The organism is Chryseolinea lacunae (assembly GCF_016735595.1).
GTDB classification, from domain to species: Bacteria; Bacteroidota; Bacteroidia; order Cytophagales; family Cyclobacteriaceae; genus Chryseolinea; species Chryseolinea lacunae.
In genome coordinates, this window is record NZ_JAERRB010000008.1 from 230,686 (window position 1) to 288,356 (window position 57,671).

A 57,671-nucleotide genomic window follows, 5' to 3' on the forward strand; every position below is an offset into this window, starting at 1 on the left:
TCCTTGCTTTTTTTGGCGAACGCGTGGTGCGCCTTTTCATACCGCTCTTGTTTGCCATGTTCTTCACCATTCCCCTGCAGGTCTATTTCGAGAAGCTGCAGGAAGGCCTCATCCACGAAAGCTACTGGACCTTCTATCCTTCGGTGTGGACGTTCATTCCCTATCCCGAGGGCACGCTGTCGTGGAGCCACATGTGGTTTGTGGTCTACCTGTTTGTGTTCACCATTCTGTTGCTGCCTGCGTTTGGATTGTTCAAGATCAAGGCCATCCAAAACCTGAAGCTGAAAGCCGATCCGTTCTTCCGGCATCCATTGGCCAACCTGGCCCTGGCCATTCCCTTCATCTGGTTCTACTTCAGCCTCTACATCCGCTGGCCCATTCAAGGCAGCTTGCTCGACGACTGGTTTCTGTTCAACTCGTCTATGGCGTTCTACTTTGTAGGATTCTTTCTGGGCGATCTTCCCTCCTTCTGGGAAACGTGCGAGAAATACAGGAAGCTGTTTCTTGGCGTGTCGCTGGCGACCCTGGTGGTGCTGTTCTGGAAATTCTATTGGAACGTGGAGCTGCCCAAACAACAGGACGCGTCGTTGTATATCTACGGTGTCTTCGATGGTCTCCACATCTGGGCCAATATTCTCACAGCGATTGGCTTTGCGCGACGTTATCTCAACTTCACCAACCCGTGGCTCACGTATCTGACGGCGGCGGTGTATCCGTTCTACATTTTACATCAAACCATCATCGTGTCAACCGGCTATTATGTGGTGCAATGGCATGCTCCCATTGCCGTGAAGTTAGTAGTGCTGATTGTGATCTGCTTCGGTGCAATTCTGGCCATCTATCATTTCCTGATCAGACCGTTTATTGTGACGCGGATTTTGTATGGTGTGCGATGGAGGAAGTGAATGCTGTGGCCTCGCAACACTCATTGGAATTACGGGACAAAGCACGACGTCAATCACACTTTAGTCAGTGCTGCGATTCAGAAAAACAACACATCCCAACGAAGCCCGCAGGCCCGACCAATTGGCGTGCAACGGATTGTTTTTGTCGTCTATGAGATAGCCGTCCTGATGTTCTTTCGACATCAGCTTGCCGGGAGCGATGGTGGCGTAGTAGCCCACTTCTGCCTGCACGCCCAGGCGACCAAAACGTTTGATGGCCGTGACCGAGGGTTGCACCGAAAAGCTGGTTGCCGTGAAGTTTGCCTGATCGGTGCTGGACTGTGTTCCAATGGTTTCATCGGCCGTGATTTTCAACGTGGTGAATGCAATGCCCGGTTTAAAATCGCCACGGATGAACCACGATTCCTTTTCGTCGAGTGTGAAGCTGAGGCCCGCCGAGGCCGTCACGAAGTAATAGCGCAATAGCTGATCGGATTTGATTTTTCCGGAATAATCCGAATACGACACACGACCACCCGTGGAGCCGTAGCCAACATTCAAACCAAAAAATTCTTCGCGATGTGGTTTTATGTTGAAGCCGGCTTCGTAATAGATAAATGCCGGAAACGCTTCTGTGATTTTTGCTTCCACTGGAAAAGTTACCAGGAGTTGTCGTTGCAGGGCCTTCATGTCGCCCATGTTGTAGGAGCCAACACCCGTGTTGAAATACAAGATGGTTTGTGCTTGCGCAGCGGTGCCCAAAAACACAAAGAATACAATAAGGTAACGCATCAGAATATTTTTAGGTATTGGCCATTTTCAGAAAACAGAATTCCATTTTGCAGACTCCACTGGTTGGGATTGGGCGCGTAGGCATTAAACGACTTTGTCTTTCCATCGTCTACGTTCAGGGTATAGACTTTTCGAGATTGTGAGCTAAACAAAAGTATGTTGTGTGTCACGGGATCGTAGGCTTCGGCCGAATAGTAATTTACTTCGGGAAAGGGCAACACACGCAGCAGCGAAAGATCATTGGCGCTGTAGACCATTATCGTGCCCGCATTCTGCAACATCATCTCATCGGGTTTGTCTTCGCGAAAGCCCAGAAAAGTTCCGCTGAAGTTTGGATTGCCGATAAGCTGTGTGGTGCCGCTCGCTACCGAACGCACTTCGCCCTGCGACGTATAGATAAATTTTCCATCACTCGAGAGGTGTATCGTGGGATACCACGTGTTGATGTTCGTGATGCTGAAGATGGACGTTTGCGTCGCCACGTCATAGAGGGTTGCGTTGAAATAGGTTTTGTCTACAATCCATTTGCGGGAGCTTGTCTTCACCAGCCCGCCTCCAAACCCTGAAAGATACGTGTCGCCCGATTTGGGTATTGTGTGTATTGCTCCCGTCTTCAAATCCACCGTGCCTATCTGGCTGGTCGCTTCGTAATAGCCAAGGCCGCCCTGAAAAGGTATGTTAATAAACGAGGCAAATTGCAGACTGTCCACAGGCTTCAAGGTGTTGTCGAACGTGTAGAGATACGCTCCATCGGAATAGGCCAGCCGGCCCAGCACGGAGTTGTAGCGCACTTGCGAAAAGCCTTTATACGTTTTGTTGCCAAGCTCTACCACGGCAGACGCGACCGGTCGGAACCATTGCTGGGAAATATCTTCATACTTGCTATCGACCGAAAAGGCAATGTTCGCCGGAGCTCCAAACACGAGCGTCTTGACTTTCACCGTCAATGTTGTGTCTTTCACATTCAACGTCGAACCCAGCACGTCACTGCCTTCTGCGCGGATGTCGTATTTCTTAAACGCGCCATAGAACGCTGTTGAATTCCATTTTAGAGCCACAGTGCTGTCTAGGTTGTTCAACTTGGCTTGAAGCGTGAACGCCGGACCAGTGTATATTTTTTCGACGTGGGAAGACGTCACCGTATTCTCGACATACAGTTCATATTGAACATCACCTTGCGTTCCGGTGTAGACACTGTCGACCCAGAAATTTTCACCGGGAGCAATCCGTGCGACGTAGCGATCTTGTCCCCATGCCCTTCTGTGCAGCACATAACGCACAAAGTTTTGTTTTGTATAAGCATCCCAATCCACACGCAAGAATCCATTCACAACCGAAAAACGCAGCGAAGGGGCGGGTGGCGGCTCGACATCAATTTTTAGAATCCATTTCTTCCACACCAGATAATTCTCCGCATTTTCCTTGTCGGCCAGACTGCCTGTGCCCGACGACACCAGAATTTGAATCTTCAACTCAAAAATACCCGTGCGCAACAAATAATGGTCAATGTCAAACGCGCCATTCACCATCTCGCCACTGTAAATAACATCATCATCTATCAGAATCTGAACGTTTCTCAAGATGCCCTTGTCACGGTCTATACTATAGCCCAGTCGCGACCTACCATACACAAAAATCGTATCGGCACCCAGATAGTCATTTAGCTCTATAGACACCACGGGATCCGGACGATCAACAGGCTTGAAATACTCCTCTTCCGGAGCAAACGTACAAGCGGCTAGCACCAGCAGTGGCAACACGACCCAAAGGCGAGGAATATGGTTCATAACAAAATCAGCTAAACGTTCGAGTTATACAATCACACACTATTCTCTTATACAAACAGGCCATCACAGTCTCAACTTCCTGCCCAGCTTTGCCTCCATGGCCGACTCAAAAATTTCAAGCCTGTCATGCTTCACCAACTCGCCGAGGGGAAGTTTGTGTTTCTTTCCCGCCGTTGTGCCAATGGTCAGCAACAGTCCCTGGCGCATCGATGAATAAACACAATATGCCCCAAGCATAGCGGGGATGACCGGTACCACAATGGCTTCTATATAAATTCTGTCAACCTCGTCGTTGCCCACAACAATCACCATGCGCAACACATAATACACCGCGAAGGCCAGCAAGGCCAAACCAATCGCGAGCACGATGCCCCAATTGTGCAGTTCCTTTCCCCGCGCTATTCGGGCACTGGTCACTTTGGCAAACGGGATGGTTTCGTAGTTGTAGCCGCTCCGGAGCAAGTGAATGCCATTATCGGACACCGCAAACAGGTCGGTTTCAAAAGCATAGACGGGTGTTGCCATAATCAAAAACGGTTCTGTAAAACATCGGGCGTGGGACGCTCACGCCTTCAAAACTAAAAAAAGAATTGCATTTTTTGCCACCTCCCTCGCCATCCCCTCCAAAAATCACTACCCCTACCGTACTTTCCATTCGCAACATTTATTATCTTCGTTCACCTTGAGAAAACCTGACCTGCCCCTTCAAGATCGTTTGCCTGCGCGGAAGCCCATGCCCGCGGGTGTCGGCCGTCGTCGGTAGCAACGCCATCCCTAACCTCCTAAAAACCCTTTCCGCACATGCAACTTGTCATTGAAAACCTCAGCAAGACCTACTCCAACGGGGTGCAGGCACTGAAAAACGTTTCGCTCACCATCAGCCAGGGCATGTTTGGCCTGCTGGGGCCCAACGGCGCCGGTAAGTCGTCGCTCATGCGCACCATCGCCACCCTGCAGGAGGCCGACAGCGGCACCATCCGCCTGGGCAACCTCGATGTGCTGCGACAGAAACAGGAGGTCCGGAAATTACTGGGCTACCTGCCCCAGGAATTTGGCGTCTACCCCCGCGTCACGGCCGAGTCTATGCTCGACCACATTGCCGACCTCAAGGGCATCGTCGACAAAAAACAACGCAAGGAAATTGTGCGCATCCTGCTCGAGAAAGTGAACCTCGCCCACGTGCGCAACAAAAACCTCGGCACCTTTTCGGGCGGCATGAAACAACGTTTTGGCGTAGCCCAGGCGTTGATCGGCAACCCCAAACTCATCATCGTAGACGAACCCACCGCGGGCCTCGACCCTGCGGAGCGAAACCGTTTCTATAATCTGCTGAGCGAAATCGGCGAAAACACCATCGTCATTCTTTCCACACACATTGTGGAAGACGTGACCAACCTGTGCAGCAACATGGCCATCATTTGCCTGGGCGAAGTGATCGCGCAAGGCAATCCCAACACCCTGGTGGAAGAAGTGCAGGGAAAAATCTGGAGCAAGAGCATCGAGAAATCAGAGCTCACGGTCTACCGCAATTCGTTCCGCGTCATCTCCACGCAACTCAAGATGGGCAAGACACAAATTCACGTGTTGAGCGAGATACGCCCCGACGAAAGCTTCAAACCGGTGGAAGCCGGCCTGGAAGATGTATACTTTTCGCGCATCGCCGACAAGGACAAGTCGAACATCGTTACCGCCTAATCCCACCCTTCAACGCACCGCTATGTTCTGGAAAATATTTCTCTTCGAAATCCGCTACCGCATGAAGCGGCCGGCCACGTGGGCTTACTTTGGGATCATTTTTGTTCTTGCCTGCTTGCTCGGTTATTTTGGAAGCAGCCCCGCCTCCGAGAAGGCCTATGTAAACTCATCGACCGCCCTTGGTGAAATGACCCTTGTGCTCAGTCTCTTTGAGGTCTTTCTTGCTTCCGCTGTCATGGGCGTGCCTGTTTATCGCGACATTGAATACCGCACAAAGGATTATTTCTTCACCTACCCCATCGGCGAGAAGTCCTATCTGATGGGGCGCTTCTGGGGATCTTTTTTGATTCTGCTGCTCATCACCTTTGCCTTTCCTCTCGGACTACTCATCGGCGGACCCGTTGGTCTGGTTGCCGGCGAGATTGAACCCGAACGCTACGGACCCTTTGTTTTTTATCATTACTTCTACAACACGGTGGTGTTGAGCATACCCAATCTCTTTTTTGCCGCCGCTGTGTTCTTCTCTCTCGTGGCCCTCACACGAAAGATCGCCGTCACCTACATGACCAGCGTTCTTTTATTTGTGGGGTATTTGCTTGCCAACGCGCTCACACGCGACCTCGACAACAAGACATTGGTCGACATCCTCGATCCCTTCGCGCTCACCACCTATAACAACGCAACCAAATACTGGACTCCTGCTGAACAGAATGTGAATCTTATCCCGCTCTCCGGCAACTTCCTTTGGAATCGCGTGCTCTGGATCGGCATCAGCCTTGCATTATTTGTGTTCACGTATTTTCGGTTCTCATTCCGCAGCATGCTGGCAACGTCAAGCGGAGCATTACGTAAAGAAGAAAGCACCGAAAGAATAGGCCGGGCGTTAGTCGATCTGCCGGTGGTCCAAAAAGTATATTCATCTTCCATCTTCCTCCGCAAGATGCTGCGATTGGCCATACTGGAATTTAAGTTCATTGCAAAAGATTTCTATTTCATCGCCATCCTGCTGGCCGGCGTCCTGTTTCTGTTTCTCGATGGTTGGTTCGGATCACCCATCTACGGCACGCCGTCGCTTCCCCTCACCTACTACATGCTGGAAGTGAAGGACTATGACTACGTTATCTTCGTCTTCATCATCTTCATTTTCTATACCGGCGAGGTGGTGCACCGCGACAAAAGTGTGAACTATGCCAACATTGCCGATGCCCTTCCCGTGCCCAACTGGGTCATCTATGGGGCTAAGTTTATCGCACTGTTGCTCATCAGCTTTTTGCTGGTCAACCTCGTCCTGGTGTGTGGCGTGATGAATCAAGTGGCAAAGGGATATTTTAATTTTGAGTTCGGCATGTACTTCACCGACCTCTATCTCATTGAATTTCCGGAATACGTGGAGCTTGTCATGCTCAGCTTCATTGTCCACATTCTGGTCAACAATAAATTTATGGGCCACGTGGTCTCCATTGGCATCTGGGTGTTGTTGCTGGGCCTCCGCAATTTTGCAGACATGGACTACAACCTGTTGTTCTACAGCTACGCACCTAACTATATGGTGTCGGACATGAACGGCTTCGGGCACTTCCTGCGCACGCTCACCATCTTTCACATCTACTGGCTCAGCCTCGGCGCCGTCTTCATCGTCATTGGCAACCTCTTCTGGAACCGCGGCTCCGAGTCTTCGTTCAAAGCCCGCTGGATGTTGGCGCGCAGCCGCTTCAACATCGCTCCCGCCGTGGCCCTCACGTTCTTCACTCTGCTGTGGCTCGGCACCGGTGCGTTCATCTACTACAACGTGAGCGTGCTCAACACCTACCGCACCAGCAAGGAAAGCAAACAGATCAGCGCCGACTTCGAGAAAAAATACAAGAAGTATGAATTCATGGCCCAACCCAAAGTAACGGACGTGAACGCCACCATCGACATCTTTCCCAAAGAACGCCGCACCGTGGCCGCCGCCCGCTTCACCGTGGTGAACAAATCCACCAAAGCCATCGACTCGCTCCTGCTCAACATCGGCAGCCCCATACGCCAAACACGCATCGAAACGCTGACCCTCAACGAAAAACCGTTAACGCTTTTGATGGAAGACAAAGTGAACCGCTTCTACATCTACAAACTGCCGGCCACCCTAAACCCGGGCGACACCGCCGTGCTCAGCGTGCAGATGGACGCCCGCTCCGAAGGCTTTGCCAACAGCGGCCTCGATCGCGAAGTGGTCTACAACGGCACCTTCTTCGACCTCAACGTGTTCCCTTCGTTCGGCTATCCCGGCGACCCCATGACCAGCGACAAAGACCGCAAGAAATATGGCCTGCCCAAAAAAGACTACGTGGCTCCACCCCAAACCGACCCACTGGGCCTGAGCACACTGCTCTTCAACGACGACGCCGACTATGTGACCTTCCAGGCCACCATCAGCACCGATGCCGATCAACTGGCCATCGCCCCCGGCTACATCCAGAAAGAATGGACAGAAAACGGACGCAAGTTCTATCACTACACCATGGACGCCCCCATGGACCTCTTCTTCAACCTCTCGTCTGCACGCTATGCCGTGAAGCGCGACCACTGGAAAGGCGCGCATGGCGACACCGTGAACATCGAGATCTTCTATCACCCCACACACGCCTACAACCTCGACCGCTTTGTGAAATCGGCAAAAGCCTCGCTCGACTATTTCACGTCAAACTTCGGGCCCTATCAATATCGCCAGATTCGCATTCTTGAATTTCCGCGCTACGCCGGCTTCGCCCAGTCGTTCCCCAACACCGTGCCCTACACCGAAAGCTTTGGCTGGGTGGCCGACTACAGCGACCCCGACGACACCGACTACACCTTCTATGTGACGGCCCACGAAATTGCTCACCAATGGTGGGGCCACCAGGTAACACCCAGCTTCACACGCGGCGCCAACCAACTGTCGGAGTCCATGGCCGAATACTCATCGCTCATGGTGCTGCAAAAAGAGTATGGGAAAGATGCCATGCAAAAACGCCTCAAGTATGCACTCGACCGCTACCTGCGCGGCCGCGCCGGCGAAGATAAATTCGAAGCCACCCTGCTCGACAACGACAGCCGTGCCTATGTGTGGTACGACAAAGGCTCACTCATTCTCTACGGCCTTCAAGACCTGATTGGCGAAGACACGTTGAACCACGCGTTCCAGAAATTTCTCGACACCGCCGCCTTCCGCCAGAAGCCACCGTTCCCCACATCCAACGAATGGTATAGCTACATCAAGGCCGCCACACCCGACTCGCTCCACTACTACATCGAAGACGGCTTCGAGAAAATTGCCCTCTACGAAAACCGTATCACCAAAGCCGACTATAAAAAACTGGAAGGCGACAAATACAAAGTGACGCTGACGGTGCAAACCAAAAAACTATACTACGACGGCCTCGGCAAAGAGACCGGCGCAGGCACCGGCAAAGACCTCGTAGACATCGGCATCTTTGCCGAAGAAGGCAAAGCCGAAAACGGCATGAAAAAGAAAACACCACTCTACCTGAAAAAACACTGGCTCACACCGGGCGAACACACACTCGAGTTTGAAGTGACCGGCAAACCCATCAAAGCCGGCATCGATCCCTACAACAAATTGATCGACCGCATCCCCGACGACAACATCAAAACGGTGGATGAACTCTAGAAAAGCGCCACACTGCTAACAAAACAAAACGCTTCGGCAACTGGGATATAAATCCCAAACCGAAGCGTTTTTCTTTGATAACAACATGGGCGCATCCCTTCCCTGCACACAACCCCACACACGGGTCGGGCTCTACGCTGCAAGTCCTCGCCTTCCCCCGCACACCCCAAACGCACGCTGTGGGCTTTCCGCTGCGATCCCTTGCGCAAAACAACGTTTAGGTCGACAAACGGCATTTCGTTTCAGATCACAGCTTCAGAATCCAGCATGCTATTTGCTATCTTTGCATCACCACCAAGTCCCCGTTGACCGCAAGGCCAACCGTCCTGCAATGTCAGGAGACGAAAGCCGGGCTGACGTGCGCCATCATGAACGCAACATGCACCATCTCTAAGGTCACTAAAAATGTGACCATCACGTTAATCCTAGCGCTATCCACCTTTTTTGTACACGCCCAACACCACCACCAGATCGTAACCACCTACCCCAACGCCACCATCCACGAAATCTATTACGTGTTGAAAGGAAAAGACACGGTGAAGCATGGTGCCTACTATTCATTCTACGACGGCGAACTGACCGCGCGCGAACTCAAACTGGCAAATCCCAAAACCGACATGCTCGGCTTTATCGAGAAAGGCCACTATGACAAAGGCTTGAAAGACGGCCACTGGATACGCTACAAAAAACCCAAACAAAACAGCTCAACCGCCGTCTACAACGCCATCATCGAAGAAGGCTCCTACAAACACGACCACAAAACCGGCATCTGGAAAACCTACACCGAAGAAGGCCGCGTCATCAAACAATTCAACTTCGACACAAACGATTCTCTTCCCCCCATCGTCAAAGTCAAGATTGAATATCCACCCAAAGCCAGGCAAAACAAAGCCGAGGGCACCGTCACCATCAAAGTGATCTACGAAAACTGCGAGCCCGTTGCCTACGAGATCATGAAAGACATCGGCTACGGCTGCGGCGAAGCCGTTGTGAAAGCCCTGAAAACCCAACGCGAACTGGAACGCAAATACGGCATCCCCAGCAAAAAGTGCGGCATGATGGAGGAGAGGACGGATTTTCCGTTTAGGTTGGAGCGGTGAGTCAGCTACCTCACGTGTATGGCTGTGACTAGGTTGTCATCCGTAATGACGACCTAATCGAAATAGTCAAAGTCTGCTACGACCACACGCTACTTCCTTTTGTAGACTCCCTTCAATGGCAGTGTACGCCAGTCGTTGTTTGAAAAGTAGCTGGCCGAGAACCGAATTTCCAATACACCATCTGACAACATATTCACCTCATGAATCTCGCCGCTGCCCAGGTTTCTGAAGGCCGTTATCCTATTTGTCGATTCGTCGTAAGCATAGCGACACAACAAATTTGTGAAGCCATATAGAACATCGATGACATTTCCTTGGTCATCTCGAAACACATTCGCAAAAGGGCGCACAAGTGAAATCTCCTGATCATAAAAGTCCGGTTCCCAATGATAGATTGTAGTACGAAACTCAGCATAATACCGCGATGCGTTGCCCGTTTCATGGGCCTCGGCAAGCAGGTCTGTGCTAAACACTCCGTCGCGATCAAGGTCGATTGCATACTCGCACACAATACTCTGAACGTCGTATGTGCCGTCTAGCCGGGTAGAGGGTGGAATGGCAGGAAGTGGTTCACTTTTGTCGTGGCAACCTAGACACAAGTTGACGACCACTATTAGCGCCAGTGAGTTTGAGATATGGTGCATTGTTTAATAAAGGTCAGTGTCTGCTATTGAATATGTCGAGGCTCAATACTTATGGAAAAAATATCGTTATAGTATTCGCGCGACATGTATAGGCCAAAAACACTTTTCTCAGTAATAACCTTGTCTGCGAAATTCACTGTAGCCTGCCCCAGGTAATCACTTTCTAAAGTCGTAGTGACCTCAATCGTATTTGTAACATTTCTTTTGCGACTAGCTCCGAATTTCAATCCCACTTTAAGTATGGTGGCCTGGACGTCAAAGTTCGTGGCAAACTCAACGTTCTCCGTCCTCGACGTTTTTATAACCTCCACGTTGTCAGCCTCCTCAACATCTATTCGAAAAGTGCTTGCATAAGACTCAAGGTCCCAATTAACCAGCGGCATACTCGTTAGAACCTGCTTTGCCGTCACTGATTCAATCTCATAAAAATCATATCGAAAAGGCCAGATACCTTTTTTCTTAACATGATACACCACGTCAAACAAGTTCGAGCCCTTAGATAAAAAAGCGCTTTTAATCTCTGTCCCCACGCCATTTTGCCCATGCACAGCAGCAGTACATCTAATCTCAAAAAAGCCATCGGTCCAGCCTGACGACTTCTTTCCCGATTTAATAAAAGGATCACCCGACTGCTCGGCCATTCGCTGGTGGACCAAAAAAGCATCGCCCGTCACATAAAATGAGCTTATATATTCCTTATAGTCATATGAAAACTCTCCATCGGGAGCGCTCGGTGTTATCCCGTAGTATATGTAGTCCCGTTGCCAACCGTCAGCTTTCTTATATATATCATACGCCGCTTTGAGTTTGGCATCCGGTTTAATGAGTCGTTTTTGCTTTTCTTCGCGATATGCGAGTCCAGTTAGGGACCGATCAAATAGATCGTCGGTGAACTTATAGGAAAGGCCATTCGCTCCTTTGATCGTCCGTGTAGATTCCGTCTCTCGAAAGCCGGGCTGTTTCTCCGTTATCATTCGCTCATTCGTCTTCACCACAATCACAGGATAGCCTGGAACGAGCGATGGTTCCAGAAGAATTTGATGACCATCGGCTTTGACGATCGGAATCCCATTTGTGCCGCGCACACGTATGGCCACGTCGGGCACCTGATTTTCTACGTCCTAATCTCTTGCGGAAAACGTTCTATCGGGTAAAGTCGGCACAAAGATCGTCAGCAACGGAAGTCGTTCTTCTATAGCCGTGAGCTCGGCGGGTGTGGAAAAATAAGGAAGCAGGGTCTCTCGCAAGGTCCGTCCGTTTGATAATTCAACATCGCGAACCAACGCATAGACCACATCAAAGTCTTCGTCAATCATCTTTTGCGACTCTTGCTTCAAAAAACTTCGCACAGCAGGCTCCGCCGCAACGGCGCGCGCCAGCGCTTTAGCAAATACCACTTTCTGTTCTTTATCCGGATCTTCAACAGTTGAAACCGAAGTTGCAACAACGGCTTCGTTTCGGTCGCACGAACCCAGGGCAATAACCATAACCAACGCGCAAACAATAATTCCAGGAACGCTCTTCATAACAAGTCGTTTAGGTAAGAAATAGCTTTACGTTGCTGGAAGGTCTCAGCATTGCAAGTATAGTGGCGACGACGGACAAATCTTGTCCGTCATTGGGGGCCGCATGTATACTTTTTTAATTTCACGTCATACCGTATATCAAGGCCCTGATCGCGTAGCATATTGATCATTCGGCGCACAGTTCTTTCTGAGCACTCAAATTTATTCGCCAGTGTTTGTGGGGATGGAAGCCTGTTTTTAAGGACAAGTTCCTTTAAGTAATCAAGCCTTTCAGCGTATGTTCTAAAATCCATAGCGTATTGAGCGTTAAATTCTACTGATACTATGACTCGTAGAATCGACACAGGCTCTTGTCAATTCTCTCCGCTAAAAATGCTAGAAATATTATCAACGAACAATACTGATTTACACCAATCAATACATGAAGACGGCTTCCTGTCATTCTCTACAAACGACTTGGCTATTTGAAAAACATTTGAGATTTTTAAGTGAACAACGCTTTTAGCTAAAACGAACACGCATGTCACTCCCTCCCTGTCAACTACGGACATTTAAAAACACGTACCCTGACTACAATTTTCAGTCTATCTACGATACCATTAAAGCGCACTTTCCAATCGACGATCCTGAAAAATACACGGAAGAGAACATTCAGTCGTTTCCCGGCTTGGAGAAAATCGCCAAAGCCATGAACGACAACTTTGTCGACGCAAAACAATACAGGCAATGGTCAGCCTTAAACAAGCTTCTAAAGAAGGAGATGAAAAAGAAGGTTGAGTCCACCTTCTCGTTGTTCAATTTTTGCTATAGCGGGGCCGTGGTGCTGGAAGAAATAAAGAACGCAAACTTCATCAAGTCGAAAAAGCTTCATTTCTACATCAGCGTTCTTGGCCCCTATTTCTCAATCTGCGGCATTGACAGTTCAACGGTTATGATGCCTTGGGATTCTAGTATAGAGAATTTCCCTTTCGAAGCAACGCATGCCGTAACCATTTCGCCGGCCTTCGAATATGAAACAGCGTTCAGATCACTCGAGGATAAAATCAGGCAACGATTTCCAGGCTACTCTTTCGTTCCCTACGACATTGGCATGTGCACCCTGAAAGGCATCTCGTTTGAAAATGACCACTCGCGCGACCCCAGAATGACCAACACGATCTACGAAGGACTCTATGGTCAACTGGCCGTGCACACCGCCATGCCCAGAGGCGACGGCCGGTATGGCTTTGCCGATTGGACACGCCCCTGGACCAAAACAGAACAAGTACTGGCAAACGAATTGTCCAACCACCTGACACAATCCGTCGAAGAAACCACCGCGCATCGCGTCTGGAAATTGACAGGGCACAAACGGCTGGATAATTCCGGAAAATTAAGACATGTGATGTTTGGATCAGACATGCTGCCTGACCTGCTCGATCTCTGCCATCCGTCCAAAGCCATTGTTTGGTCTGCTGGAGGCCGAGCGCCGCATGAAGTTTCCTATCGATTGACGGACGACTTAATACAACTATCCTCAACCTTCCGGCTAAGGATAATAAACATCACTAAAAGCACACTGATTGCAAATTTGGCGCTCGACATTCGGCATGAGTCCCTGTCGGTTAACGGAGAGTTTCTGGAGTTGAAGTTTGTCGACGCTAGCGGGGTAGTCGATCCGAAGAATCTCAAGAGATAATTACGGCATGATGCCAGAACAGTTTAAAAGGAAAACACCTCACCCCTCCGCCTCCACCACCGCATACGCAGGCGCCACATCATTCCGCTGATAGCGCGCCGCAAACAACGCTATCGCCAGGCCAACCAAAGCCAGACCGGCCCCAACCCATTCCGGCGATGTGTAGCCGTAGCCCAATGCAATGGGCACGCCTCCAAGATAGGCGCCCAACGCATTGCCTACATTAAATGCTCCCTGTGTCACAGACGAGGCCAGCATCTCGGCTCCTTTCGCGGCCCGGATCATCAGCATTTGCAACGGTGCCCCCAGGGCAAACGCCGAGGCACCGGTGATGAACGTTACCAGCAACGCCGTAGGCTTATAGTGCACCGCTACCACCAGCACAATTAGCACAACCGCCATGTTCAGCAACAGAATTTGTGCGGCTTTCAGGGGCGAGCGATCTGCCAGTCGGCCTCCAATGAAATTGCCGATGGCCATGCCAACGCCTGCAATCATAAGAATGTAGGTCAACGCTTCGCTGCTAAAGCCTGCCACCTCCGTCATCAGCGGGGCGATGTAGCTGAACCAGGCGAAGAGGCCGCCGGTGCCAATCATGGTGATGCCGATGATGAGCCACGGCTCAACACGCGTAAAAACTTTAAGATCTCTGCGAAGACTTGCGCCGGGTGTGGGCTCCAGCTTGGGCATCCATTGGCGAATGCTCACAATGGCCAGCACGCCTACAATGGCGACGGCCAGAAATGTGAACCGCCATCCAAACGTGTGCCCCAGATAGGTGCCCAGCGGCACACCGATGATGTTGGCAATGGTGAGGCCGGCAAACATCACGGAGATGGATCTTGCTTCGCGTCCCGGTTCGGCCAGGCGCGTGGCTACTACAGCACCCACGCCAAAGAAGGCGCCGTGTGGCAGGCCTGAAATGAAACGCATCAACAACAGCGTGATGTAGTTTGGCGACAAGGCCGAGATGCCGTTGCCCAGGGTGAACATGATCATGAAAAAGATCAGCAGTCGTTTGGGCGGCTGGCTTCCCAGCATGCCCACCAGCAACGGTGCACCTACTACAACGCCAACGGCATACGCTGCAATGAGGTAGCCTGCCACGGGTATAGACACCGAGAACGCTTCGGAGAGGTCTGGCAAAATTCCCATCATCACAAACTCGGTCATGCCAATGCCGAACGCGCCAACGGTGAGGGTTACTAAACTTAAACGCATGGTTTGAAAAAGGTCAGCTAAAAAATGTTCGTATACTAATCTGCCTACCACGCGCTCGCCGTATCCAGCGTGGCGATGGCGTCGGGTGACAGGCGCAGCGCCGTGGCCTTCACGAGCGACTGCAACTGCTCAACGCTGGTGGCGCTGGCAATGGGAGCCGTGACCGACGGACGTGCAATGAGCCACGCCAGGGCTACGCTGGCCGGTGTGGTGTCGTATTGCTTTGCCACCTGGTCGAGGGCTTGCAGAATTTTGAAGCCGCGCTCGTTCAGATATTTTTGCATGCCGCCACCGCGGGTACTTTTCGCGAAGTCGGCTTCGGAGCGGTACTTGCCTGTGAGGAAGCCTGCCGCCAATGAATAATAGTTTATTACGCCCAGCGCGTTCTCTTTGCAGATTGCTTCGAGTTCCTGTTCAAAACCTTCGCGTGCATAGAGGTTATATTCGGGCTGCAGAGTTTCATAGCGGGGGTAGCCGTGTTTTGCACTGGCCGCCAGTGCTTCGCGAAGACGGGCCGGCGAGAAGTTGGATGCACCGATGGCGCGCACCTTGCCGGCTTTCACCACTTGCGCATAGGCTTCCAGTGTTTCTTCAACGGGTGTGTCGGTAATGTCCCAATGGGTTTGATAGAGATCGATGTAGTCGGTTTGCAGGCGGAGCAGCGACGCGTCCACCGCTTTGAGGATGTAGGCTTTCGAAATGTCTTTCTTTCCCTGACCCATGTCGCCACCGCCTTTGCTGGCGATGACTACACTACTGCGGTTGTTGCGTGCACGCACCCAACGCCCGATGATGTTTTCGGATTCGCCACCGCTGTTGCCGGGTTTCCAGCGCGAATACACGTCGGCGGTGTCTATGAAGTTGAAGCCCGAGCCGACAAAGGCGTCGAGCAGTTCGAATGATTTATTTTCGTCGAGTGTCCAGCCGAACACGTTGCCTCCGAAGGTTAGGGGTGCTACGTGAATGCCGGATTTTCCAAGCGGTCGCTTTTCCATGAGTGATGACGGATTAAAAGTTGTTGTCTGTGACCATGAGTTAACTGGAATGCAACACACATCTGCATGTTGGTGGTTAAACACGGGCGAAGGTAAACAAGGTTCTTAAGGCAACGCGCGTTAGGCGCTTTCGTTCGAAACTTTTATTTCAACGGAACAAACGAACGATTGCACCGGAGCACATGCGCGACAGTGATTCGCGAAATGAATTTGAAAGGGTTGTCTTTTCCGGTCCGGGAGGGTTGGTGAACGCGGGGTTTTGCGGGCCTGATTTTTAAAGTATCTTCGCCTTTGTCCGTTGCCAACGCTTGCACTGGGATAGGTCTTGGTTGCGGGCATTACGTTGAAAATCACAATGAAAAAAAGTCTACTGCTCGCGCTTGTGTTCGCGCTTCCGTTTTCCTGTCGCCAAAGCACCTCGACCGATGCGTCGGTCGATCCCCCCTCGCCCAACGCCGTGCGCCCCCCGGTAATTACCGACACTGTGCCCTTCGACTCAGACGATGTGGCCCTTTGGCTGAACCCCGACAACCCGGAGCAAAGCCTCGTGCTGGGCACCGACCGAAATGCCAACGGTGGCCTCTATGCATTCGGCCTGCAAGGCAAGATGCTGAAAGATCTCACCCTGCCCCTCAAAGAACCCGGCAGTGTCGATGTGGCCTATGGCTTCCCGCTGGGCAACACAAAAGTTGACATCGCCGCCGTCACCGAAACACTCACTTCCAAACTGCGCATCGTAAGCTTACCCGACCTCAAGCCCATCGACGGCGCGGGCATCGACATGTTTGTGGGCGAGCAAGGTGAACACTTTCGCGAACCCCTGGGCGTGGCTCTCTACAAACATTCCACATCCGGAAAGTTCTATGCCTTTGTTACCCGCAAAAGCGGTCCAACCGATAGCACCTATGTGTGGCAATATTTACTGGAAGCAAAAGACGGCACCATAACGGCCACCGTTGCACGCAAGTTTGGAACGTTTAGCGCCAAGAAAAAAATTGATGCCATCGCGGTCGATGCCGAACTGGGCTATGTCTATTATGCAGACGAAGGCACCGGCGTGCGCAAGTACCATGCAGACCCGGATAAGGGCAACGCCGAACTCGCCTTGTTTGCCGGCGAAGGATTTGCCGGCGATCAGAAAGGTATTTCCATCTATAAAGTGAACGACGGCACAGGCTACATTCTCGTGTCGGACCAGCAGGCCCATCGCTTTCAAATCTTTCCCCGCGAAGGTGCACCCTCAAATCCGCATCAGCATACGCTCATCAAAACCGAAGAGCTCATCGCCCGTCACAGCGATGGTTCTGACGTGAGCAACGCCACACTCAACCCCACCTTTCAAGCGGGAATGTTTCTGGCTATGTCGGCCGATCGCACGTTTCAATTATATCGTTGGGAAGACATCGCTGTCAACCTGAAGATTGCGCCCAATGGTGTGCCCAGAGATACTGTTAAAAACATGTGACGCCTTCACGTCAGACATGCAAGGTGATTGACTCCATTCAATTCCTGCACATCAACACGCGATAGAACATCTGCACGCGCAGCAGATATTGATATCCTTTCAGGCGGCTGATACGACCCTGGCTGGCGGGATCCGAAATCGGAAACGTAAAGATGTTCTCGTCTCTCACGAAAGGTTCTGCATTGCCCGTCCAGAGTTTCGGTGTGGTGTCAACATATTGTTTGACCGCCAGCACCAGGCTGATCCGTTCCATACTTGTTGTTATTAAACCTCCTCATCACACATCAAAAATCATACACCTCATCCTCCCGCGTGTTAATGCGCTGAGAACTACCCATTATCAAGAAACAAACCGGCCCGGTGGGGAGATTGTTTCCGGGTTGAGAAGATTTATCTACTCACAACCACACACGCGCTCATCACCGCATAACTCCGGTGCCTGAAATTCGCTGCCCGGTCGGCATTTTTTTGTAGCTTGCTTCTGTGCCCAATGCACCCAACCGAAACCACAACCTTTACGCTATGACTACTCGCAGAGATGCCCTGAGAACCCTGGGATTGCTCACCGGCGCTGCGGCCCTTGCGCCACAGCTCGCCTTTTCGAAACCGGAAAAGAAAACCACTGGCACCTTCAAGTTCTGCCTGAACACCAGCACCATCAGCGGCCAGAAACCCGGCCTGCAAAAGTATATCGACATTGCCGCCCGCGCCGGCTACGACAGCCTGGAACTGTGGGTGCAGGATGTGAAAGCTTTCAAAGACTCAGGCAATTCACTGAAGACCCTTAAGAAAGTTCTCGACGATAGTCACCTTACCGTTGAAGACGCCATCGGCTTTGCCCCCTGGATGGTAGACGACGATGCACAACGCAAGCAGGGCTTTGCGCAAATGAAAGAAGAAATGTTGATGATGGCCGAGCTGGGATGCAAACGCATTGCCGCGCCGTCGTCGGGCGTGAAGAGCGACACTACACTCGATCTTTACAAAGTAGGCGAACGCTACAAGGCACTGCTTGACCTGGGGCGTGAAACCGGTGTGATGCCGCTGCTTGAATTCTGGGGATCGTCGCCCGTGTTCTATCATTTTGGACAGGCCCTCATGGCGGCGGCCGCAGCCAATGACCCCGATGCACGCATCCTTCCCGATGTGTATCACCTCTTCCGCGGTGGTTCGGGCTTCGACTGCCTCAAGATGGTGAGCGGTCACCTCATCGACGTGATTCACCTGAACGACTATCCCGGCAACATTGCGCGCACCGAGCAAAAAGATTCGCACCGCGTTTATCCTGGTGATGGCGTGGCGCCCCTGAAACAAATTCTCACCGACCTCGCCAACATGGGCGGCACCAAAGTGCTTTCGCTCGAACTGTTCAACGGCGACTATTGGAAGCAAGATGCCCTTGTGGTGGCTAAAACTGGTTTAGAAAAAATGAGGAAAGCTGTGGCATTGATCTAACCACACACATCCATCAGAAATACAAAAGCCAGGTTCTCAAAAAGAATCTGGCTTTCTTATTTTATCCTTACCTGTCTTCTGTCCAGGCATACATTCTTCTGCACGTTTCACAGTGAAGACTCCAATGCATCTATTTCCTCCTGCAAACCCCGGAGAAGCATGGCACTTTGTTTTTCGAAACGGAGGTAGAGGCTATCGTGGTTCTTGCCGGGCTCGGCATGAAGACGACGCGCAATTTCCTCAAGCGTGTGTTCAAATTCCTGATCGCCCAGGAGCCGCACCGACGTTCTTATTTTATGAAGCGTGTGATGATATTGTTCGGCGTCGCCCGTGGTTTTTAACAGCGTCACCGAGTGACGGGCTTCGTTCACGTTCTTCAGAATCATCACGGCCAGCTCGCGCTTAAATTCCGGGTTGCCTTCGGTGTAGAGGTCCAGGTCTTTCGACCAGGTGAGTGGTGCAGCCATCGCTTCGTGTTCCACTTCCACGATGTAGTGCGACAGCTTGGCGCGAAGGTCTTGCGGGTCGAAGGGTTTGCTGATGTAGTCGTTCATACCACAGTCGAAAGCCTTCTGGCGTATCTCCAGCATGGCCGAGGCGGTGAGGGCAATGATGGGCACGGTTTTGAAATAGGGATCGGCCATGTCCCTGATTTTGCGGGCGGCGGTGTAGCCGTCCATCACGGGCATTTGCAGATCCATGAGCACCAGTGAGTAGCCCTTGCGTTGTATGAACTCCAGGGCTTCCTGCCCGTTGCCGGCGAAGTCTACTTCAATGCCCCACTTCTTCAGGAAGTTGTTGGCCACCACCTGGTTCACACGGTTGTCTTCCACCAGCAACACTTTTGCTTTCAGGGCTTCGAGGTCGCGCACCACCACGGGGCCAACGACGGCAAAGGCGTCGGCGTCGCCCTCTTCCAGCACCACCACAACGGTGAACGTGGAGCCATAGCCCGGCACACTCTCCACCACAATGGTGCCGCCCATGAGGGCCACAATGCGCTTGGTGATGGCCAGTCCTAAGCCGGTGCCGCCATACTTGCGCGTGGTATCGGAACTGGCTTGCGAGAAGCTTTCGAAGATGTGGTCGATCTGATGTTTCTCTAACCCGATGCCACTGTCTTTCACACTCAGTGTGAGCCGGTGGCCGTTGTCTTGCCGCACCGCCGAAACATCGAGCACCACGTAGCCACGCTCGGTGAATTTGATGGCGTTGCCCACCAGGTTAGTCACCACCTGGTTGAGGCGCACGGGGTCGCCCTTCATCGTGCGCGGCACGTCGTCGTTATAGTGCAGGTCGAGGCGTATGTTTTTTTCCTGTGCCCGTTTGCCATACATGGTGGTGAGGTTGGTCAGCATTTCATAGAGGTTGAAGTGAATGCTTTCCAACGTGATCTTGCCCGCTTCAATTTTGCTGAAGTCGAGTATGTCGTTGATGATGCCCAGCAGGTTTTCGCCCGAGAACTTGAGCAGGCGCAGACTTTCCAACTGGTCTTCGCGCGGTTCGCTCTCGAGCAGGATGTTGGTGAGGCCGATCACAGCGTTCATGGGTGTGCGAATTTCATGGCTCATGGTAGACAGAAACTGCGACTTGGCCAGGGTTGCCTCTTCGGCTTTTTCTTTTGCTTCGATGAGGGCGATCTCGGCCTTCTTGCGGATGGTGATGTCGCGCGCGGCCGTCTGCACAGCCACCAGTGTGCCGTCGTCGTCAACGATGGGTTGGGTTGAGGCCTCTACCCACAAATAGCTTCCATCCTTCTTCTGCATGCGAAAGTGTGAGTGATGGTTCACTTCCTTGTGACTCGGTTTGTCTTTGGCCACCGACAGCGCGTCCGTCACATCGTCGGGGTGAATGAGGTAGAACCCGATCTGGCCAATCAACTCCGAAGGCTCATAGCCCAGCAGGTCGGTGACCGACGGCGACACGTAGGTGTACATGCCGTCGGGACTTTGCAGGGCGATGAAGTCGGATGTGTTTTCGGATACCAGGCGATATTTGCGTTCGCTGTCGGCGAGTGCTTCTTCGGCCTGTTTGCGGTCGGTAATGTCGCGGTTGATGGCCTGGATGCCGACAATGTTTCCCTGATCATCAACAATGGGATTGGAGTGGGCTTCCATCCACACATAGTGACCGTGCTTATGCCGAAGACGGAAATAGGGATTGGTCACTTTCTTTCCTTTCGCGGCAATGTCGCTGGGCACTTCCAGCCGCGCCACATCGTCGGGGTGAACAAGTTCGATGCCCGCGCGGCCCACCAGTTCTTCGGGCTCGTAGCCCAACACCCGCGTGATGGCCGGCGACAGGTATTCAAATTTATTGTCGAGCGAAAACATGGCAATGATGTCCTGCGAATTTTCCGACAGCAGCCGGTGCAGGCGTTCGCTCTTTTCCAGGTTGGTTTGCAGGGCCAGGGTGTAGTCGAGATAGGACTTCACTTCTTCCTGCGACGCCTGCAACTCTTCGTTCATGGCGCCCAGCGAACTATTGGAATCCTGCAGGTCTTCGTTTGCCTTGCGCAGGTCGCGTGTCTTCTCTTCGACGGTTGTTTCGAGGGTGTCGTTGGCGCGTTGCAGCGAAGCGATGAGCTGATGATTTTGTTCCTGCACACGCTGAATGGTGATGAACGCCAGCAACGACGTGATGGCGATGAGCACAAGCGAACTATACACCAGCCATTCCGTTGACGTGGTGATGTTTTTCAACTGCGCCTGCCGCGCCTTCAGCAACCCCGACTCGCGCGCGTCGATGTGCTCGATGGCGTCGTTCATCTGTTGTCGTGCCTCGCTGGAGGCGCGAAACGAATTACCCGAAAACACAGTGGCCGCCGAGTCGCTCCCCCCGCGAAATGCAAGCTCGATGTCGCGAAGGCGTCGATCAACAATGGGCACAATGGTGGTGGCGATGAAGGCCTTCTGCACGGCATTGTCGGCGGTGAGCTGGCGAACGTCTTCGAGCTTTTCTGTGAGGCTGTCGGTGGCCTGCCGGTAGGCGCGGCTATAGGAGGTGTCGCCTGTGATGAGGAAACCACGCTGGTTGGTTTCCACGTCGTTGAAATGCGCCAAGACGCGATACGATTCGTGGATGACCTTGCCGGTATGGTCCACCCAAAACTGGGCTTCACGCTTTTCGAGATAACCATAGTAGGCCACCACCGACGTGATCACACAAAGGCCGAACGACAAAATCAAAAGCTTCTTGACCGTATCTGCTTTCTTCATCTCACATTCTTCTTTAGGAAACCGAATACATGATTTCAACAACCACCCCGCGGATGCCGTCTGCCCTGCTACAAACATTTCATGGTTGGGAAACCGTTATGCGTCACCCCGACGCACACATCACCAATGAATTAAAAATCCCGGCCACCCAAAATGAGACCAGAAACGGAATAGCAAGAAAACGAGCTAGTTGAAAATTAGGAAAAGATTGGGGAATTGGCAAGGGGAATAAACGGAGTGGGCGGTTTGGCGCTTCACAATTTCATAAAAGCATCCCAGTCGAAGTTCTGCAGATATTTCTTTGTTTCCTCAGCCTTCTTCAACACATAGGGGTCGTTCAGATAACGATTCGCATCTTCCTTAGACATGAACCGCTTCTTGTTAGCTTTCACAGAAGGATTTTTTGATGCTGGTTTGTTCATACTGCCGTATTTACATTAAAGTTAGCAATTTCAAAGGGCCTTTACCATGAAGCCATCATAATTTTGATTTTTCCGAAAGACTTCTCCTTCACACCTACCAAACCAAACACGCGATACCTTGATTGTATTGCTGCTAGATTATTGGAAATCATCATCCGATACAGTCTGTTTCTGGCCGGGGTGTTTCCGCGTGCTACAACGTAGGCGTCGCGATGGTACTCACAAAATACATCAACCGAACGCGCAACGGTCGCCAACACTTTGTCTCGGTCACCATTTTCTGTAATCGCATCATCTCTCAATTGTCTTGTCTCACTGTCTACTTCCCCAAGCGACAAATTAAATACTTGTATCGGCTCAGCCTGCACAAGTCTATACGTAATATTTTTGAGGATCCTGCCACGGCGCCCCACACTATAAAATGTGTACGACAAATGCTCATCGTCAGGACGAATCGAATAGTACGACAAGTTCATAACAACGTCATTAATAATGGGACAACAAACGACTGTTGTACAAGAATAGTCGCTCACACTGAAAAAATCTTGCAGTCTAAATATCGGGCTATGCGAGTTGTGTCCGTATCCTTACTGTGCGTGTCTCCTTCACAGCACTGTGCAGGTGTCTTCCTCAACCTGTGCACTTCTCCTTCACAGTACTGTGCGTGTCTTGTCCACAGGCTGTGCGTGGTGTTCGCTACGGTAAGGGTAGAAATAGTTTGCCGGGCTGGTGTTCCGGAAAATGCAGGGCGGGTAATTTTGTATTTCCCGGCAAGGGTAAAAATGGATATTCCAAAAACAAAGAAGCCCAACACCAACACCCCTTGTGCCAGTATTGAGCTTCTGTTTTTAAAGCTTGTGAAATGTCTATGCGTTTATGTTGCCCAGGTTTTTCCGTTGCCGGCTTCTTTCAGGGGGATGCAGCCTTTGTATGATCCGGGCACGGCTTCGTATTGGAGCACTTGGGTGGCGCCTGGTTTTGAGGTGAAGAAGCCCAGCAGGGTCAGCTCTTTGGTCATGAGAATGAAGGAGCGTTTGGGTGCGGGCTTGCCGGGTTCGGGCTTGCGGTTGCGTTCTTCTTCTACGGCTGCATCGTGGATCTTTTTCACGAAGGCGGCTTGTTGTTCGGGACTCAGTTCGATGAAGATGTCGCCGTGTTCCTGTTTGGCGGCGGCGTCAAATTCTGCGAGGCCTTTGGTGTAGTGCTCCTGGGTGTCGGCGTCGTAGACGTCTTTCAGCATCAGGTCGATGAAGGCGGGCACGCCGGTTTCGGAGGCTCCGGGGGTGTCGGTCTTGGGAATAATGATGTCGGCCACGAGGCTCACCAGGGTGCCCTGCGGTTCGGTCAGGAACACGGGCTTCCAGTTGATGGTGGGCTTGGCTGCGCAGCCGTTCAGGATGCCCATGATGGCCGGTGCGGACACCATGCCGCCCATCATGAGGGCTGTGCGCTTCAATGCTTCTCTGCGATCCATAGTAAATGTTGAATGGGTTCGGTTAAATGTTTTGCTTTTTCAGTTCGCTCACAGCGTGGTCTACCGCGCGGGCGGTGAAGGCCATGTAGCCGAGCGATGGATTGTGACAGGCCGATGATGCCATGAACGAGCCGTCGGTGACGTACACATTCTTGCAGGCATGCACCTGGTTAAATTTGTTGAGCACCGATGTCTTCGGGTCTTTGCCCATGCGGGCCGTTCCCATTTCGTGGATGCCAAGACCGATGCCGGTTTCGCGGTCGTAGGGCGTCACGTTTTTGAAGCCCGCGGCGGTGAGCATTTCTACGGCATCGCCCGACATGTCTTTGCGCATCTTTATTTCGTTGTCGCGCAAGATGGCGTCGAACGTTAAGGTGGGCAAGCCGTGTTTGTCTTTCACTTCTTTATTGATCTTCACATAGTTGTCGTGGTTGGGCAAGATCTCGCCGAAGCCCCCCATGCCCACGGTCCACTTGCCGGGCGACGATATGGCGGCTTTCAGTTCGGCACCAAGGCCAAGTTCTTTCACCTGTGCTGCCCATCCCTGACGGCTGGCCGATCCCTGGTAGCCGAAGCCGCGGATGTAGTCGCGTTTGTCGGTGCCATAGTTTCTGTAGCGTGGAATGTAGAAGCCGTTGGCTCTGCGGCCAAAGTAATATTGATCGCCATAGCCTTCCACTTCGGCGCTGGCGCCCACGGCCAGGTGATGGTCCATGATGTTGTGGCCCAGTTCGCCGCTGTCGTTTCCAAAGCCGTTCTGAAAACGGTTGGAGATGGAGTTCATCATGATGAAGGCGGAGCCGAAGGTGGATGCACAGAGGAATATCACTTTGGCAAAGAAGTCTTCCGTTTTGCCGGTCTCGGCATCGAGCACGCGCACGCCGGTGGCTTTGCCCTTCTTCTCGTCGTAGATCAGTTCATAGACGATGGAGTTGGGGCGCAGCGTCATGTTGCCGGTTTTCTCTGCCGCGGGGAGCGTTGACGAGTTGCTGCTGAAGTAGCCACCATAAGGGCACCCGCGCGAACACAGGTTGCGATACTGACACGTGCCGCGTTGCGGGCTGTGTGGTAGCGGTGCCGTGGCGTGGGCCACGCGGCCGATGGTGAGGAGGCGGCCGAATTTATCTTTCAATGATTTCTTGAGGTCGATCTCCACGCAGTTCAACTCCATGGGAGGAAGAAACTGGCCGTCGGGAAGCTGGGGTATGTTTTCTACCTGACCGCTCACGCCTACGAATTTCTCCACGTAGTCGTACCACGGTTCGATTTCTTTATAACGCACGGGCCAGTCCACGGCGATGCCGTCTTTGGCGTTGGCTTCAAAATCGAGGTCGCTGAGGCGGTAGCTTTGGCGGCCCCACATGATGGAGCGACCGCCCACGTGATAGCCCCGCATCCAGTCGAAGCGGTTTGTTTCGGTGTAGGGGTTTTCGAGGTCGTTCACAAACCAGTGCTTGGTGCTTTGCGACACCGTGTAGCCGGTGCGAGCCTGCTTGGCTTGTTGTTTCAGATCTTCCTGCGTGGGCTTGCCGCCGTAGGCGATGTCCCAGGGATCTTTTGTGGCTGTAGGGTAGTCGGGGTGCTTCACCATTCTGCCGCGTTCCAACACCAGGGTCTTGAGACCCTTTTCGGTAAGTTCCTTTGCGGCCCAGCCGCCACTGATGCCCGTGCCCACCACAATAGCGTCGTAGGTGTTCTGCTTTTCAGCCTCTGTGTTCAAGTTCATGCTCCAATATAATGTTTGCCTAAAATTATAGTTTTCAATCGATTTAAACAGCAAATTATATGAAAGGCGAACAATATTGCACAGAGCACACGCCGCGCCCCGAAGAGCCCTTTTCGGATTTTATGGATGGCAGAATACGGTGGCGGACGGGAGAGCATGACTGCCGTGCGGCCCCCTACCCGCTTGCACCTTTGCAATTCTACGGTCCACTTCTACCTTTGAATCGGAATTAGAAACGGCTGAAAATCCCGGAGCGGTTTTATGTATAGTTATGCCCTTCGTCCAGAATATGGTGGCCAGAATCTTTTGCTGGAGTTCAGAGATGGCGTGGAGAACGACAGCTTCCTGCCCGATCTGTTCAGGACGTTTGCCGAACTGAATTTCGTTCACACCTCCATCACCGATCTTTGGATGAACGACGAGGTGTTGTTTGCCATCACATCGTCGGTGGGAGACTTCACGCTTTCGAAAGACATCTGGAACCTCGCCTTCATCACGGCAGAAAATAATCAGGCGGGAATTCTTGCACTGGATGCCTGTCTTCAACGCTCCGGCATCTTCGAGAAGGTGGATGTTGATTTTGATGCGTATCGGTTGGAGCCGTAACGACCCGGGAGTTCTTTCATAAGTCGGTGCTTTGGCGCGGATAATCCAGAGATAACCCACAGATGAAGCAGTAATAACCCAGAGATAATCCAGTCTTATAAAGATGTGGATTATCTGCTGGTCATCACTACGTAAAATCTTTGGCAGTACTGCGTCGTGATTCGAGTTGTGTCAACTTCGTTCCCCCTACCCGATAACCGGTATATCACACCACCATTCCCAAGAAACACCATCAACTCTTTTGATTCCATAAGCGAATAGCATATTTTAGATTCATAGAGCCCATCTAAGCAGCAGAGGAAATCTCGATTGCCGGATGGGCTCTTTGTTTTATGCTGTATGCTTACGTGCTGTTCGGCTCGTGTCGTTGTCCGGGAATCTGTTGCCACGCCGATGGCCACGCCTCATCTCCTACTTCGCTGGATTGTATCGTACAATTATTTTATAACCAAACCGTAATGCTATGCCTCCCAAAAAAACACCCTCCAGGAAGCGCGCTGCGAAGAAAACAGCGTCAAAGAAAGTGAGCAACACCGATGAGGTGAAAGAACCCGACATCTCGAAAGTTTCGGAGCATGTTGAACAGCTCTTCAAAACGTTTTCCACGAAACAAACCGACAATCCGCATCCGCTCAGAAAGAATGATCTGGAACAACGCATGATCGAGTTTGATGTGAAGTTCGCAGGCGATTCCAAAAAGATTCTGTCCAGCATCAACCGCATCGATCCTCGTCCGACACTCGCCGCCACACGGCTTCCCGAAGATGTGAAGAAAACACTTGAAGCCCTGAAGCCGGGACACAAACGCTTTCATGGTGCCAAGGTTTCGCTTGCCTGGTTCCCTTTCCCCTCGGTGTTCTCGCGCTGCGCCGACAAGTTTGGTTACATCACACCACTCTCGGTGCGCAACGCCACCAAGCTTCCCTTCAATTTCACCAACCAGGTGTTGCTGGGTGAACTGGGAGGCATGATGGGCGACCCCGGTCGCGATCCCTCAGGCGATTCGCTCATGCCTTCGGGGTTCACCTACTTCGGTCAGTTTGTCGATCACGACATCACGCTGGATGTGTCGTCGTCGCTGGAGTCGGAGCAGGATGCCAACACCATCAACAACATGCGAACGCCGGCGCTCGACCTGGACTCGCTCTATGGTAGAGGTCCGGCATTGGATCCGTTTCTGTATGCGTTCCCTACGAGCGATCCCCCTACGGCCATCCGGTTTCAGTTAGGAACAAACTCAACGGGCCCTGGCCCGGGTGGCCCCGGCGGTGCGGCGGGTTTCCCGGGCATGGTCACACAAACCAACTTCGATGTTCCGCGCATGCACAATCCACTCGATCCGCCCTCGTCGTCGAACACGGCCATCATCGGCGATCCGCGCAACGACGAGAATTTGATTGTCGTGCAGTTTCATCATGCCATGCTGAAGTTTCACAACAAGGTGGTAGACCTGCTGGTGGTGGCCGGATTCTCGGGCGACATTTTTGTGGAAGCGAAGAAGATTGTTACGCAACATTATCAGTGGGCCGTGGTGCACGACTTTCTCAAACGCATCTGTGGCACACCGGCGGTGAACAATGCTTTGTCGGGGGTGTCCGCGCCTATTGGCAGCGCGTTCCGCATGCCGGTGGAATTTTCGGTGGCCGCCTATCGCTTCGGGCACAGCATGATCCGCGATCAGTATTGGGTGAATTTCAATTTCCCCTTTGCGTCGCTTGCCCAGGTGTTTCAGTTTAACAGAAATCCAAACCTTCCAGTCTTGTCAAGCTGGGTGGTCGACTTCAATGCTTTCTTCGACACGGGCATTTCTGTTCCCATTCACAACAAGGCGAAGAAGATCGACAGCTTCCTGGCCAGTGGATTGGAAAGCATTCCCGGCGGCAGCGGCATCATGGCCATACTCGCCACCCGAAACCTGCGCAGAGGACTCGCACTAGGTTTGCCCAGTGGCCAGGGCATGGCCAATCACTTCGGCATCGCGCCTCTTACTGCAACGGAATTGAAACAAGGGTTGCTACCCGACGAGATTGCCGTGCTGGATTCCAACGGCGGCCTTCTTCTTAGCAAGACACCGTTGTGGTATTACATTCTGCGCGAGTCGGCTGTGCAAAAAGATGGTGAGCAGTTGGGTGATGTGGGGGCCAAGATTGTGGCCGATACGTTTGTCAGGATTTTGAAACGGGATGGTAGTTCTTTCCTGAATGTTTCGGGCGGGTTCACGCCGATGTTGCCGTCGGTGACGCCGGGAGATTTTACGTTGGCCGATCTGGTGATTTTTGCCGGGGTGACGCAGCCGTGATTGTGTGTGGTCTCTTACTTAACAGACAGGCCATCTTGGGGGATGGCCTGTTTTTTTTGTTTCAGTCGGAGACTGATAAGATGGTGGGCACGGGTTGCAAACCCGCGCCAGTGCTTATCTGAATTGGGCGAACTTCAGGAGGTTTTGATCGGGGTCGGTGGCGTAGAATTCTTTGATGCCCCAGGGTTTGTCTTCGAGGTCGCCTTTGGGGTGCACGATGCCAACGCGTTCGCAGTGTTCGAACAAGGTTTCGATTTCGGTGACGTGGAAATAGACACTGGAGTTTTGGGGTATGGCCGGATCGTGGCAAAGCCATAGGTGAAGTTCGATGGTGTCTTTGGTGAGGATGAGAAGACCATCGTATTCGCGCCTGGTGGTGAAGCCTAGTTTGCGTTCATGACCGTTTGAGGTCAAGGGAAGGTAGTTGGGGGATTGCTTTTGAGATCATTTATAACAATCGGGGTTACTTCACGTCTATGCGCAGGGTGGCGCAACGCCAGATGGATTCGTAGGGCTTGTCGAAGTGATTGCCTTTTTCTTCGGTTGTGTAGAATCCTTCCAGTGCATACCATCCTTTTCCCTGCAACTCAAAATTAGCCACGCCGTTTTCGTCGGTGTGAAAATTCTTGCTCCAACCCGAAGGCGTGGAAACGGTGATGGTGATTTTTGCGGCAGGCTGTCCTTTGTAGAATGCTTTAACAATGCCTTGTTTTCCTTTGGCGTCTTTGCCTGGCTCGAGGTAGAGTTCATTTGCAGGTATTGCCTTCGCGTTGCCGATGGTTGAACTCTTCACTGCGACCACTGCCGAAGCGTTGAATTGATAGACGGTTGTGCCGTCAATTTCGCGGGCGCTGTGTCCTACGGTGAGAACGTATGTGCCTTCCTTGTCGGGGGTGAATGATGCGACAAAGGCTTTGTCTGCAGACTTATAAGTAAGTTGCTTTTTGGTGCCGTCGGGTGTGGTGAGCCAAAGTGCGAAGGTGTTCACATCAGAATACCATTTGTCTGTAGCTTCAAATTCTTTCTCGGCATATTCTCCATAGAATATTTTCACTTCCTGTTCCTTCCCCAGGATGCCTTCACCCTTTGTTTCAATCCAAAGCGCATGGGCAAACCCGGCCGACACGTGTGCAAAAATCAGCAATGCAATTAAGTATAGTCTTTGTCTCATGGTTGTAAAAGGTTTGGGCATAGACCCGATGTCTATGCCCGTTGAATGTTTACGAATGTGTTTTATGAATACTGATCATGTCTAGAATTTGTAGCTCACCGACAGTCGGAAGTTGCGTGGTGCTTCGGTTTGCCAGCTATAGAGCGGCGACGCAACACCATCGGCATCTGTCATCCAGCTTTCGTATGAGCCGCTATAGAGGTATCTGTTCAACACGTTAAATACATTGACCCCAATTCTCACACGGTCTTGCTCCCAGAACAACCCTGCATCCAATTTGAAATAATCTTTCATCTCCTTAGTGGGATCGGGTGCTGCCTCCCAATAGGTGGCGCGATCCAGCAACGCGGTGTATCCGCCCGAAACTCCGATTCCTTTCAGTGCACCACTTTGTATTTTATAGGTGAGCCATGTGTTCACAGTATGCTTTGCAAAGCCTGGCACCAGCGAACCGGCTTCCGGGTAGGTAACGCCTTCGGCCACTTTAATAACGCGTGAATCGGTGTAGGCATAGTTGGCGATCAGGTTAAGACCGGGCAGGATTGTTCCGCGAAGATCGAACTCGATTCCCTTTGCGCGCTTCTGGCCCAGCTCGATGCTCAACCCTGAATTGGGGTTGGTGGGATCGGCGGTGAGTTCGTTGTTCTTCAGAATGTAGTAGGCCGACAAGGTGGTGTTCCATCCGTTCAGCCAATCTTTCTTAATGCCCACTTCCATGTTGTTTCCGGTGATGGGTTGAACTTTGCCACCGCCTCTCAGCACGCCTGTTTGCGGAATGAAAGCCTGGTCGTAGAGCGCATAGACGGAAATTTGTTTGTTGACAGACACACTCAACCCCGCGCGCGGCGTGAAGTGTTTGGCTTTATCGGGCGAACCGCCGTAGGCCGACTGACTCAAGTCGGTGTAGCGACCTGCCAGCGTGAGGCGCACACGGTTTTCAAGAAAGCCCAGCTCATCCTGAAGGTATGCACTGTAGTATTGCTGATTCAGAAGTCCCGAAGACAGCTGTGCGCGTTGTGCCAGCGGCGTGGTGCGATCGAAGTTGGGAAAGCCCGTGATGGGAACGCCGAGGTAGGGATTGGCGGGATCAAAGGGATTGTCTATCGAATCGAGGTTGAACGATTGTCCCCAGTCGGCCATGTATTCTTTTCTCGCGATGTCCAGTCCACCCAAAATTCTGTGGCGCACGGATCCCGTGTTTACTTCGCCATTCACAAACAGCTGCGCCATCGACATGTTGCTCTTGGCATCCCAGACGCCGATGTTCCGCACATAGGTTCCATCCTGATTCACAACGGTGGGCCACATGGACGTGCCTACCTGGCCGTAGATGAAGCGCGCCACCTGCGCCGTGAGCTTCCAGTTCTCGTTCAGATCGTGCTGCAGGTTCAGGTAGAAGCTGTGATCGTTAATGGCCGTGCCCGGCATGCCCGCGGGCAAGGTGGTGTAGTCGACGGGAAACGACTCGTAGCCTTCTTTTGAAAAGACATAGAACGAACCGACGTTGCTCATGTTGGCGCGCTGGTAGTTATACTCGAACGTGAGCTTTGTGCTTTCGTCAACTTGATAGGAAATAACCGGGGCGATCACATAACGATCGTTGTATTCGTTGGCGCGGTGCGAGTTCTTGTTTTGTGCAGAAAGATTTAAGCGATACAACACGCGGCCGTCTTTGCTCAGCTTACCATCAAGGTCGAGCGTTGTTCTGAAAAGCCCGTAGCTTCCGGTGGTGAGAGACGCTTCTCCTTTTGTGACGCCGGTGGGTTTCTTTGTCACCACGTTATAGAGTCCGGAGGGATCGCCGCTCGAGAGCATGAAGCCGGCGGGGCCTTTCACAAATTCGATGTGGTCTACAAAACTCATGTCTTCGGTGAGCGGGCCCCAATAGGAGTTCACCACGTTGAAGCCATTGCGAAACGCCTGGATCTGCGAGCCGCGTGCGCTGATGTTGGCATAGAGGTCGCCCCAATGTTCTGAACGAACCGCGCCGCTAACGTTGCGTATCAGACCGTCGCTCATGCTGATGACCTGCTGGTCTTTCAGCACTTCGCCGGTCACGATCTGGATGTTTTGAGGTGTCTCCAAAAGCGAAGACTGAAGACGGAGGCTCGACGAAGCCACATCGGCTTTGTAGCGATCGCGCTCGCCGCTCACCACAATCTCGGAGAGTTGTGCAGAGGTTTCGTTGAGCACAAAGGCCACGGTGGCGGTTTCGCCTTCGCGCACGTCAACGGGCTGTTCAACGGGATTAAATCCCACGAAGCTGGCCACAATCACATGGCTTCCGGCAGTCACCTTGCGGATCTCGAATTTGCCATGGCTGTCGCTGGTCGTTCCTTTGTTCACTCCTTTCACGGCAACGTTCACGTGCTCTGCAGGCTTGCCGTCGGAAGTCGAAACCGTGCCCTTAATAATTCCGGTTTGCGCATACGCGAAGCCGGCGAGGAATATAAAGACCAGTGTTGTAAAGAGTTTATTCATAGTATAAAAGGGGGTTAATGTGTGTATTCCGTTAGCGTTAGACTTTTGTGGCGACCGGTGCTTCATTACATTCCAACAAAAGCAATCACCGAAGAGGCCGCGACTGATGGGTCGTTGGCAACATCACCGCAAATGTAGTCCGGCCTCAAAGCGCTTGTCAATCACTCCTTAAGGGCTTTTTTAACTCACTTGTAGAGGGTAGGTAGATATGCTTTCACAGGGTATGTCGCGGGCGGCAACGGCAAATGCAATCCAACTAAAGAAATGATTATGCCTCAGGGACAATCGATTTCAAGGTGAAATGGAGAATGATGACGATGGTGAAGAAACCGTCGGGCCAGAAAATGGCGTGGCCTTTGAACCAGAAAAATCCAGTTGGTGGTTGCTCTGGGTTGGGCGGTGTTCAAAAATAGTTTGTGAAGGTCTTATGTTTCCGCGCGGTTACCTGTCGCATTGGAACATCACTTCGTCTTCGCGCGCGACTTTGCCTTCGGCTTCAGGGTGATCGTTGGCTTGTCGGGCTGCTCGTCGCCCAACAATAGTCCGAAGGGCTTAAGGGCTTCTACCCTGTCGAAGATCACTTTCAGAATTGCCGTGAACGGGATGGATAAAAACATGCCCGTCACTCCCCAGAGGGCGCCACCCATCAACACCACCAGGATGGATATGAATGCATTGAGTTTTACTTTCGACGCTACGATGCGCGGCACCAGAAAATTATTGTCGACAAATTGAACCAGCAAATAGCCCACAAGCACCCACAGCGCATCCGACGGTTCGCCGGTGGCCACCGCCATGAGCACCGACAGTGCAATGGCAACCACGCCTCCAATGTAGGGAATGAGGTTGAGCAGGGCACCAATCAATCCCAACAGAATGGCATACTCCACACCGATGATGAGCAACACCATAGAATTGAGCACGGCCACAATCACGGCCTCTACCGACAGCCCCACCAGGTAGCTTTGCACCAGGCCTTTTGTTTCGGCAAGCACTTCGGCTACTACATCCTTCTCGCCATTCTTGAACAGCTGGGCGATGAATTCCATGAAGAGGGATTTATAAAACAAGATCAGGAAGGTATAGACCGGGAGGATGAACAGTACAAACAATCCTGAAAGCGCGCCGATGGTTTTGCCGAGAATGGCCGAGCCATCAACACCCTTTTTGGCGTCGGCAATATAGGCCTGCATCTTTTTCTCACTGATGTGAAACGTTTCAGAGATCCATTGGCTGATGTTGCCTTCGAGTGTGGTGAGGTTCTTTTTAAACTCGGGAAGCGAGTCGCTGAACTTGGCGATCTGAGAACCAATGAAATATCCGACAATAGCAGAAATGGCCGTGATGAGCAACAGCGCCAGGGCAATTGACAAAATACGGTTCAACCCTTTTCTCACCAGAAACTCCACCACGGGATTGAGCAGGATGGCAATCACCAGCGCCAGGGCTGCCGGGATGAGGATGTCTTTGCCGATATACAGAATGTAGAAGAAGCCGATGATGCCGAGTATGATCTGGGCGAGCTTGGCATACACGGGAAGCTTTACTGAGGAGTGTTCCATAGCGTAGGGCAGGTTTGGGATGCAACGATTCGGATGGTATAAACTTCGGCGTTCATATTTTTCTTTGGATATCTTTTAAGGTCAATTCCGTGATTGCAACATCTGTACCCATTGCGTTCGTAAACTGGCATCGGCTGCTGAACAAAATCGGCCGTTATTAATATGATCGGGCGCGTGCACCAAACACCCATGAGGAATTACTTTCCCCGGGAACTGAGATTCTGTAGGCGAATTGCCTCATAGTTTCTGACCCTCTCGACTGAATATGTTCGTCGCGTTGCCCATCAAAATGATTGCCTGAGAAAATTTATGACAAGGTTAACCCTGCAACATTGTTCGAAACCAGCCCGCAGACGTTCATTCACGTCGCGAACGTTGGTGCCGCGTTCCGGAATTGGATGCTCACTGTGGCAACGGTCTATCGCCATCGTTTCCGGCATACTTTTTACAGAGAAGCTGATACACTCTAAAAGACTTAACACATGGCAAAAACTGCAAAGAAAAGTAGCAACGAAAAATCAAGCAACGTCGCTACAGGCGAGACACACTCTGCCTTATTGAAACTCTTCACCGACGAAATCAAAGACATCTACTGGGCCGAGAAACATTTGACCAAAGCCCTGCCCAAAATGAAAAAGGCCGCCTCTTCTTCCGAGTTGCAGGAAGCCTTTGCAACACACCTCGAACAGACCAAAGAGCATGTGGGCCGACTGGAACAAGTGTTTGAGCTGCTGGAGAAAAAACCACAAGCCAAAAAATGCGACGCCATGGAAGGCCTGGTGCAGGAAGGCGAAAGCATCATTGAAGACACTGACGATGGAACAGCCACACGCGACGTAGGTTTGATTCTGGCCGCACAAAAAGTAGAGCACTATGAAATTGCCACCTACGGAGGTCTTACACAGCTGGCCAAAACGCTCGGCCGCGACGACATCGCCGATCTTCTTGCCGAAACATTGTCGGAAGAAAAAGAGACAGACGAACTGCTGACGGAAATTGCCGAAAGCAACGTGAACTACGCATCCGCAGAAGAAGAAGCCTAAGCTTCTTCTTTCATTTTAACCATAACAATCCATGGCCACTAAAAATACTGCAAAGCCCACTGCCGATCCAAAGCAACCGGACAATGCCAAAACAAAAGAACTCGCTCCCAATACGGAAGAAAGCACAGCTCAATTCCTGACCACGAACCACGGCGTTAAAGTGAACGATGATCAGAATTCGCTAAAGGCTGGCGAACGTGGCGCAACCTTGCTGGAAGATTTTATCCTGCGCGAAAAAATCACACACTTCGATCACGAACGCATACCCGAGAGAATTGTACATGCCCGCGGCTCTGCAGCTCACGGTGTGTTTAAAGTATACAAGTCGATGTCGTCTGTGACGCGCGCCGGTTTCCTGCAAGATCCTTCGAAAGAGACTCCAGTCTTTGTGAGGTTCTCTACCGTGGCTGGATCGCGTGGATCTTCCGATCTGGCTCGCGACGCCAGAGGCTTTGCTGTGAAATTCTATACCGAAGAAGGAAACTTTGATCTGGTGGGCAACAACATTCCCGTCTTCTTCATACAGGACGCCATCAAGTTTCCGGATCTGATTCACGCCGTGAAGCCCGAGCCCGACAACGAAATGCCACAAGCCGCCTCGGCGCACGACACGTTCTGGGATTTTATTTCGCTCATGCCCGAGTCGGCGCACATGGTGATGTGGGTGATGAGCGATCGCGCCATTCCAAGAAGCTATCGCATGATGGAAGGCTTTGGTGTTCACACATTTCGTTTCCTCAACGAAAAGAATGAATCGACCTTTGTGAAATTTCATTGGAAGCCGCTGCTTGGTGTTCACGCCGTGGCGTGGGACGAAGCCCAAAACATTTCGGGCAAAGATCCTGACTTTCACAGAAGAGATTTGTGGGATGCCATTGCCAGCGGCAACTTTCCCGAATGGGAACTTGGTGTGCAGATCATTCCCGAAGCCGACGAACATAAATTTGAATTCGACTTGCTCGACCCCACGAAGCTGGTGCCCGAAGAACTGGTGCCCGTGCAACGCATTGGCAAGCTGACGCTGAACCGGAACCCTGACAACTTCTTTGCCGAAACCGAGCAAGTGGCCTTTCACGTGGGCCACGTTGTTCCCGGCATCGACTTCACCAACGATCCGCTGTTGCAAGGCCGGCTGTTCTCCTATACCGACACACAATTGATCCGGTTGGGTGGTCCCAACTTTCATGAGATCCCCATCAATCGCCCCATTGCTCCGGTGCACAACAACCAGCGCGATGGCGCGATGCGTCAAACGATTAACAAGGGGAAGACAAGCTACAATCCAAACACCCTCGGTGGTGGATGTCCCTTTCAGGCGAAAGCCATGGAGGGTGGCTTCACATCCTATACCGAACGGATCGACGCAAAGAAAATTCGTGAACGCAGTCCGAGCTTCTTCGACCACTTCAGTCAGGCCAGGCTATTTTTCAACAGTCAGTCAGACCCCGAGAAAAATCACATCGTGGACGCACTGCGGTTCGAACTGGGCAAAGTGCAAGCTATCGCCGTGCGTGAGCGCATGCTGGTGGTGCTGGCAAACATCGACAAGGGACTTGCCAATGAAGTGGCCTATGGCCTTGGGCTTTCGGTGCCAAAGAAAATTGACGGCACGCTGAACCAAAGCATTCCTGCCGACGCCAATCCTCAGACCTATGAATCGGTGAACAAGGAAAGTTCGTTGCTGAAATCGGATGCCTTGAGCATGGCCAACACCATAAAAGATTCTATCGCCACTCGCAAAGTTGCTATTCTTGCGGCCGACGGTGTGAACGAGAAATCGCTCAATGTTGTGAAACAGGCACTGACGAAAGCGGGTGCAGTTGTGGACGTGATCGCGCCAAAGCTCGGCATTGTGACAGGCGAACACGACGCTGCCATTCCCGTGCAGCAAAGTTTCCTGACCGCCGCATCCGTATTGTATGATGCCGTGTATGTGCCGGGAGGAACCAACAGCGTGGCCACACTGGCTGCCGAAGCAAACGCTGTGCATTTTCTGAACGAAGCTTTTAAACATTGCAAAGCCATTGCCGGCGATGAGGCGGCGCGTCAGGTATTGGAAGCTACGTACTTTTCAAAGAAGCTTCCCGAAGACAATTCCCTGGAGACTGTGCTTCGTGAAGGCATTGTCATTCACGATGATGCCGCCAAACTTGGTGACCAATTCATAAAAGCCATTGCGCAGCACCGGTTCTGGGAACGGGAGAAACCCAGACGTGTGCCCGCTTGAAAAAACATAGCCACGACACAAGGCAGGCGATCGATTAACAGGCGATTTTCAAAGGCTTTGATGTCGTGGCTATTTAATTTTTTATTCACCCGAACACCCACGCCAAATGGATTTGATGACCGTTGTGGGCATTGCTGCGAGTGCACTTACAGCAACATCGCTGCTGCCGCAGTTGCTTAAACTCATCCGGGAAAAGAAAGCGCAGGACATTTCTGTGACGATGCTGTCGGTGCTCCTCGCCGGCCTTGTGTTGTGGATATGCTACGGCGTGCTGAAGAACGATTTGATTATCATTGTGGCTAATGCCTTTGCAGTACTGGTGAATCTCACCACATTCTTCCTGACCTTATATTTCAAAAAACATAGCGGCCGTTAGCTATGTAACGCATCACGGATACCTGATTTCTGATAACCAGACATAACATTCTTATGAAACAATCTCCGCTTCGCCTTTGTGAAACGCCTGCTTCATGGCTTCGCGATCGAACGCACGCTCATTGTTAGAAAGCCACACGGTGGCCACACCATTGCCGATCATGTTGGTGATGGCGCGTGCTTCGGACATGAAGCGATCCACACCAATGAGCAACGCAAGCCCTTCGATGGGAATGGACTTGACGGCTTGCAGCGTGGTGGCCAACACAATGAACCCACTGCCGGTTACGCCCGCCGCCCCTTTGGACGTGACGAGCAGAATGCCCACAAGGGTAAGAATCTTGTCCATGCTGAGGTGCACGTTATAGGCTTGCGCCAGAAAGATGCACGCCATAGACAAATAGATGGTGGTGCCGTCGAGGTTGAACGAGTAGCCTGCAGGCACCGTGAGGCCCACCACCGGCTTGGAGCACCCCATGCGCTCCAGCTTTTCCATGAGCGACGGCAACGCCGCTTCGCTTGACGACGTGCCCAGCACGATGAGCAATTCTTCTTTGATGTATTTCAAAAAATCGAAGATGCGGATGCGATACATCCAGAGGATTGCGCCCAACACCACGAACACAAAGATGGCCATGGTGAGATAGACCGCGCCCATGAGTTTGGCCAGCGACACTAGTGCCGAGGGCCCGAACTTGCCCACAGTATAGGCCATGCCCCCGAACGCGCCAATGGGTGCGGCATACATCACAATGTGAAGCGCCTTGAACACATATTTCGAAATCGCACTCAAGGGTTTGGCGATGACGTGCTTTTTATCGAACACGCTGATGAGCGATCCCACCACGATGGAGATCACCAGAATTTGCAACGTGAGGTTTTCCTGAAAAAAGTGGAGCCAACTGAACTGCTGGGCGCCGGTGAGGTATTTGCCAATCTCCACGCCGCTGGCTTTCGAGGTGTCGACACCGGCGCCGGGTTGCACCACGTAGGCCACGGCCACGCCGATGAGCAGCGCAAAGCTGGTCACGATCTCGAAATAGAGCAGTGCCTTTCCGCCGGTCTTGCCCACCTTCTTGAGGTCGCCCATGGCGGCGATGCCCAGCGTGATGGTGAGGAAGATGATGGGGTTGATGAACACTTTCACCACGCTGATGAAGCCCTTGCCCAAAAATTCCATTTGCACGGCGCGGGCGGGATCGACCACACCCAACACAATGCCGGCGGCGATGGACAACAACACCCAAAAGGTGAGGTTCTTCAGAATCGATTTCACAGTAGATTTCAAACACACAGGGTTTAAGCTTCCCTAGATACTGAAATTTTGGAAATAATGGCAATGCCGCCTCGCCGAAACATTCCTCACCCTGCGCGGCGTCGTGCGGCATCCGCACCTCATCCCAGTTCAAAAACATGACGCGGCGCACGCGCGGGCCACAACGCTTTGTTATCTTTAGGCAGTCAGACAACACGCCCTATGCTTCAACTTCGCGCCGGACACCTTCGGGTGGGATATGAGAATGGATTTCTTCGCCACATCACCGCCGGCGGACAGGAAATTGTGCGCATGCTCTATTTCGCCCTGCGCGACGAAAACTGGGCCACACTGCAACATGTGATCCGCGAAGATGCCCGCACCGTGGGCGACGACTCCTTCCACATCGCCTACCACAGCGTGAACCGGAAAGACGGGCGAGATGTGTTTCGGTGGCAGGCGGCCCTGGAGGGAAAAGCAGACGGCACCATCACCTTCGAAATTCACGGCGAGGCGCTGGAGCCACAGCTGAAAAACCGCGCCGGGTTTTGCGCCCTGCACCCCATTCATGAAACCGCGGGCCAACCCGTGACCGTGCACCACGTGGACGGCACATACACGGCCGGCCAGTTTCCGGTATTGATCGATCCGGTGAATCCATTTAAAGACATCAAGTCGCTTCTGTGGACAACGGGCAATGAAGCATACTCCCTTTCGTTTGACGGCGACACGTTCGAAACCGAAGACCAGCGCAACTGGAGCGATGCTTCCTTTAAAACCTTTTGCACACCGTCGGCCAAGCCGTTTCCAGTGGCTCTGAAGAAAGGCGATCATGTGTTTCAGAAAATCACCTTTCAGGCTCCATCCCAGGTTGCAACGGCGCCGGTAGACGACACCATACGCATCACCGCGAATACCCAAACGCATTCCCTCCCTCCCCTTGGCATTGGCGCAGCCCTGGGCGACACCCCGTTGCCGCTGGCCGTGGCAGACCAGGTGCGCAGCCTGGGCCTTTCACACTATCGCGTGGAAGTGACGCCGCTGGCCGTAGACTGGGTGACCGCCTTCTCGCGTCAGTGCGTGATTGCCAGCCAGATGGACTTGCCCCTTGAAGTGGTGCTGAGTTTGTCGGCCGATTTCAAGATCGAGCTCGATGCCTTTGTGCAGCTCTGTTTGCAAAACAGGCTGCAGGTGAAAAGTATACTGGCCGTTGGCAACGGATCGCTAGCAACACCTCAACCGCTGGCAGATTATCTGCTGACACTGAAAGACCAAATGCCAAAAACAAAATTCGGCATCGGCACCAACTATGCCTTCCACCAGATCAACCAGCACCGCCTGCATGCACCAGCCGTCGACTTCGTTTCGTTTGGCCTCCATCCGCAGGAGCATGCATTCGACAACCTTACGATTGTGGAAAACCTCGAAGCACAACGCGACGTGGTGGCCAGCGCGCAAGCCATCTATCCCCACACTGCCGTACACCTCTCGCCCATCACGCTACGCAAGCGCCTGAACCCCTATGCCGCCGATCCTAAAAACATCGTGATGTCGGAACAGGACCGCACCGACCCGCGACAACGCACACCTTTCTGCGCGGTGTGGACGCTGGGCAGCATAAAGACCACAACCCAGGCCGGCGTGGCATCGCTCACGTACTATCAGACGCACGACAGACAAGGCATCATTTCGGCAGAGGGTGCTCCATATCCTGTGTATGTTGCGCTGCAAAATGTATTGAAACACAAAATCAAAAAAATCCGTGGCTCGCATTCCTCGCATCCGCTGATTGCCGATGCGTTGTTGTTTGACGATGGGGCGTGTCTCGTTTGGAATTATACAGACGAAGTGCAGCGCGTGTTTATTGGAGACAACGCGAAACCTTTGACGTTGCCGCCGTATGCTATTGTGGAGATCAATGCGTGAGGGATGGTAGTGAAAGCCCGAAGTGCGGTGGGGCGTTGCGGGGTGGCGGACTTGGAGCGGACAGCCCGACCCGCCCGCCAATCGGCGGCGGGGCACGCCCACGGTTGCTGCTGGTTAGTTCGGGTTGTTGAAATAGTTGCCGAAGGAGTTGGCGGCTTCGAATGCTTCGATAGCTTTCTCTTCGTCGGGCAGGCGTTTGATGATGGCGTTGTTTTTCCAGAAGGCCGGGTTATACTTTACTTTTTTGATGGTGTCGATGTCTTTTACTTTGCGTCTCACTTTTTCGAACTTCTCTTCGGTTTGTTGTTTTTGAATTTGATAGAAGATCAACACGGAGTTGACGTGCGCGATTTTTTCGAAGACGTCTGATTTTGCATAGCGCAGACGAGTGTCTACTTGCATGTAGTCCAGTACGGTTGTGCCGTGATGGTGGTCGTTGCGGAAGGCAATGTCGAAACAGATCAAGGGGTCTTTCACTTCAATGTCTTTGTCGGCAAACGTTACGCCCCACGCGTTTTTGAAACATCCGCGGATGCTTTGCAGTGCAAACGTGGTGGTGTTGATGAAGACGGAACCTTCCATCGCGTTGTTTTTGTAGGGGGCACGCGGTGTACAATATACTTCTGCCAGCTCGCCGTTGTCGGACTGAATGTAGTTCCGGATTTCGAGGTCGTAGTATTTGTCTACCGCGGGGTTCACGGGAAGAATGAGGTCTTTGATTTTTTCCTGGTAAAAAAGAAAACCTCCTGTGAGGTATGAATAGTTGGTGAACGAGAACAGGTAGTCGCCCTTCTCACCTTTGCGTCGGGCATAACGTCCATTCTCGATGAACCAGCTGTCGATTCCCTTCGATGAAAATTTCACTTCATAGAACGATTCGCTGAACTCGGTGAAGAGGCTATCGCTTTGGGTTTTCTGGCGAAAGAATGCTTTGCCATAATGTGTATTGGCGCGCTCGCGTCGCGCCTTCTCGAACGCTTGCTTCATGAGATGATAGGGATAGTCGGCCGACACGGCAATCTCCTTTAGCACAACGGCCGACCGCTGTAGCTCCACAACAAAGGTGTTGTCGTTTTTCGCTTCAACAACCACGCTCTCGTAGCCGAGGTGCGACACCTGAATGAGCGCCGGGAGCGCGGGCACGACCAGCGAAAACTCTCCCTGTTCGTTTGCGAGTGTGCCTTTGGCTTCGGATTGAAGCTGAATGCTGGCATACGGTATGGCGTCGCGGCCGGTATCCACAATTTTGCCCGTCAGCGTGTGTTGGGCTTTCAGTTGCCCAGTGAACATTGCCAGTGCGATCAATATGCCATATTTCATCATGTTCGAGAAAGAGATAAAGCCGGGGATGACGTACTACTTAGTGAAAACAGTCGTTGCCTCCTGTCGGCTATCAGTGCCGCACCTTAATATTAAAAAAAGATTCAAAAAAATCCGCGCCTTGTGACTAACCAATGCGCGCAAACAAGGTTTATTCTTTAGATTGACGTTGCTGCACCGCGGGGAAAGTTTTTTAGATGCCTTTAAAATGTTTCTTTCCTCAAACCGTCCCTCTTGCTAAGGACACAACATAAAAGACCAGGAGCCCAACCGAAACATGGAAAACAAGCCTACAACAACAAACGGACAACGCGTGCTGGTGACCGGCGGATCGGGTTTTGTAGCCGCGCATTGCATCATCCAACTTCTGGATGCCGGATATGACGTGCGCACCACCGTGCGATCGCTGAAGCGCAAAGACAATGTGCTGGCCATGCTGAAGGCAGGCGGCGCAAAAAACACAGACACGGTGACCTTCGTAGAAGCCGACCTCATGCGCGACACCGGCTGGGCCGAGGCCGTGAGCGGCTGTGACTTTGTGTTGCACGTGGCCTCTCCTTTTCCGCCCGGCACACCCAAGCATGAAGACGACCTCATTGTTCCCGCACGCGAAGGCGCGCTGCGTGTGCTGCGGGCCGCGCGCGATGCGGGTGTGAAACGTGTGGTGCTCACCTCGTCGTTTGCCGCCATTGGCTATGGCGTAAAGACGCGCAACCAACCCTTCTCCGAAGAAAACTGGACCGATGCCAAGAGCGATGTGAGTGCCTATGTGAAATCGAAGACACTGGCCGAGCGGGCTGCGTGGAATTTTATAGCACACGAAGGCGGCGCGTTGGAGCTGTCGGTGGTGAACCCCGTGGGCGTGTTCGGCCCGGTGCTGGGCCCCGACCTCTCCACATCGATACACCTGGTGAAAATGTTGATGGACGGCGCCATGCCCGGCACACCCAAGCTCTCGTTTGGCATTGTGGACGTGCGCGACGTGGCCGACCTACACCTGCGTGCCATGACCCATCCCGAAGCCCGAAGCCAGCGCTTCCTCGCCATTGCCGACAACTTTATGCAGGTGCAGGAAATTGCGCAGGTGCTGCGCAAACGCCTGGGCGACTCCGCGCGGCGTGTGCCCACCAAAGTGTTGCCCAACTGGCTGGTGCGCATCTCGTCGTTGTTCAACCCCATGCTGCGCAGTGTGACACCCGAACTGGGCAAAACCAAAAATGCCACGAATGAAAAAGCGAAACGCGTGCTGGGGTGGAATCCCCGTTCGAGCGAAGATGCACTGACGGCCACAGCAGAAAGCTTGATGCGGCTCGGGTTGTTGAAGCACTAACAAGGGACATCCAAACTTTTTTTACGCTGCAAAATCACCCATCTCGGGATCCTTTTCAGACATGGAGCGTTCATATCTTTGAGGTATAACCATCACCGATATGAAACACCTGACGATACTTGTTCCCGCAGGCGGGCTCAACCTGAGCAGCATTGTGGGCAGCTATAAAATTTTCAGTCGTGCCAATTTGTATTGGCAACAGCATGGAAAGAAGCCGTTGTTTACCATACAGCTCGCCGGGCTTTCAAAAAACGTGAAGTTTCACGACGGGCTTTTCACGGTTCACCCAACATTGGTTACGACCATCAGCAAGACCCACCTCATCATCATTCCCTCGCTCGACAAAAACTTTCAGCCTGCGCTGGAGAAAAATAAAAAGCTGGGCGAGTGGCTTACGCAGCAATACAAGCGCGGCGCCGAGATTGCCAGCATCTGCACCGGCGCCTTCCTGCTCGCCTCCACAGGACTGGTAGACGACAAGAGCTGTTCAACCCATTGGATCGCCGCCGATGCGTTCCGGAAAATGTTTCCCAACGTGCACCTGTGCACCGACAAGATCATTACCGATGAACATGGCATCTACACCAACGGTGGTGCATTTTCATTTCTGAACCTGGTGCTGTATCTCATCGAAAAATATTACGACAAGGAAACGGCCATCTACTGTTCGAAAGTTTTTCAGATCGAGCCCGACCGCCAAAGCCAATCGCCCTTCACCATCTTTGCCAGCCAGAAAAATCACGACGACGCTGTGGTGCGCGAGGCGCAAGATCTTATCGAGAAAAACCTGCACGACAAACTTGCCGTGGACAGCCTGGCCACGCGACTGGCCGTGAGCCGGCGCAACTTTGACCGGCGCTTCATGAAAGCCACGGGCAACACACCGGTGGAATATCAGCAGCGCGTGAAAGTGGAAGCGGCAAAAAAGATGTTGGAGTTAAGTCGCAAGAACGTGAGCGAAGTGATGTTTGATGTGGGCTATGCCGACAGCAAAGCGTTTCGCGATGTGTTCCGCCGGCTCACGGGAATGGCGCCGGCGGAATATAAGATGCGGTATAATAGAGAGCGTGTGGTGTGATTTAAAAATCGGCTTCGTATCCATGTCCATTCCGTCCATAGAACGTGAGCCAGCGCGCCAACGAATACACGATGTGCAGCTGTGATTCTATACTGTTCTCGCTTCCTTCAGGCGGCATGCGTGCATCTTTCAGGTGGAGTAAATTCTTTTCGCGCGCAATGGCATCGGCGGCTTGCAACAGGCGGTTGCCATAGTCGAGGGCGTCGTCGGCAAGTTTGGTTTGCCAGGCTTCGGCCACGAGTTCCTCGCCAATCAGGTCTACGCAATCGTTCATGAACTGACCCCGAAAAACATTTTCGTCCTGCCCCATGGCGATGTAGACGGGCACGCCGTCGGTTTCTTTCGCGAGGTCTATCACGTAGAAGCCTTCGTGTTCGGCCATGAATTCGGCTTCCGGAATAGACTTATCCGTTTCGTTGTAGCGTTCCTTTATCCACGCATCAGCTTCGGGGTCTCTTCCCACGCGGGGAGCTTTGATGGTTTCGTAGGTTGGGATTTGATTGGCAAACCATTCCTGCAGCAGGTCGTCTTTGTTTGTGCCGGGCGGAAGCGGTTCCTGTCCACCAATGATTTTGAAGATTTGGTTGAAGCGTACTTCAAATCCAGGTTTGGGTTTGCCCATGGGGCGCATGTCCAGTCCCATATAGTTATCGTAAAGTTTTTTATTTGTTTTAACGCTTGGCCTAAACAACGGTGCTCAGCGCCGATGCCTCTTGCCTTACAAAGGCCTGATATTTTTCGTTGATGACCACTGTGCCTGCCATGTAGTCGTGGATAGCTTTTCGTTTTTCGTTTGTAAGCAACACCATGAACTCGCCGTAGACCCAAATGTTTGAAAGCCACGACACCACTTGCGTGAAAACCGGAAACACCCCTGCCAGCAACAGCGATCTCTCCATGAACGTTGCCATGCCATAGGTATCTTCGGGAAGTTGAAGTGCCGCCGCGGTGGTGCCGCACATGGTGAGCAGCGATAATGCAAGCATAACACTATGCCTGACAAAAGCCTCACGCCATCCCACGTCTTCACCATTTTCTTTCACAATCTTCAGCCCAACAATCAACTTTCCCGGCGTGCCACCCCAGCGTTTCACACAATACACATGAAAAAAAATCAGCACCATGAAGTGCGGCGCGATCGTATAAAGATGTACCACTCTCCCAAAGCCTCCCGCAAAATGAAAGAACAAGCCAATCGGCAATACAATCAGGAAATCAAGAAACAGTGATCCCAATCTGATCCAAAATCCTCCATAAATTTCCTTGGCGGAAGGAGGTGCCTGATTTAATGTCATATGCTTTGTTGCTTTTTGCGCGATACCATTTGCACCGTTTCCGTTTAGCCATGAAGGCCAACTCCATGAACGCTATTAAACCGTGCTATTCATATCCCGTATCTGCCGGATGGTGTCGCGTTTCAGGCGGCGTTCGGTGCCCGACATGTGGTTGATTTCTTCCAGCAGTTCGCTGAGTTTGGTGTTGAGTGCTTCGGGTTGGTTGGTGGCTTGCAGGAATTTGCAATACTCATGGCGATGCTCGTAGTTGGTGAACGTGCGGTCCATGCTTTCAAATTCTTCCTGGGCACGGGCGGTGTTGCCGCGTTGATGGAGGGCCCACGCATAGGCAATGCGTTCGTGGGCATCGCGGAATGTTTTCTCGCCGGCCAGCGAATCGCCGATCTGTATCACTTCGTCGAGGTTGCCGTCGGTGAAATGGGCTTGCAGCAACTTCATGCGCAACAAGGGGTCGTCGGCCATGAACCCCGTGAGGCAGTCGCCATAGAGGGCGATAGCATCTTTGGGGCGGCCAATGTGCACATAGGCATCGGCCAGCCTGATTTTGTTGGCGAGGTTGTCGTTGAAGCGAACGGCTTTTTCGAGCTGTTCGATTTTATAGTTGCTGTTGGCCACCACCTTCACGCTTTCGGAGATGGTTTGGAGGCTGCGACGGTTGTAGAAATTGTGATAGAGATAAAGGCCACAGCCAAGAAAGGAGAAAAAAACGATCATCCAATACCAGCGTTGTTCGGAACCGTTGCGATAGGCGTGGTATAGACAAAAGGCCTGAAGGATCAAGACGGGCGTGTAAAAACCGAGCATAGGTTTAGGTTGATGATATTCGGGGTTTGGGCTGCGCTACAATAGGTCCATCGGGTCATTGGGTGCCTTGAATCGCCGGACGAGAATACATTATTTTTTTTGGAAATAAAAGACCCGGCGTGCGAATGGCCCCTAACGTTCTGGCTTTCAGGTGCTGACAACGCGACCGGAAAAACAATCCGTTTTTTTACCTTGCGTCTTCCAACCATTCTTTTACTTTTGCGTATCAAGTCGATAGCTGCTATCATCCCGTTATAAGCATTTTAGGAAATTCCTGACTACAGCGTTCACCCCAATCCATTGTTTGTAAACCCGTTAGCAACCGTTACGCATTACGTTTCCGCAATTTTTCAGTATGGCGATGTGACTCTTCAGTCGTTCGCGTGTTATTCCCGCTAGCAAGCGCGTAATTTTGACGCCCAAGGCTTACTTTTAGCCGGTGCTTCACCCCATCATTTTTTCCGGAAAAGATGTATGGAATCGGCGACCAGCAGGCATCTACTACGTGTTGATCTTAACGCTTAAAACACCGACCCATGAACATGCTCACGCGCATACTGGCCCTTAGTCTATTTTTTAACATTACCCTGGCACAAAACAAATCTGTACCCATGACTCCGTATGACTATGAAAAGGCCTGGAAAGAGGTCGCCGCATTTGAAAGCAAAGGACTGCCCGAGTCCGCCCTGACCGTTGTGAGCACGATCTATGATCACGCTAAAAAAGATGCCAACGCCGCACAGTTGGTGAAAGCCGTTATTCACAAGCTCAAGTTCACCGACTACAAAGAAGAAGATGCGTTTGTGAAAAACCTCAACACGCTGGAAGCCGAAGCGCTCAAGGCGTCGTTTCCCGCAAAGCCCATCCTGCACACCATGCTGGGCGAAATGTACTGGCAATACTATCAACAAAACCGCTATCGCTTTAACAACCGGAGCGAGACCGTGAACTTTGACAACGACGATGTGTCGACGTGGAGCCTGGAAAAAATTGTGCAGACCACGTTCCTCCACTACACGGCATCGTTGCAAGACGTCGACAAAAGCAAAGCCGCCACCATCGAATTGTTTCCGGAAGTGATTAACCGGGGCAACCCGTTGGGCAGAGCCTATCGCCCCACACTCTACGACTTCCTGGCCCACCGCGCCGTTCAATTCTTCTCGGGCGACGAAGCCGCCATTACACGCCCAGCCGAAGCCTTCAGTCTCGGCGAAGAAGCGTATCTGTCGGAAGCCAAAACCTTTGCCACCCTTTCCATCACCACGACCGACACCCTTTCGATGAAGTTTCATGCGCTGGTGTTGCTACAGGATCTGGTGCGTTTTCACCTGAACGATAAGGAGCCCGATGCCCTGGTGGATGTGGACCTGCAACGCCTGTCGTTTGTGCGAAACCATTCCACGTTGTCGAACAAAGACGAAGTATACCTGCGCGCGCTGGAGCAACTGGAGAAAAACGTGATCGCTCACCCGGTTTCCACACGCGTTACCTATGCTATTGCATTGGTCTATGCCGAAACAGCACAAAAATACAATCCCCTGCAGGGCGACGATCACAAACTTGATCTGAAGAAAGCCTACACGATTTGTGAGACTGCCCTGAAACGTTTTCACGATTCGCAGGGCGCCATTCAATGCGAGAACCTGCAGGAAAACATTCTCCAGAAATCGCTGGCCGCTACCGTGGAAGCCATCAACGTTCCCGGGCAGGCCTTTAGAAGCCTGGTGAAATACAAAAACTTTACAGCGCTTTATTACCGCACAGTGAAAACCACGCGCGAGGAAATGAAAGCATTGCGTAAGAAAATTGAACGCGAAGATTATTACCAGCGCGAAAAGAAAATCATCCAATTCTTCACCGCCAAGACACCGGCCACAAAAGGTTCGTTCACCCTTCCCGACGATGGCGACTACCAATCGCACAGCCTCGAGGTGAAACTCGACGCCCTGCCCGATGGCGAATACATGGTGTTGTTTAGCAACCGTGCCGACTTTGCCACCGACGACAACGGCGTGGCCTATGCGCTCACCACCATCTCGAACATCAGCTATGTGCACCGCAACAGCAGCGACGGCGGCACGGAGTTCTTTGTGCTCAATCGCCACACCGGCGAAGCAATGGCCGGCGCAAAGGCCGATGTGTTTTCGCACGTCTACAACTACAAGACAAACGCCTATGAATCGGTAAAGCTCGGAACATTCACGTCGGATGTGCACGGCTATTTCAAGGTGGACTATCTGAAAAACGAGAACCGCAGAAATTTCTATGTATCGTTTACCTATAAGAACGATGCCGTGAGTACCCGGCCTCTTGGCGACGACGACTATTATTATGGTGGATCAATATCCCAATACAAAGAAGAACCGCGTCACACGCAATGGCAAACGTTCTTCTTCCTGGACCGCGCCATCTATCGTCCGGGGCAGACTATTTACTTCAAAGGTTTGGTGATTAGCACGGACGGAAAGACACCGACGATTCAGAAAAATTCCCAGACCACCATCACGCTATACGACGTGAACCATCAGGATCGTGGCCGGGTCACCGTCACCACCAACGAATTCGGAACATTCAGCGGCACATTCAATGCACCGTCGAGTGGCTTGCTCGGAAACATGACATTGTCGACCGACGATGATAGCGGGCAGGCAAGTTTTTCGGTAGAAGAATACAAGCGTCCGAAATTTGAAGCGGTGTTTGAGCCGGTGAAGGGCACGTTCAGAGTGGATGAAACCGTGAAGGCCGAAGGGTATGCGCGGGCTTATTCCGGCGCGAACATCGATGGCGCGAAAGTTCACTATCGCGTGGTGCGCGTGGCACGCTTTCCGTTCTGGTGGTGGTGCCGTTGGGGCTATTACCCCACGTCGCCCGAAATGGAAATCAAACACGGCGACACACAGACGGATGAGAACGGCAAGTTCAGCATCGACTTCACGGCCATTCCCGACCGCACCGTAGACAAGAGTTCTGATCCCACGTTTGGCTACACCGTGTATGCCGACGTGACCGACATCAACGGCGAAACCCACAGCACATCAACCACCATCGACGTGGGCTACAAAGCGCTTGTGGTGGGCGTGTCTATCGGCAACATCGACAAGAGCAACGCCGACAGATTGAAACAGGAGTTTGGCATTCAGGCCAACAACCTGGCCGGCCAACCTCAACCAGCAAAAGGCGACATCAAAATCTATGCGCTGCAAGGCCCGCACAAAACATTTCGTCAGCGCATGTGGGCACAACCCGATAGGCACCTCTATACCCGCGAGGAATATTATGCGCAGTTCCCTTACGATTTGTTTGACGATGAAACCAACATCTTTAAATGGGAACGCAGCAAAGCAGTATTCGAACTGGCCTTCGATACAGAAAAGAAAAAGTCGTTTGTGATCGAGAACCTGGGTTCGTGGAAAGAAGGTGAATACGTGCTGGAGATCACCTCGACCGACAACGCCGGACAGCCTGTGAAAGAAGTAAGCTACTTCACCGTGTTTTCGCCTGCCGCCAAAACATTGTCAACGCCAAAGGTTCATGAATTTCATCCGGTGAAGCTTCGCGTAGAGCCTGGTGAGTCTGCATTGTTTAGCGCGGGCACGTCGGAAAAGAATTTGCATGTGCTCTATGAAGTGGAATACGACGGCAAACTGCTGTCGCAGGAATGGCTCACGCTAAGCAACGAGCAACGCATGTTCTCCATACCGGTGCGCGAAGAGCACCGTGGCAATCTGGGGGTACACTACACGTTTATCAAAAACAACCGGCTTTATGCCGAGTCGTTCACCGTGGAAGTGCCCTACACCAACAAGATGCTGGACGTGAGCTTCGAAACCTTCCGCGACAAACTGCAACCCGGCCAGCAAGAGCAATGGAAAATTCTGGTGAAAGGAAAGAACGCCGACAAGATTGCCGCCGAAATGGTGGCCACGCTCTACGACGAGTCGCTCGACGTGTTTCGCTTCCACAGCTGGTATGCTAACTTCTACAACTCGCTCTATGCGCGCCTGTCGTGGCAAAGTACGAATGGCTTTGGAAACCGCGAGCTAACATCGTATGCCACCGGCTGGAACAAGGGAAACAAACGCAACGCGAATGGCGCCTACTTCGATAGCTTCAACTGGTTTGGGTTTAGTCCTTATAATTACTACGGCAGAAACATTAGAATTCGTGGCGCGCGAAGTATAGCGCCAGGCATGGCCATGTCGGCAGCACCGATGATGGAGGAGGAGCGTGAAATGAGCAAGAAAGAATCGAAACTTGCTGAGATGGACGACGCAGCACCCAGCGCAGGCATGGTTGGTGGAACGGCCAACAAACCAGGGGAGCCCAAGAGCAAACCCGAACCCGCTAGTGCTGAAAAGCCTGCCGAAGATTTTTCGGGCGTGAAAGTGCGCAGCAACTTTAATGAAACAGCCTTCTTCTTCCCCAACCTGCGCACCAACGACAAAGGCGAAATTGTGGTGAACTTCACCGTGCCCGAGTCGCTCACACGCTGGAAGATGCTGGGCTTTGCACACACGCAAGACCTGAAGTCCGGCTTTGTGACCAACCATCTGGTAACTCAAAAAGACCTGATGGTAGTAACCAACCCGCCACGCTTCTTCCGCGAGAATGATAAGATGACGTTCTCGGTGAAGCTGAGCAGTCTTGTGGACCAGGAACTCAGTGGCCAGGCCCAACTGGAATTCCTCGACGCCCTCACCGGCAAACCGATTGATGCGCTGATGAAGAACGTGAACAAAGTGAAGCCTTTCTCCCTGAAGGCACGCCAGAGTTCGGCCGTGGATTGGACCATCGAAATTCCCGAAGGCTTGCAAGCCATCACCTACCGCGTGGTGGCCAAGGCCGGAAACTTCTCTGATGGTGAAGAGATGGTGCTGCCCGTGGTGACCAACCGCATGCTGGTGACCGAGTCGTTGCCCCTGCCCATCCGTGGCAAACAAAGCAAGGAGTTTCACTTCGACAAATTACTGAACAACAAGTCGACCACGCTGAAACATCAGCAGTTCACCCTGGAGTTCACGTCGAACCCTGCATGGTACGCCATCCAGGCCCTGCCCTACCTCATGGAATATCCCTATGATTGTGTGGAGCAAACCTTTAGCCGCTTCTATGCCAACAGCATTGCGTCGCACATTGCCAACAGCCACCCGCGCATCAAACAGGTGTTCGACACGTGGAAGAACATTCAGCCCGACGCGTTGCTGTCGAACCTCGAGAAAAACCAGGAATTGAAATCGGCATTGCTCGAAGAAACCCCCTGGGTGTTGCAAGCCCAGAACGAAACCCAACGCAAACGCAACGTGGGCTTGTTGTTCGACCTGAACCGCATGGCCGACGAACAAGGCCGCGCGCTGGATAAGGTGGCCAAAGCACAAACACCGAACGGAGGCTTCACGTGGTTTCCCGGCTTGCCCGAAGATCGCTACATGACCCAGCACATCGTGACCGGCCTTGGCCACCTCGACGCGCTTGGTGTGAAAGCCATTCGCGAAGACCATCGCACCTGGAACATGGCTACGCAAGCCGTGGGCTATCTCGACAGAAAAGTGAAAGAGGACTATGAGGAACTGAAACGCCTCGCCCGTCGCAAGCAAATCACGCTGGAAGAAAATCACCTTGGTTATTTGCAGATTCAGTATCTCTATTCGCGCAGCTACTTCAAAGACGTGAAGGTGCCGGGCGATGTGGAAGAAGCTTTTCAATACTACCGCGGACAAGCCAAAAAATATTGGCTGACACAAAATCTCTATATGCAAGGCATGCTGTGTCTGGCGCTGCACCGCTACGACGACAAGACCACACCGGCTGCCATGATCAAATCGTTTTCCGAACGTGCCCTGCACTCGGAAGAGATGGGCATGTATTGGAAGAGCGACCGCGGCTACTATTGGTACCAGGCACCGATCGAAACCCAGGCATTGATGATTGAAGTGTATGACGAAGTAGCCGCCGACATCAAGTCTGTGGAAGACCTGAAGGTGTGGCTGCTGAAACAAAAACAGACGCAAGACTGGAAGACCACAAAGGCCACCACCGAAGCGTGTTATGCATTGCTGCGCCGTGGCACCGATCTGTTGTCGAACAGCACACTGGTGGAAGTGAAAGTGAACGACGTGGTGGTTGACCCCACCAAACGTGAAGACGCGAAAGTGGAAGCGGGCACAGGCTACTTCAAGACCGCGTGGCAAGCGGGCGAGATCACCTCGGGCATGGGGAAAATCAACGTGACCAAAACCACCGACGGTGTGGCATGGGGCGCTGCCTACTGGCAATACTTCGAACAGCTCGACAAAATCACACCGGCCGAAACGCCGCTGAAGCTGAAGAAGGATCTGTTCCTGCAACAAAACTCCGACCGAGGCCTGGTCATTACCCCGCTGAGCGACAAAACGGCTTTGCAAGTGGGCGATGTGGTGAAGGTTCGCATCGAACTGCGCACCGACCGCGACATGGAATATGTGCACCTGAAAGACATGCGCGCTGCCGGCTTCGAACCCGTATCGACCCTGTCGACTTATCGTTATCAGGACGGGCTGTATTACTACGAAAGTCCGCGCGACCTGGCCACAAACTTCTTTATCGGCTATCTGCCCAAAGGCACGTATGTGTTTGAGTATGATCTGCGTGTGTCGCAACGAGGCGACTTCTCCAACGGGGTCACTACCATCCAGTGCATGTATGCGCCGGAGTTCTCCAGCCACTCGCAGGGCATTCGGGTGAACATCAAGTAAGCCACCTCAATTTGTTTCTCCCGGTTCCCGAAGCATTCAGCCTCGGAGAACCGGGAGTTTCAAAAAGCGGCCGTTTTAATGCAGGTTTTGGATGGACCATCCCCTTTGTGTTTGACCTTACCTCTTCCTCACCACTACCCGCTCATACGTCCGAAAACGTTTCCAAAACCAGCCGTTTCCCGCCTACTCAATAAATCCGACCACTTACTCAATAGGAATTCACATCGGAAGGTGCTGTCACTAATGTTGCAACATCATTATTATAATTCCGTCTGCATGAAAATTTTTCCGTATACGCTCGTCAAAAAAGAAAAAATCAGTTCCCTCCACCAGCAACTCACCAAACAACAGGAACACGTAACGGGCGCAACGGAATTTGTGAAGGCCATTGAACAAGGCAACCTCGACATTCCGTATGGAACCGACGGCACCGCAGCCGAAGACAACCTGCTCGCCTCATCGCTGGTGAGCATGCGCGACCAGATGAAAAAATTCTCGGCCGAAGAAAAGCAACGCAACTGGGTGTCGGAAGGACTCGCCCGCTTCGTGGATATTCTGCGTTCCAAAAACAACGACATCACACAACTCTCCAACGAGATCATCAGCCAACTGGTGAAATACCTCGACGCCAACCAGGGCGCCCTCTACGTCATTAACGACGACGAGAACAACGACAAATACCTGGAGCTTGCTGCATGCTATGCCTACAACCGCCAGAAACACCTGAGCCAGCGATTCGAGCTGGGCGAAGGCATCATCGGCCAGGTGGTGTTGGAAAAGCAGACAAGCTATCTGAAAGAGATTCCAAAAAATTATGTCCGCATCACCTCGGGTCTTGGCGAAAGTCTTCCCCGCAATCTGCTCATTGTTCCTTTGAAGATTGAAGAGCGGGTGTATGGCGTGGTGGAAATTGCGTCGTTCAGCGTGATCCGGAAATATCAAATCGACTTTGTGGAACGTCTTGGCGAAAGCATCGCGTCCACCATTTCGGCGGCGAAAGCCAATGCCCGCACGCAAAAGCTTTTGCAGGAAACCCAAGCGCAGGCCGAACAGATGCGTTCGCAGGAAGAAGAGATGCGCCAGAACATGGAAGAGCTCTCGGCCACCCAGGAGGAAATGCACCGCGTGCTGAAGGAAGTGCAAGGTAAGGAGACTTACATGACCGACCTCATCGACGCGTCGACCGATTCCATCCTCACCATCGACCGGCAACTGAAGGTGATCAACTGCAACAAAATCTTTAAAGCCACCTACACGCAATTCGAGATCGACAAGGGCTTTGATGTGACGCTGCTCTTTGCCGCCGAAGACAGACAAAAATACAGAAACCTCTATGACCGCGTGTTCGAAGGTGAATCGTTCAACACACAGGACCATTACAAGTTCGGAAACATTGAGGCATTCTACATCGTGTCCTACAGCCCGCTGCGCAACGACAAGGGCGAAGTGATTGCTGCCGCCATCTTTGTGAAAGATGTTACAGAAATCACAAAAGCAAAAAATGAAGCACAGCATCAGACCGAAGAACTGAAAGCACAGGAAGAAGAGCTTCGCCAGAACATGGAAGAGCTGTCGGCCACGCAAGACGAAATGCAACGCGTTTTCTCGGAGGTGCAAGCCAAAGAGCGCTACATGACCGACCTCATCGACACCAGCACAGACTCCATTCTGTCGGTCGATCACCAATATCGTGTTGTGAATTTTAACAAGACGTTGCACGCCTCCTATTCGGGCATGGGCATCAACATCGAGAAGGGCTTTGAAATGAAGGGCATCTTCAGCGAAGCGGAGTGGCCCAAGTTCAGAGGCCACTATGAACGCGCACTGAAAGGCGAGAAATTTGAGGTCACCGAAGAGTATCATTCGCACGGATTCGATTCCTACTTCACCATTCTCTACAGCCCCCTGCGAAACGAAAAGGATGAGATCATTGCCGCAGCTGTTTTTGCCAAAGACATCACCGCCAGCGTGAAGCTTCAGAAGGAAACAGAAGCCTTGCTGGCCGAATCGCAACAGTCGCGCGAGGAGCTGAAAGCACAGGAAGAAGAGCTTCGCCAGAACATGGAAGAACTCTCGGCCACACAGGAAGAAATGAATCGTGTGCTCCTGGAAGTACAAAACAAAGAACGCTACCTGTTGGAAGTGCTGAGCGCCACCAACGACTCCATCTTCACGATGGACAAGGAGTATAAAATTATCGGCAACAACCGCGTGTTTGGTGCCGCACTGGAAGCGTTGGGCTTCCCCGTGAAAAAAGGATTTAACATGCTGTCGGTGTTTGAACAGAACCCCGCGCAGATGGCACAACAGAAGGCATACTATGACCGCGCACTGGCTGGCGAGTTTTTTGAAATCACAGAAGCCTTCGACACCAACGGTGTGGTGACGCACTTTGCCAACCACTATGCGCCGGTGAAAGACGAGCAAGGCAACGTGTATGCCATTGCCTGCTACGCCAAAGACGTGACCCCCCTGGTGAACGCACGCAACGAAAACATAGAAGTGCGCAAAACACTGGAAGTGCGTGAAAATGTTTTTGGCGTAACCACCATTCTTTCGGAGTCTGATCTGTTTGGCAACGTGATCTATGCGAACGACAAGCTGTGCACCGTTTCAAAATACACACGCGAAGAATTGGTGGGCAAACCGCACAGCCTGTTCCGTCATCCCGACATGCCCAAGGCGTTGTTCAAAGACTTCTGGGCCACCATCAAGAAAGGCGATGTGTTTCGCGGCATCATCAAGAACAAAGCAAAAGACGGCAGCACCTATTGGGTGGACGCCTCCATTGTGCCGGTGAAAGACGACGCCGGAAAAATTGTGAAATATATCGGCGCACGCCACCACATCGAAGACGAAGATGTGGCCTTGCTGCTCTACAACCGTCAGGCCAAGCGCCTGAATCTTCCGGTGTTGAGCGAGGGCGCAAGTGCCGGGCAAAAATAGTTGGTTATCTCTGCGTGATGAAGGCACGACGAAGTTGAAGGCAGAGATTTTAGTTAGGGGCAAAAAGGTCGTTCTTTCGGGGACGGCCTTTTTTGTGTTTAAAAAATAATCTCCTGGCCTACTTCGTTTATACAACCTGATCTACTGTTGTGCTCCAACAAAACATGAGTTTGCCCCTGCATTCACCTAGGTGTGGCCACGCGAACTGCCATCGAAGGAAGCCCCGAAGATGCAGTCGCCATTGTTGACGCATATTCAAAATGGCTGCAACACAGCCCATTCCCCAAACTGCTGATCTCAGCCGAACCCGGCGCCACACTGACCGGCCGAGCCCTGGAATTTTGCCGCAGCTGGCGAAACCAGGTGGAAGTGTCGGTGAAAGGAATCCACTACATCCAGGAAGATTCGCCTCATGAAATCGGTGAGGCGTTGTTGGAGTTTGTGACGAAATTGAAGTTTACGTGATCTACTCAAACATCTCCTGCTCTTCCGTATAATACGTCTTTCTGCCGCCGGTGACTTTGATTAGAATCTCGCCGCCCGTGGGGCTTTGCTTTTTCTTTGCGTTGTGGATGACCAAAAAATCGCGACGTTCGCCGGTGATGCGATCGGGGTCGGCTTTGCGGATTTGTTTTTCGGCGTCGGTCAGCACTTTGCGGATGGATTTTGCCAGGGCTTTGATTTTTGTGTCGGGAATTTTCTGGCTGATGGAGAACGGCGAGATGCCGGCGTCCCACAGAATTTCGTCGGCATAGGCATTGCCGATGCCGCGAATCACTTTCTGATCGAGCATGAGGTTTTTGATGGCTGCCTTTTTTTGAAGCAACAGTTTGAGGCGTGCAAAATCCACATCGTCGGCCAGGGCGTCGGGGGCTTCGGACGGGTCTGGGTTGAGCGTGGGTGTGGCCTGGCCTTGCCAATCGGTGAGGGCGATGCCGGTGCCGTCGTTAAATTCCATTTCCAGGATGGTGTGCTTGTTGGCATTCTTGTCTTCGTAGCGATAGAGGTTGCCGTGCATCATGAGGTGAAGGGCCAGCACATCGTCTTTACCAAATTGAATATGAAGCTCTTTGCCATCGCGGTAAACTTTTTTCACCGCTTGTCCTTCCAGTTTCTTTTTGAGGGTGGCTACCGGCACGTTCAGCTTCTTGGCTACGGGCACGGCAATCTTTTCGAGTTTCTTTTCCTTCAACAACGTGTTGAGGTTGTGACTAAACACTTGCAAATCGGGCAGCTCGGGCATAGTTGTTAGGGTTTACGGTTGTTGCTAGATAAACAGAAAACGAATCCCGGATTCCGGGGTTTGGAATTTTTATCGCTATCCATCAAAAAAATCCTTATCCATCGCCCCGGCTATGTCAAGCATTCATCTTCCAACCAAAACCATAAAAAATACAAGGTTTGTCACCTTTTAGGAACAGGCAGAAGCCGCCAAAAAGTCACTTCATCAACACCCATACAAATTAAATTCAGTTTCTGCAACAGCGGTTC

General features: G+C 52.2%; 43 protein-coding genes (1 of these 43 running past the window's edge). 18 read left to right on the forward strand and 25 right to left on the reverse strand.

The window, feature by feature from the left end; genetic code table 11:
• Positions 1-905, forward strand: partial view of an acyltransferase family protein gene (locus tag JI741_RS21785; RefSeq protein WP_202013449.1) — the 3' portion only. Its footprint begins 253 nt before the window's first position; only the last 905 of its 1,158 coding nucleotides appear in the window; its start codon lies off the left edge, out of view; its stop codon occupies positions 903-905.
• 60 nt (positions 906-965) lie between these two features.
• Here JI741_RS21785 and JI741_RS21790 read toward each other — a convergent pair whose 3' ends face one another.
• The 3 genes from JI741_RS21790 to JI741_RS21800 form a co-directional block, all read right to left on the reverse strand.
• Positions 966-1,676 (reverse strand): hypothetical protein, encoded by a 711-nt coding sequence (locus JI741_RS21790; protein WP_202013451.1) that lies wholly within the window; start codon positions 1,674-1,676, stop codon positions 966-968.
• On the reverse strand, positions 1,676-3,463 hold the full coding sequence (locus tag JI741_RS21795; protein ID WP_202013453.1) for a hypothetical protein: 1,788 nt from the start codon (positions 3,461-3,463) through the stop codon (positions 1,676-1,678). Before JI741_RS21795 ends, JI741_RS21790 begins: the two co-directional genes overlap by 1 nt.
• 63 nt (positions 3,464-3,526) lie before the next feature.
• Positions 3,527-3,988 carry a hypothetical protein gene (locus tag JI741_RS21800; RefSeq protein WP_202013455.1) on the reverse strand — a complete coding sequence of 154 codons (462 nt, stop codon included), beginning with the start codon at positions 3,986-3,988 and terminating at the stop codon, positions 3,527-3,529.
• Positions 3,989-4,264: 276 nt separating this feature from the next.
• On the opposite strand from JI741_RS21800, the gene JI741_RS21805 reads away from it, so the two are divergent.
• The 3 genes from JI741_RS21805 (at position 4,265) to JI741_RS21815 (ending at position 9,907) form a co-directional block, all read left to right on the forward strand.
• Entirely contained in the window at positions 4,265-5,158 is an 894-nt protein-coding gene (locus tag JI741_RS21805; RefSeq protein WP_202013457.1) for an ABC transporter ATP-binding protein, read from the forward strand.
• A 22-nt stretch (positions 5,159-5,180) separates the two neighbouring features.
• Complete coding sequence (locus tag JI741_RS21810) at positions 5,181-8,807, forward strand: M1 family aminopeptidase (protein WP_202013459.1); 3,627 nt, start codon at positions 5,181-5,183, stop codon at positions 8,805-8,807.
• A gap of 368 nt (positions 8,808-9,175) precedes the next feature.
• The gene (locus JI741_RS21815; protein ID WP_202013461.1) at positions 9,176-9,907 is read left to right on the forward strand and encodes a toxin-antitoxin system YwqK family antitoxin; all 732 of its coding nucleotides are present in this window, start codon (positions 9,176-9,178) and stop codon (positions 9,905-9,907) included.
• 89 nt (positions 9,908-9,996) lie between these two features.
• Here JI741_RS21815 and JI741_RS21820 read toward each other — a convergent pair whose 3' ends face one another.
• The 4 genes from JI741_RS21820 to JI741_RS33095 all read right to left on the reverse strand — a co-directional run bounded on the left by JI741_RS21820 (position 9,997) and on the right by JI741_RS33095 (position 12,370).
• Entirely contained in the window at positions 9,997-10,551 is a 555-nt protein-coding gene (locus tag JI741_RS21820; RefSeq protein ID WP_202013463.1) for a hypothetical protein, read from the reverse strand.
• A gap of 23 nt (positions 10,552-10,574) precedes the next feature.
• Positions 10,575-11,648, reverse strand: a complete 1,074-nt coding sequence (locus JI741_RS21825; RefSeq protein ID WP_202013465.1) for a hypothetical protein — start codon at positions 11,646-11,648, stop codon at positions 10,575-10,577.
• A gap of 24 nt (positions 11,649-11,672) precedes the next feature.
• The gene (locus JI741_RS21830; protein ID WP_202013467.1) at positions 11,673-12,077 is read right to left on the reverse strand and encodes a hypothetical protein; all 405 of its coding nucleotides are present in this window, start codon (positions 12,075-12,077) and stop codon (positions 11,673-11,675) included.
• A gap of 89 nt (positions 12,078-12,166) precedes the next feature.
• Positions 12,167-12,370 carry an HTH domain-containing protein gene (locus JI741_RS33095; RefSeq protein ID WP_202013469.1) on the reverse strand — a complete coding sequence of 68 codons (204 nt, stop codon included), beginning with the start codon at positions 12,368-12,370 and terminating at the stop codon, positions 12,167-12,169.
• Positions 12,371-12,597: 227 nt separating this feature from the next.
• Here JI741_RS33095 and JI741_RS21840 point away from each other — a divergent pair, with 227 nt between their 5' ends.
• On the forward strand, positions 12,598-13,755 hold the full coding sequence (locus JI741_RS21840; protein WP_202013471.1) for a hypothetical protein: 1,158 nt from the start codon (positions 12,598-12,600) through the stop codon (positions 13,753-13,755).
• A 39-nt stretch (positions 13,756-13,794) separates the two neighbouring features.
• Here the strand turns inward: JI741_RS21840 and JI741_RS21845 are convergent, their stop codons facing one another.
• The gene (locus tag JI741_RS21845; RefSeq protein ID WP_202013473.1) at positions 13,795-14,976 is read right to left on the reverse strand and encodes an MFS transporter; all 1,182 of its coding nucleotides are present in this window, start codon (positions 14,974-14,976) and stop codon (positions 13,795-13,797) included.
• 44 nt (positions 14,977-15,020) lie between these two features.
• Positions 15,021-15,971 carry an aldo/keto reductase gene (locus JI741_RS21850; RefSeq protein ID WP_202013475.1) on the reverse strand — a complete coding sequence of 317 codons (951 nt, stop codon included), beginning with the start codon at positions 15,969-15,971 and terminating at the stop codon, positions 15,021-15,023.
• Between the two features lie 355 nt (positions 15,972-16,326).
• Here JI741_RS21850 and JI741_RS21855 point away from each other — a divergent pair, with 355 nt between their 5' ends.
• Positions 16,327-17,436 carry a phytase gene (locus JI741_RS21855; protein WP_202013477.1) on the forward strand — a complete coding sequence of 370 codons (1,110 nt, stop codon included), beginning with the start codon at positions 16,327-16,329 and terminating at the stop codon, positions 17,434-17,436.
• A 37-nt stretch (positions 17,437-17,473) separates the two neighbouring features.
• Here the strand turns inward: JI741_RS21855 and JI741_RS21860 are convergent, their stop codons facing one another.
• Positions 17,474-17,689 carry a hypothetical protein gene (locus tag JI741_RS21860; protein ID WP_202013479.1) on the reverse strand — a complete coding sequence of 72 codons (216 nt, stop codon included), beginning with the start codon at positions 17,687-17,689 and terminating at the stop codon, positions 17,474-17,476.
• Between the two features lie 269 nt (positions 17,690-17,958).
• Between JI741_RS21860 and JI741_RS21865 the strand changes: the two genes are divergently transcribed.
• Positions 17,959-18,891 carry a sugar phosphate isomerase/epimerase family protein gene (locus JI741_RS21865; RefSeq protein WP_202013481.1) on the forward strand — a complete coding sequence of 311 codons (933 nt, stop codon included), beginning with the start codon at positions 17,959-17,961 and terminating at the stop codon, positions 18,889-18,891.
• 107 nt (positions 18,892-18,998) lie between these two features.
• On the opposite strand, the gene JI741_RS21870 is transcribed toward JI741_RS21865, so the two are convergent.
• From JI741_RS21870 to JI741_RS21890, 5 genes are all read right to left on the reverse strand, one after another.
• Positions 18,999-22,109, reverse strand: a complete 3,111-nt coding sequence (locus JI741_RS21870; protein WP_202013482.1) for a PAS domain S-box protein — start codon at positions 22,107-22,109, stop codon at positions 18,999-19,001.
• Between the two features lie 254 nt (positions 22,110-22,363).
• A complete protein-coding gene (locus JI741_RS21875; RefSeq protein WP_202013483.1) occupies positions 22,364-22,531 on the reverse strand; it encodes a hypothetical protein in 168 nt (55 codons plus the stop codon).
• Between the two features lie 41 nt (positions 22,532-22,572).
• Entirely contained in the window at positions 22,573-23,007 is a 435-nt protein-coding gene (locus JI741_RS21880) for a DUF6934 family protein (protein WP_202013484.1), read from the reverse strand.
• A gap of 398 nt (positions 23,008-23,405) precedes the next feature.
• A complete protein-coding gene (locus JI741_RS21885) occupies positions 23,406-24,005 on the reverse strand; it encodes a gluconate 2-dehydrogenase subunit 3 family protein (protein WP_202013485.1) in 600 nt (199 codons plus the stop codon).
• Between the two features lie 22 nt (positions 24,006-24,027).
• Complete coding sequence (locus JI741_RS21890) at positions 24,028-25,731, reverse strand: GMC oxidoreductase (RefSeq protein WP_202013488.1); 1,704 nt, start codon at positions 25,729-25,731, stop codon at positions 24,028-24,030.
• 261 nt (positions 25,732-25,992) lie between these two features.
• Between JI741_RS21890 and JI741_RS21895 the strand changes: the two genes are divergently transcribed.
• Entirely contained in the window at positions 25,993-26,337 is a 345-nt protein-coding gene (locus JI741_RS21895) for a hypothetical protein (RefSeq protein ID WP_202013490.1), read from the forward strand.
• Between the two features lie 463 nt (positions 26,338-26,800).
• Positions 26,801-28,636: a peroxidase family protein gene (locus JI741_RS21900; protein ID WP_202013492.1), complete on the forward strand. Its 1,836-nt coding sequence runs from the start codon at positions 26,801-26,803 to the stop codon at positions 28,634-28,636.
• Positions 28,637-28,750: 114 nt separating this feature from the next.
• Here the strand turns inward: JI741_RS21900 and JI741_RS21905 are convergent, their stop codons facing one another.
• From JI741_RS21905 to JI741_RS21920, 4 genes are all read right to left on the reverse strand, one after another.
• Entirely contained in the window at positions 28,751-29,050 is a 300-nt protein-coding gene (locus JI741_RS21905; RefSeq protein WP_202013494.1) for a VOC family protein, read from the reverse strand.
• Between the two features lie 49 nt (positions 29,051-29,099).
• Positions 29,100-29,807 carry a DUF4198 domain-containing protein gene (locus JI741_RS21910; RefSeq protein WP_202013496.1) on the reverse strand — a complete coding sequence of 236 codons (708 nt, stop codon included), beginning with the start codon at positions 29,805-29,807 and terminating at the stop codon, positions 29,100-29,102.
• Positions 29,808-29,888: 81 nt separating this feature from the next.
• Positions 29,889-32,288: a TonB-dependent receptor gene (locus tag JI741_RS21915; protein ID WP_202013498.1), complete on the reverse strand. Its 2,400-nt coding sequence runs from the start codon at positions 32,286-32,288 to the stop codon at positions 29,889-29,891.
• 461 nt (positions 32,289-32,749) lie between these two features.
• Complete coding sequence (locus JI741_RS21920; RefSeq protein ID WP_202013500.1) at positions 32,750-33,850, reverse strand: AI-2E family transporter; 1,101 nt, start codon at positions 33,848-33,850, stop codon at positions 32,750-32,752.
• Between the two features lie 482 nt (positions 33,851-34,332).
• On the opposite strand from JI741_RS21920, the gene JI741_RS21925 reads away from it, so the two are divergent.
• The 3 genes from JI741_RS21925 (at position 34,333) to JI741_RS21935 (ending at position 37,496) form a co-directional block, all read left to right on the forward strand.
• The gene (locus JI741_RS21925; protein ID WP_202013502.1) at positions 34,333-34,893 is read left to right on the forward strand and encodes a YciE/YciF ferroxidase family protein; all 561 of its coding nucleotides are present in this window, start codon (positions 34,333-34,335) and stop codon (positions 34,891-34,893) included.
• 31 nt (positions 34,894-34,924) lie between these two features.
• A complete protein-coding gene (locus JI741_RS21930) occupies positions 34,925-37,120 on the forward strand; it encodes a catalase (RefSeq protein ID WP_202013503.1) in 2,196 nt (731 codons plus the stop codon).
• A 106-nt stretch (positions 37,121-37,226) separates the two neighbouring features.
• Positions 37,227-37,496 carry a SemiSWEET family sugar transporter gene (locus JI741_RS21935; RefSeq protein ID WP_202013505.1) on the forward strand — a complete coding sequence of 90 codons (270 nt, stop codon included), beginning with the start codon at positions 37,227-37,229 and terminating at the stop codon, positions 37,494-37,496.
• A 51-nt stretch (positions 37,497-37,547) separates the two neighbouring features.
• Here the strand turns inward: JI741_RS21935 and JI741_RS21940 are convergent, their stop codons facing one another.
• Complete coding sequence (locus JI741_RS21940) at positions 37,548-38,771, reverse strand: cation:dicarboxylate symporter family transporter (protein ID WP_202013576.1); 1,224 nt, start codon at positions 38,769-38,771, stop codon at positions 37,548-37,550.
• A gap of 168 nt (positions 38,772-38,939) precedes the next feature.
• On the opposite strand from JI741_RS21940, the gene JI741_RS21945 reads away from it, so the two are divergent.
• On the forward strand, positions 38,940-40,676 hold the full coding sequence (locus JI741_RS21945; protein WP_500789620.1) for a D-apionate lactonase family protein: 1,737 nt from the start codon (positions 38,940-38,942) through the stop codon (positions 40,674-40,676).
• Between the two features lie 114 nt (positions 40,677-40,790).
• Here JI741_RS21945 and JI741_RS21950 read toward each other — a convergent pair whose 3' ends face one another.
• Positions 40,791-41,999 (reverse strand): carboxypeptidase-like regulatory domain-containing protein, encoded by a 1,209-nt coding sequence (locus JI741_RS21950; protein WP_202013509.1) that lies wholly within the window; start codon positions 41,997-41,999, stop codon positions 40,791-40,793.
• Positions 42,000-42,273: 274 nt separating this feature from the next.
• On the opposite strand from JI741_RS21950, the gene JI741_RS21955 reads away from it, so the two are divergent.
• Together JI741_RS21955 and JI741_RS21960 are read left to right on the forward strand one after the other, a co-directional pair.
• Positions 42,274-43,326: an SDR family oxidoreductase gene (locus tag JI741_RS21955; protein ID WP_202013511.1), complete on the forward strand. Its 1,053-nt coding sequence runs from the start codon at positions 42,274-42,276 to the stop codon at positions 43,324-43,326.
• Positions 43,327-43,426: 100 nt separating this feature from the next.
• Positions 43,427-44,404, forward strand: a complete 978-nt coding sequence (locus tag JI741_RS21960) for a GlxA family transcriptional regulator (protein ID WP_202013513.1) — start codon at positions 43,427-43,429, stop codon at positions 44,402-44,404.
• Between the two features lies 1 nt (position 44,405).
• Here the strand turns inward: JI741_RS21960 and JI741_RS21965 are convergent, their stop codons facing one another.
• The 3 genes from JI741_RS21965 to JI741_RS21975 form a co-directional block, all read right to left on the reverse strand.
• Positions 44,406-45,047 carry a hypothetical protein gene (locus tag JI741_RS21965; protein WP_202013515.1) on the reverse strand — a complete coding sequence of 214 codons (642 nt, stop codon included), beginning with the start codon at positions 45,045-45,047 and terminating at the stop codon, positions 44,406-44,408.
• Positions 45,048-45,087: 40 nt separating this feature from the next.
• Complete coding sequence (locus JI741_RS21970; protein WP_202013517.1) at positions 45,088-45,699, reverse strand: RDD family protein; 612 nt, start codon at positions 45,697-45,699, stop codon at positions 45,088-45,090.
• 75 nt (positions 45,700-45,774) lie between these two features.
• Positions 45,775-46,503, reverse strand: a complete 729-nt coding sequence (locus JI741_RS21975) for a hypothetical protein (RefSeq protein ID WP_202013518.1) — start codon at positions 46,501-46,503, stop codon at positions 45,775-45,777.
• A gap of 536 nt (positions 46,504-47,039) precedes the next feature.
• Here JI741_RS21975 and JI741_RS21980 point away from each other — a divergent pair.
• From JI741_RS21980 to JI741_RS21990, 3 genes are all read left to right on the forward strand, one after another.
• Entirely contained in the window at positions 47,040-53,234 is a 6,195-nt protein-coding gene (locus JI741_RS21980) for an alpha-2-macroglobulin family protein (RefSeq protein ID WP_202013520.1), read from the forward strand.
• 276 nt (positions 53,235-53,510) lie between these two features.
• Positions 53,511-56,180: a PAS domain-containing protein gene (locus JI741_RS21985; RefSeq protein WP_202013522.1), complete on the forward strand. Its 2,670-nt coding sequence runs from the start codon at positions 53,511-53,513 to the stop codon at positions 56,178-56,180.
• 192 nt (positions 56,181-56,372) lie between these two features.
• A complete protein-coding gene (locus JI741_RS21990; RefSeq protein ID WP_202013524.1) occupies positions 56,373-56,645 on the forward strand; it encodes a hypothetical protein in 273 nt (90 codons plus the stop codon).
• A 1-nt stretch (position 56,646) separates the two neighbouring features.
• On the opposite strand, the gene JI741_RS21995 is transcribed toward JI741_RS21990, so the two are convergent.
• Entirely contained in the window at positions 56,647-57,423 is a 777-nt protein-coding gene (locus JI741_RS21995) for a DNA-formamidopyrimidine glycosylase family protein (protein ID WP_202013526.1), read from the reverse strand.
• Positions 57,424-57,671 lie beyond the last annotated feature (248 nt).

Bases quoted from the DNA above. Each gene is read 5' to 3' on its own strand.
- JI741_RS21840 (WP_202013471.1), top strand. From the start codon at position 12,598: ATGTCACTCCCTCCCTGTCAACTACGGACATTTAAAAACACGTACCCT.
- JI741_RS21790 (WP_202013451.1), bottom strand. From the start codon at position 1,676: ATGCGTTACCTTATTGTATTCTTTGTGTTTTTGGGCACCGCTGCGCAA.
- JI741_RS21875 (WP_202013483.1), bottom strand. From the start codon at position 22,531: ATGAACAAACCAGCATCAAAAAATCCTTCTGTGAAAGCTAACAAGAAG.
- JI741_RS21880 (WP_202013484.1), bottom strand. From the start codon at position 23,007: ATGAACTTGTCGTACTATTCGATTCGTCCTGACGATGAGCATTTGTCG.
- JI741_RS21980 (WP_202013520.1), top strand. From the start codon at position 47,040: ATGAACATGCTCACGCGCATACTGGCCCTTAGTCTATTTTTTAACATT.
- JI741_RS21890 (WP_202013488.1), bottom strand. From the start codon at position 25,731: ATGAACTTGAACACAGAGGCTGAAAAGCAGAACACCTACGACGCTATT.
- JI741_RS21950 (WP_202013509.1), bottom strand. From the start codon at position 41,999: ATGATGAAATATGGCATATTGATCGCACTGGCAATGTTCACTGGGCAA.
- JI741_RS21830 (WP_202013467.1), bottom strand. From the start codon at position 12,077: ATGAAGAGCGTTCCTGGAATTATTGTTTGCGCGTTGGTTATGGTTATT.
- JI741_RS21815 (WP_202013461.1), top strand. From the start codon at position 9,176: ATGAACGCAACATGCACCATCTCTAAGGTCACTAAAAATGTGACCATC.
- JI741_RS21910 (WP_202013496.1), bottom strand. From the start codon at position 29,807: ATGAGACAAAGACTATACTTAATTGCATTGCTGATTTTTGCACACGTG.
- JI741_RS21975 (WP_202013518.1), bottom strand. From the start codon at position 46,503: ATGCTCGGTTTTTACACGCCCGTCTTGATCCTTCAGGCCTTTTGTCTA.
- JI741_RS21920 (WP_202013500.1), bottom strand. From the start codon at position 33,850: ATGGAACACTCCTCAGTAAAGCTTCCCGTGTATGCCAAGCTCGCCCAG.
- JI741_RS21955 (WP_202013511.1), top strand. From the start codon at position 42,274: ATGGAAAACAAGCCTACAACAACAAACGGACAACGCGTGCTGGTGACC.
- JI741_RS21960 (WP_202013513.1), top strand. From the start codon at position 43,427: ATGAAACACCTGACGATACTTGTTCCCGCAGGCGGGCTCAACCTGAGC.
- JI741_RS21870 (WP_202013482.1), bottom strand. From the start codon at position 22,109: ATGAAGAAAGCAGATACGGTCAAGAAGCTTTTGATTTTGTCGTTCGGC.
- JI741_RS21895 (WP_202013490.1), top strand. From the start codon at position 25,993: ATGTATAGTTATGCCCTTCGTCCAGAATATGGTGGCCAGAATCTTTTG.
- JI741_RS21930 (WP_202013503.1), top strand. From the start codon at position 34,925: ATGGCCACTAAAAATACTGCAAAGCCCACTGCCGATCCAAAGCAACCG.
- JI741_RS21865 (WP_202013481.1), top strand. From the start codon at position 17,959: ATGACTACTCGCAGAGATGCCCTGAGAACCCTGGGATTGCTCACCGGC.
- JI741_RS21855 (WP_202013477.1), top strand. From the start codon at position 16,327: ATGAAAAAAAGTCTACTGCTCGCGCTTGTGTTCGCGCTTCCGTTTTCC.
- JI741_RS33095 (WP_202013469.1), bottom strand. From the start codon at position 12,370: ATGGATTTTAGAACATACGCTGAAAGGCTTGATTACTTAAAGGAACTT.
- JI741_RS21845 (WP_202013473.1), bottom strand. From the start codon at position 14,976: ATGCGTTTAAGTTTAGTAACCCTCACCGTTGGCGCGTTCGGCATTGGC.
- JI741_RS21850 (WP_202013475.1), bottom strand. From the start codon at position 15,971: ATGGAAAAGCGACCGCTTGGAAAATCCGGCATTCACGTAGCACCCCTA.
- JI741_RS21860 (WP_202013479.1), bottom strand. From the start codon at position 17,689: ATGGAACGGATCAGCCTGGTGCTGGCGGTCAAACAATATGTTGACACC.
- JI741_RS21805 (WP_202013457.1), top strand. From the start codon at position 4,265: ATGCAACTTGTCATTGAAAACCTCAGCAAGACCTACTCCAACGGGGTG.
- JI741_RS21800 (WP_202013455.1), bottom strand. From the start codon at position 3,988: ATGGCAACACCCGTCTATGCTTTTGAAACCGACCTGTTTGCGGTGTCC.
- JI741_RS21820 (WP_202013463.1), bottom strand. From the start codon at position 10,551: ATGCACCATATCTCAAACTCACTGGCGCTAATAGTGGTCGTCAACTTG.
- JI741_RS21925 (WP_202013502.1), top strand. From the start codon at position 34,333: ATGGCAAAAACTGCAAAGAAAAGTAGCAACGAAAAATCAAGCAACGTC.
- JI741_RS21885 (WP_202013485.1), bottom strand. From the start codon at position 24,005: ATGGATCGCAGAGAAGCATTGAAGCGCACAGCCCTCATGATGGGCGGC.
- JI741_RS21970 (WP_202013517.1), bottom strand. From the start codon at position 45,699: ATGACATTAAATCAGGCACCTCCTTCCGCCAAGGAAATTTATGGAGGA.
- JI741_RS21995 (WP_202013526.1), bottom strand. From the start codon at position 57,423: ATGCCCGAGCTGCCCGATTTGCAAGTGTTTAGTCACAACCTCAACACG.
- JI741_RS21915 (WP_202013498.1), bottom strand. From the start codon at position 32,288: ATGAATAAACTCTTTACAACACTGGTCTTTATATTCCTCGCCGGCTTC.
- JI741_RS21985 (WP_202013522.1), top strand. From the start codon at position 53,511: ATGAAAATTTTTCCGTATACGCTCGTCAAAAAAGAAAAAATCAGTTCC.
- JI741_RS21810 (WP_202013459.1), top strand. From the start codon at position 5,181: ATGTTCTGGAAAATATTTCTCTTCGAAATCCGCTACCGCATGAAGCGG.
- JI741_RS21935 (WP_202013505.1), top strand. From the start codon at position 37,227: ATGGATTTGATGACCGTTGTGGGCATTGCTGCGAGTGCACTTACAGCA.
- JI741_RS21965 (WP_202013515.1), bottom strand. From the start codon at position 45,047: ATGGGACTGGACATGCGCCCCATGGGCAAACCCAAACCTGGATTTGAA.
- JI741_RS21900 (WP_202013492.1), top strand. From the start codon at position 26,801: ATGCCTCCCAAAAAAACACCCTCCAGGAAGCGCGCTGCGAAGAAAACA.
- JI741_RS21795 (WP_202013453.1), bottom strand. From the start codon at position 3,463: ATGAACCATATTCCTCGCCTTTGGGTCGTGTTGCCACTGCTGGTGCTA.